Here is a 55,329-nt window from a genome sequence, read left to right on the forward strand (position 1 = left end):
TCTGTACGAAAAGTCGCCGAGCGAAGGTCAGGCTAGGCAAAAATCGGTGAGGAAGCGGAGTTTACGTGCTGTAAATGAGCATTCCGAGCCGATTTTTAACGACGCATCACCGAGCGCAGGCACTTTTCGTACAGAGCCTAGCCGAGGGCGAGAACCACCAGCACCCCACACTCCACCAGCTCCAGCAGAGCGCCGGCAGTGTCGCCGGTGGTTCCGCCCAGGCGCGCCATGAGCCTCTGGCGGACCAGACCGCACACGGCAGCGGCGGCCAGCAAGGCCAACAGCCCGCTCCAGCCGAAGAGCAGGCAACCCACGGCCGCCACGCCGAGCACACCCCAGCCCTGCTGCCGTGGCAGATGATCGGCCAGGGCCTGGCCAAGGCCGCCCGGGCGCACGTAAGGCGTCGAGAGGAACAACGCCAGCAAGGCGGTACGCCCGAGCACAGGCGCCAGCAAAAGTGCGGACCATTGCCCGCCTTCGACCAGCGCGGCCAGGGCGGCGAACTTGAGCAGCAGTACGATCACCAGAACCACCACGGCGATGGGTCCGCTGCGCGGGTCCTTCATGATCGCCAGGGTGCGCTCGCGGTCGCCGAGCCCGCCCACCCAGGCGTCCGCCGTATCGGCCAACCCGTCGAGATGCAGCGCGCCGCTGGCGAACACCCAGAACGCCAGCAACAGGCCCGCATGCAGCAAGGGCGGCGCACCGTCCAGCAGCCGGTCGAGCAGCAGCAAGGCACCGCCGAGCAGCGCCCCGACGACCGGGTACCAGAGCAGCGAACGACCCAGTTGTTCCGCCGCCGGCATGCCAGCCAGGCGCACCGGCAACCGGGTCAGGAACTGCAAGGCGATCAGGAAGGCCGTCATGCCGCCTCGCAAGGCCATTCGAGCCGATGCAGCGAGCCGTGTTCCACGTCGACCGACAGCAACGCGCGCCGCTCCAGCCCGCGAGCACGGGCCAGCAACAGGCGCATCACGCCGCCATGGGTGATGACCAGCAGGCGTTCTCCGGCGAACTGCCGGGCCAACCGCTGGACCGCCGTCAATACACGGGCTTCGAAGGCTTCCAGCGCTTCGCCATCCGGCGGGGTGAAGGCATAAGGATCGGCCCAGAAACGGCCGAGCGCATCGGCCTCGGTCTCCATCAACTCGGCGGCACTGTGCCCTTCCCAAGCGCCGAAATGCAGCTCTCGCAGGTCGACCTCCAGATGCAGCGGCACACCGGTCTCCGCGGCCAACGCGCGAGCGAAGTCGGCACAACGCAACAACGGCGAGCTGACAAGCCGGTCCCAGGGGCCGGTGTCGGCGATGGCGGTGCGCATTTGAGCCCAGCCGGCCGGCGTCAGCGCATCGTCCAGGCTGCCGCGAAAACCGCCACCCCGCTCCGTCTCGCCGTGGCGCAGCAGGTCCAGCTGCACATTCATGCCGGACGATCCGCCACCGCCGCTTCGGCGAAGGTGGCCATTTCGTTGTGCAGGCGGCAGGCCATCTGCAACAGCGGCACCGCCAGCGCCGCCCCGCTCCCCTCGCCCAGGCGCAGCCCGAGTTCGAGCAGCGGCTCGGCCTGCAAGGCGTCGAGGATCAGGGCATGCCCCGGCTCGGCCCCGCGATGGGAGAACAGCAGCCAATCGCGACAACCGGGGTTGAGGCAGGTGGCGACCAGGGCGGCGGCGCTGCAGATGAAACCATCCACCAGCACAGGCAAACCTTGCTGGGCGCAGGCCAGGTAGGCGCCGGCCAGTGCCGCGATTTCGAAGCCGCCCAGGCGCAGCAGGCATTGCAGCGGATCGGCGAGATGCTCGCCATGCAGCACCAGGGCGCAGTCCACCACCGCCGCCTTGTGCCGCACACCGGAGGCATCGAGGCCGGTGCCGGGCCCGACCAGCGCCCGCGCCGGCAGGTCCAGCAGGGCACAGGCCAGGGCGCTGGCGGCCGTGCTGTTGCCGATGCCCATCTCCCCGCCGATATACAACTGCGCCCCCGCCTCGCGGGCACGGCGCACGCTGTCGCGACCGGCCTCGAGGGCGATCAGACACTGGGCGTAGGTCATGGCCTGGTCGTGGACGAAATTCTGCGTGCCGGGCCCCAGGTTAAGGTGGCGCACGTTGGGCAACGGCACCAGGGGAACGGCGGTGCCCAGGTCGATCACCTCCAGCGCCGCATCGAGCTGCCGCGCCAGCACGCTGACCGCCGCACCGCCTTCGACGAAGTTGCGCAGCATCTGCCCGGTGACCGCCTGCGGGTAGGCCGAAACACCCTCCTCGACCACCCCGTGGTCGCCGGCGAACACAGCAATCCACAGTGTGTCGACGGCAGGCCGCGCAGTGCCCTGCATGCCCGCCAGGGTGGTGGCCAGCGACTCCAGGCGGCCCAACGAGCCACGCGGCTTGGTCAATTGATCCTGGCGTGCCAGGGCTTCGCGCTGCGCCTCCAGATCCAGGGGACGGCAAGCCGCTTCCCACCACGACAGGTTCATAGTTGTGCTCCTTTCAAGACCATCGGCAACCCCGCCACACAAAAGACCACCCGCTCGCAGCGCTCGGCCAGCGACTGATGCAGCCAGCCGGCCTCATCCACGTAGCGCCGGCTCAACTCGCCCAGCGGCACCACACCCAACCCGGTCTCGTTGCTCACCAGCAAGACCCGCCCAGGCAGCTGCGGCAGGCATTCCAGCAGCGCGTCGCGCTCGGCGTCGAGACGCGCCGGGTCGTCCAGCATCAGCAGGTTGGTCAGCCAGAGGGTCAGGCAGTCCACCAGCAGGCAACGACCGGGAGCGGCCTGCTCGCCCAGCACGCGCGCCAGCGCCAAAGGTTCCTCGACCAGGTGCCAGTGCTCCGGACGGCGTTGGCGGTGCCGCGCAATACGAGATGCCATTTCGCCATCAAGCGATTGACTGGTGGCGATATAGCAGACCTCCGGTCCGCTTTCCATCGCCAGACGCTCTGCCAGGCGGCTTTTGCCGGAACGGGCACCGCCGAGAATCAGTTCGATCATGGATTCGCCTTCAAGACAGGGAAGAGGGCTCGCCGAGGCCACAGAGGTGGCGCAGGCGGGCCGTATCCAGATGCCGCTCCACCAGATCGGCCAGCCGCTCGATGTCGCGTTCGCGCAGCGCGTGGTAGTCGATGGTCTGCGGAGCCTCAAGGCCGGCCCAGCGCAGCAGCGCACCGCAAGCCGCAGGCTGCTCGAACAGGCCATGCAGGTAGGTGCCGAGCACCGCTCCGTCCTCGCTGAACACGCCGTCAAGGCGGTCATCGTCCAGGCGGACGGCAGCGTGCTCCAAGGCCTGCCCCTGGCTGACACCGGCGTGGATCTCGTAGCCGCTCACTGGCGCACCCTCCAGGCACAGGCGACCCTGGACATTGCGCAACTGCTTTTCCGCCTCCAACCGCGTGACGAAATCCAGCAGGCCCAGCCCCGCGCTGCTCCCCGCCTCGCCTTCCAGCCCGAGCGGATCGTCGATACGCCGCCCGAGCATCTGCAGGCCGCCGCAGATGCCCAGCAACCGGCCGCCATAGCGCAGGTGCCGCTGGATCGCCGCATCCCAGCCATTGGCACGCAGGAAGTCCAGGTCGGCGCGCACGCTCTTCGAACCCGGCAGGACGATCAGGTCGGCCGAGGGAATCGGCTGGCCGGGCCCGACGAAGCGCAGGTCGACCTGCGGGTGCAGGCGCAGCGGATCGAAGTCGGTGTGGTTACTGATGCGCGGCATCACCGGCACCACCACCCGCAGCGTTTCGTCGCTCTTGGCCGACTGGCGGGTATCGATGGCGTCCTCGGCTTCCAGATGGAAATCCGTCAGGTACGGCAGCACGCCCAGCACCGGCTTGCCGGTATGGGCTTCCAACCAGTCGAGGCCCGGTTGCAACAAAGCGAGATCGCCCCGGAAGCGGTTGATCACGAAGCCCCGGACCCGCGCCCGTTCGCTTTCCGAAAGCAACGCCAGGGTCCCGACCAGATGGGCGAAGACGCCGCCCCGGTCGATGTCGGCAATGAGGATCACCGGGCAGTCCACCGCCTCGGCGAAGCCCATGTTGGCGATGTCGTTGGCGCGCAGGTTGATTTCCGCCGGCGAACCGGCGCCTTCCACCATCACCACCCGGTGCGCCGCGCTGAGCCGGGCATGGGAAGCCAGCACGGCCTCGCGGGCGACGCGTTTGTAATCGTGATAGGCCACGGCGTCCATGCTGGCGACGGCGCGGCCATGGATGATCACCTGGGCGCCGATGTCGGTGTTGGGCTTGAGCAGCACCGGGTTCATGTCGGTATGCGGCGCCAGCCCGGCGGCCTGGGCCTGGACCGCCTGGGCCCGGCCGATCTCGCCGCCGTCGGCGGTCACCGCGCTGTTCAGCGCCATGTTCTGCGGCTTGAACGGCACCACCGTCACGCCCTGGCGGCGCAGCCAGCGGCACAGCGCGGTCACCAGGGTGCTCTTGCCGGCGTCGGAGGTGGTGCCCTGTACCATCAGGGTGGTCATGGGAAATCCTTGCGCAAGGCTGCCAGTGCCTGGTCGAGCCGGTCCCAGGCCGGATCGTCCGCCGGCAGGCCGAAACGCAGGCTCGCCGGCTCTCGGAACAGCCGGACCAGCACACCCTGCCGGGCCAGCCCGTCGTACAGCCGCTCGGCCCGCTCGCTTGCCACCCATTGGAACAGCGCGCTGCCACCACGCGGCGGCAGGCCCCGTTCGGTCAGCAGTTGCGCCAGACGATGGCTCGCCTGCAATTGGCGCTGGCGCTGCTGTGCATGGTGCTCGCTCTCCTCCAGACACAGGCGCCCGAGCGCCCGTGCCGGCCCGCTCACCGCCCAGGGACCAAGCCGCTCGGCAAGCTTCAGTAACAAGGATGCCTCGGCCAGCACGAACCCCAGGCGCACTCCGGCCAGGCCGAAGAATTTGCCGAACGAGCGCAGCACGATGAGCCCGGGCCGGTCGCTGCTGGCCGCCAGGCTCAGTGCCGGGGTGGCATCCATGAAAGCTTCGTCCACCAGCAGCCAGCCGCCGCGCTCGGCCAGACGGGCATGCCAGTCGAGGAGGCGTTGCGGCGCCAGCAGCCGGCCGGTCGGGTTGTTCGGGTTGACCGCCACCAGCACGTCCAGGCTGTCGAGCAACGGCTCCACCGCGTCGTCGTCCAGCTCCAGCACATCGTGGCCGGCCGCGCGCCAGCCATGGGCGTGTTCGGCATAACAGGGCGACAGCACCGCGACACGGGCCGGACGCGGCCACAGGCGGGGCAACTGTTGGATCGCCGCCTGCGAGCCCGGCACCGGCAGCAACTGGCTGCAGCCGTAATAGGCGCAGGCCGCCGCCTCCAGGCCATCGCCGGCCTCCGGCAGACGGGTCCAGGTGCTCGCCGGCAGCTCTGCCAGCGCCCAGGGCCAAGGCGAAATGCCGGTGGAAAGATCGAGCCAGCCCGCCTCGGGAATCCCGTAGCGATGCGCCGCCGCACGCAGTTGTCCGCCGTGCTCAAGCATGCCAGACGCCCCAGAGCACCAGCAGCGCCAACCAGAGTGCGACGCCGCCCCAGACCCGATTCAGCGCCCGTTCGATGTCCCGAGCCAAGGGCGCACGGCCCTCGCCCAGCGGCGGCCGCTCGTGGCGCTCGCCGTGGTAGATCGCCGGCCCGCCCAGGAGAACACCCAGGGCGCCGGCACCGGCCGCCATCACCGGACCGGCATTGGGGCTGTCCCAGGCGGGGGCCTGTCGCCACCAGCAGGCCAGGGCCCGGCGCGTGCGACCTTGCAGCGCGTAGGTCAACGCCACCAATCGCGCCGGCAGGTAATTGAGCAGATCGTCGATGCGCGCCGCCGCCCAGCCGAAGCGTTCGAAACGGGCGTTGCGATAGCCCCACATGGCATCCAGGGTATTGCTCAGGCGATAGAGCACCACGCCCGGCGCGCCGAGCAGGACGAACCAGAACAGCGCGGCGAACACTGCATCGCTGCCGTTCTCCAGTACCGATTCGGTGGCCGCGCGGGCCACGCCGGTCTCGTCCAGTTGCGAGGTGTCGCGGCTGACCATGAAGCCGACCCGCCGCCGCGCCTCCGCCAGATCGCCGAGGCGCAGGGCCTGGGCCACCGGCATGGCGTGGTCGTACAGACTGCGCAGGCCGAGGGCGAAGTACAAGGCGAGCACTTCCACGAACCAGCCGAAGTGCGGCGACAGGCTCAGCAGCCAGACCAACAGCGTCGGCGGCGTCACCGCCAGACACCAGGCGGTGACGCCATGGCTGCGCCAGCCCCGGCCCGTCTCGCCTTCCTGCGCCTGAACGGGCGGAAGCAATGAAACCCGAGCGCGCTCCCAGAGAGCGGCGGCTCGATCGTGCGGATGCCCGGCAGCCTCCGCGGCGGATGCCGGGCCATTGAAACGGGCCTCGATCCGGTTGGCCAGGCGCCCGAACGCCACCAGCGGATGGCGCCGCTGTGGCTCGCCCAACCAGGCGTCCAGCGCCACCCCGGCACAGGTGAGAAAAACCAGGCTCATGCGTTTCGCTCCCAATGATTTTCGTAGAGCAGATCGGCCAATGGCCGCGGCTGCGCCCAGCCTTCCAGCGCCAGCATCGGTGCCGGGTAAAAGGCCTCGACCGGTCCCAGGCAGAGCACCGCCACCGGTTTGCTGCCCACCGGCATGTCCAGCAGCCGGGCCAGGGCATCGGGATCGAACAGCGACACCCAGCCCAGTCCCAGCCCTTCGGCGCGGGCAGCGAGCCAGAGATTCTGAATGGCGCAGGCCAGGGACGCCAGGTCCATTTCCGGCAAGGTGCGCCGGCCGAACACATGCTCCTCGCGTCCCTCCATCAAGGCGGCGACCAGCAGCTCGGCGCAATCGCGGACGCCCTCCACCTTCAACCGCATGAATTCATCGGAGCGTTCGCCCAGGGCTTCGGCGGTACGAACCCGCTCCTCCTCCACCAACCCATGGATGGCCTCGCGCAACGCGCCATCGGTGATGCGGATGAAACGCCAAGGCTGCATCAGGCCGACGCTGGGCGCGCAATGCGCCGCTTCCAGCAGGCGGGCCAGCAGCTCCGGCGCCACTTCGCCGCCAGTGAAATGGCGCATGTCACGGCGCTCGGCGATGGCTCGGTAGACCGCCGCGCGCTCCTCGGGCGTGAAAGCGTGCTCGCTCATGGCCGGAACAAGGCCGCCGCTGCGGCGGGCGCGGACGGCAGATAAAAGTGAATGTAGGAAGCGGTCAGCCGACCTCGGCGGTAGACGGCTTCGGCGGTACGCCGATAATTCGGGCACTGGCCACGCGCCAGCGGCTCCAGCGCCGTCTGCAATGCCGAATGATGGAAGGTATGCCCACGCAAGCGGCCTTCCGGCAGCTCGACTTCCTGCAACGCCAGGGCCGTCAGGCGTGGCTGCATACGCGCCTCGCCCGGCAGCAACCCGAGCATGGATGCCCGCTGGCCCTCCACATCGACGAGGGCATCGAGCAGGTAGAGCATGCCGCCGCATTCGGCGAGGATCGGCTTGTCGGCGGCATGATGGGCGCGGATCGCCTCGGCCATCGGCCGGTTCCCGGCCAGTGCCTGCAAATGCAGTTCCGGGTAGCCGCCGAGCAGGTAGAGGCCGTCCACGTCCGGCAGGGCTTGGTCATGCAAGGGCGAGAAGAACGTCAGCTCGGCGCCGAGCCGCCGCAGCAAATCGAGATTGCCCTGGTAGAGAAAGGCGAAGGCGGCATCCCGCGCCACGCCGATACGCACCCCGTCCAGCAGCGGCGAAATATCCGCGGGTTCTGGAGAGGCGAAGCACACGGCTGGCGGCAGATCCACCGACGCGCTGGCGGCCAGGGCATCGGCGGCCTGGTCCAGGCGCGTATCCAGGTCGGCCAGTTCCTCCGCCTGCACCAGCCCCAAGTGACGACTGGGCAGCTCGATGCCGGCGCTGCGCGGCAAGGCACCGAACCAGCGGATACCGTCCGGCAGGCAATCGCGCAGGATCTCGCCATGCCGCGCACTACCGGTGCGGTTGCCGAGCACGCCGGCGAACGGCAGGTCCGGTTGGTAGCTGGCCAGCCCATGGGCCAGGGCGCCGAAGGTCTGCGCCATGGCCGAGCCGTCGATCACGGCCAGCACCGGCACACCGAAACGCCGCGCCAGGTCGGCGGCGGACGGCGCGCCGTCGAACAGCCCCATTACCCCTTCGATGAGAATCAGGTCGGCCTCGCCGGCAGCCTCCCAGAGCAGGCACCGGCTCTCCGCCTCGCCCACCATCCATAGGTCCAGTTGGTAGACCGGCTGGCCGCTGGCGCGGGCGAGAATCATCGGGTCGAGGAAGTCCGGTCCGCACTTGAACACCCGCACCCGTCGCCCCTGGCGGCTGTGCAGACGGGCGAGCGCGGCGGTGACGGTGGTCTTGCCCTGGCCGGACGCCGGTGCGGCGACCAGCAACGCGGGGCATGGGCGGACGCCGTTCAAAACTCAACGCCTTTCTGCGCCTTCACCCCAGCCTTGAAGGCGTGCTTGACCAGAGCCATCTCGGTGACGGTGTCCGCTGCCTCGACCAATCCCGGCGGCGCTCCCCGACCGGTGGCCACCACGTGCTGGTACAGCGGACGCGCGGCGATGTCGGCCAGCACCTGGTCCAGCTCCAGATAGCCGTGCTTGAGGGCGATGTTCAGTTCGTCCAGCACCACCAGGCCGATATCCGGGTCGCTCAGCAACTCCGTTGCCACTACCCAGGCCTGGCGGGCTTTCTCGATATCGCGCTGGCGATCCTGGGTTTCCCAGGTGTAGCCCTCGCCCATCACGTGGTAACGCACCTCCTCGGGGAAGCGGCGGAAGAACAGTTCCTCGCCGGAGGTGGCGGCGCCCTTGATGAACTGCACCACCCCGACCTTCATGCCGTGCCCCAGGGCGCGGGCCACCATGCCGAAGGCCGAGCTGCTCTTACCCTTGCCGTTGCCGGTGTGCACCAGCAGCAGGCCGTATTCGTCGGTCGCCTGGGCGATCTTCTCGTCGACGATGGCTTTCTTGCGCGCCATCCGCGCCTTGTGCCGCGCGTCGCGGTCAGCCGATTCGCTCATCGGGGTTCTCCAGGGGTCGTGGGTGTCCGAACAGTGCGAAGGTGCCCGTATAGAGCACCGCCGCGATGCCGACGTACAGCGCCAGACTGGCGAAGTAGCGTGGGTAGTACATGCCGATGCGCTGCACGAATTCGGCGAAGATCGGTTCCGGGTAGCGTCCGGAGAAGTAGTAGAAGCCGCCGCCGGAGAACAGGTAGCAGACGAAGGCGCTGACCACCAGGGTCAAGATCAACGTGGCCAGGCTGACCCATTCGTTACGGTGCCAGCCGGCGTACAGGTGCCCGCCGAACCACAGCGAGCCGTAGGCCGGCAGCAGCAGCCAGTAGGCCGGCGACACGCACCAGTCGCTCACTCCCGCCCACTGGATCGCGGCGAAATCCAGCAGCGACGCCTCGATGAACAGCGCCGGGAACACCCAGCGCGGCCGCAGGAAGATACCGGCGAGGAAAAACACCGCCCAGGACGCGCTGGGCAGGTTGACGGTGGCGAAGTGTTGGCCTCGGGTCATGGCCATCAGCAGCGCCAGGGCGATACCGACGACCAGTTGGACACGGGGTGGCAGTCTGAGCATGGTGGTTCTCCTTTCCTGGAAACGGTTCCTTACAAGGCCTGGTAGCGCACGGTGACGTACACCGCCTGGCCCGGCTGGTTGAAGCCTTCGATGGTGCGGTAGTCGGCGTCGAACAGGTTGGCCAGGCGCGTCTGCAGGCGCCAGACCTTGTCGATGCGGTATTCGCCGCGCAGGTCGAGGGTGGCGAAGCCGGCCAGTTCGGTCTGGTTGTCCAGGTCGTCGTAGCTGGAATCCTGGGCGTGCAGGCTGGCGCCGACGCTGAAGTCGCCGAAGGCCCGGTCCACGTCGAGGTTGAACAGTTGCGAGGGTCGCCGGTTGAGGTCCTTGCCGTAGAGATCGCCCCGTTTGGAGCGGTTTTCCGCATCCATCAGGGTGTAGTTGGCGGACCAGTCCCAACCGAGCAGCGTGCTGCCGAGCGCCAGTTCGAGGCCACGGATGCGTGCCTTGTCGACACCCTCGGCGCGCAGGTTGCCGTTCACCCGCACGTTGGCGATCAGGTTGTCGATGGAGGTGCGATAGGCGTTCACCGACCAGTGCCCCCAGCCATGCTTGCCGGAGAGACCGGCCTCCAGGCTGCGCGAGGTTTCCGCGTCCAGGTTCGGGTTGCCGAAGCCGGGGAAGTAGAGCTGGTTGAAAGTCGGCGCCTTGAAGGCCGTACCGTAGCTGGCAGTCAGCCGCAGCGCGTCGCTGAGCGCGTAGCCCCAGGCGGCGTTGCCGGTGTCGTGGTCGCCGAACTGTTCGTTGTCGTCGCGGCGCAGCGACAGTTGCCAGTCGTGCCGGCCGTATTCGCCCAGGTACTGGACGAAGGCGCCGGTGTTGTCGCGGGAATCCTCGACGTAATCGGTGGTGCCGTTGACTTCGTCGCGCTGATGGTCGAAGCCAAGGCTTAGGGTATGGCCTTCGGCGAGGCTGAGGTCGTTCTGCCAACTGGCGCTGTCGCGGCGGCTGTCGAAGCGCGACTCGAAGGCGCCGTCCAGGTAGCTGTCGGACTTGTCTTCGCTGCGCCCCACTTGCAGGGTCACCAGCCAGGGTTCCAGCGGAGCGAAACGCGCGCGCCCGCCGATCACCTTCTGCACCCCGTCGGCATTGGCGCCAAAGCCGGCGGTACGGCGGCGGTTCACTTGGTCGTAGTCGTTGTGGGCCTTGGCCTGCAGCAGGTTGCCGTCCAGCTCCAGGCCGTTGTCGAAGCGGTAGCCGGCGCTCAGCGTGCCCGACAGGTTGCGGTAGCCATCGGCATCGTTCTCATAGCCGCTGGCGTCGGCGGTCTTGGCGTTTATCCCGTCGGTGTCCTGGCCGCTGATGCCGAGGCTGTACCAGCCGCGCCCATCGCCGCCGGACACGCCAACGCTGCCGTTGTAGCTGTCGTGGGTGCCGTAGCCGGCGGAGAAGAACGGCTTGGCGCCCTGTCCCGTGCCCCGGCGGGTGAAGATCTGGATCACCCCGCCGATGGCCTCGGAACCGTAGAGGCTGGAACGCGGCCCACGCACCACCTCGATGCGCTCGATCAGTTCCACTGGCAGGTCTTGGAACGCCGCGGCCCCGGAGCTCACCGAGCCGACCTTGATGCCGTCGATCAGCACCAGCACGTGGTTGGAGTTGGTACCGCGCATGAACAGCGAGGTGGTCTTACCCGGCCCGCCATTGCTGGTCAGGGAAACGCCTGGCACCTTCTTCAGCAGCTCCGGCACCGATTGCGCCTGACTGCGCTCGATCTCGGCACGGTCGATCACGGTGACTGCGGCCAGGTTCTGCTCGGCGGTCCGCGCCGTGCGGGTGGCGGTCACCACCTGCTCATCGAGGCTCAGGGGGCCGGCCGCCTGGGCCAGGGGAAAGGAAGACAGGCCCAGCAGCGCGTACGCCGCCGGCCTCAGCAAAGGCTTGCGAATCAAGATCGTTCTCCGTCGTGCCACCCGCGCGACATGGGCTGGATACGGCAGCGGAGAACGGACGGCGACCGCGACGGCGAAACGCCCCGCGAGCCCGGCAAAGCCCTCCGCGATGCCAATGGATGCGACAGGCCGGTCTCCGGGCTCGCGAGCGGAACTCTGTTCCCGACCGCGCCTTCCCATGCCTGTGGCACAGTGGCTGCGTTGCGGTCGTTGACTCGCCTACCGTTGCGGGGGCAGCGCCGGATTCTTCGTGCGAATGAACCGGCTTCCCTGTTTCACCCCTTCGGCACATGGCCAAGGGGCACCTGAAGCAAGGTGCGGAGGTTAGTGAGAGAAGGAACGGGCGTCAACGGCGCCCGGCGAAAACGCGGCCTGTCTCGGGCGACACGGGCCGCGGCCCCGGTAAACCGCCCACCGGGCACTGCTGGGGCCCGGTGGAGGTACTGCTCAGTTGCGCAGGTTGCTGCCGGCCTCCTGGATCTTGTCCTGCATGCTTCTGTTCAGTTCGGTGGCCATGGTATCGGTGGCTGTCCGGATCAGGTCGTTGAGAATGCCGTTGACCTGGTTCGGCTGTGCCGCCGAGAACTGCGATGCCCCGCCAGCGGGTGCGGCCTGCCCTTGCGGCAGGTAGGTGGAGGAAGGTTGCAGCGTTCCGCATCCGCCCACGCCGAGCAACAGGGCAGGCAGCGCAATCGCCATGACGAACGGTTTCATATGAATGTCCCTTTCAGTAAACGCCGAACCGCTTCTCGGCTCGATGGATGAAACTGCTACGGTTCGTATGCTTCGCCGATCTCCAATCGGGACCAATACGACAGGTGTACTACTGCGGCGGACGCCGGATGAACGGCCCCCTCACTGGAACGGCATGGCCTTGATCGGCTCGCCCTTGCGGCTGCACATGGGCGGGTTGGTCATGCCGAAGCTGAGCAGGTTGCCGCCGTTGATGATGCAGTTGAATTCCTTCTTGTCGCGGGTCTGCAGGGCCACGTAGGTGTTCACCCCTTCGGTCCGGCGGCTGACGATGGTGAGATCTTCCGGCGAGTAACCCAGCGCCCCCGACGTTTCGGACTTGATGCGGTCGTCGGTGAGGGTATTGGTGCCGGAAGCGATCGAGCTGCAACCCGCGATGAGCAGCGAGGCCAGGCAGGCCGAGGAAAGTTTTGCGAGTGACATGGACGGCTCCTTGCGAGGGGGTGTCGGCGGAATTATCGACAGCACCCGACGAAGGGTCGATTAGTACGGATGGGCTATGGGACGACGCACCGCGTCTCGGCACAATGTCTCTTTTTGGCTAGGCTGGGGCTAATCCACGATAAGACCCACAACGCATGCACGAGCGAACGGTAAAAGATCGAATCATCGTTGCCGATGACCACCCGGTGTTCCGCGATGGTTTGAAACGCATCGTCCTGAAGCAATTCCCCGGCGCCCAGGTACAGGAAGCCGGCTGCATGGAAGAAGTGCTCGCCTGCGCCCGCGCAAGCGAGGAACCGCCGGACACCTTCGTCCTCGACCTGCTCTTCCCCGGCCTCGATTCGACGCGCAGTATCGGCGAGCTGCGCCAGGAGTTCCGCAGCAGCTCCATCGTCATCGTGTCGATGGTGGATGACGCCGCGCTGATCCAGGACATCATGGCCGCCGGCGCCGATGGCTTCATCGGCAAGTCCGTTTCCCCCGACGAGATCGGTGCCGCCCTCGCCGCCGTCCGCAACGGCGAGTTCGTGGTGAAGTTCTCGCCCAGCGGCCTGGTCCCGGCCCGGCACGAGCCCCCTGCCCCCCTGGAGCCGCTGACCCCGCGTCAGCGCGACGTACTGCGCCTGGTCGCCGATGGCCTGTCGAACAAGGAGATCGCCCGCAAGCTGGAGATTTCGCCGTTCACCGTGCGCATCCACGTGTCGTCGCTGCTGCGTGCACTCAACGTCGGCACGCGCTCGGCCTTGGCGGCCAAGGCGGCGAAGGCCGGACTCTGAGCCGCGATCAGGCCGCCGCCTGGGCCTTCGCGCCCAGACGCAGCGCGCTCAGCACCGAACGCAGCTCCGCTGGCCGGACCGGCTTGGCCAGCACCGGGATGTCCTTGTCGCCCACCGCTTCCTGGACGCGCTTGACGTCGTGTCCGGTGATCACCACGGCGGGAATCCGCCGGCCATGCAGGTGGCGCAGGCGCGCGATGCAGTCCGCGCCGGACACTTCGGTACCGAGATCGTAATCGGTGACGATCAGGTCGCAGTGCCCACCGCCATCCGGCATCGCGGTTTCCATGCGAACCACACAGCCCCATTTTTCCAGCAGGCTCGCGGTGGCCTGCAACACGCGCCGGTCGTCCTCAATGAGGGTTACATGCAAGCCCTCCAGTAGCTGGGACGGCAGCGCGCGGCCGGTCGCCGGACGCAACTCCGCCGGGCTGGCCCGCTCCAGGCCCTGGACCACCACCAACGTGCCACGCCCCGGCCGCGAGGCGATCCGTACTTGCAGCCCCATCAGATCACCGAGGCGCCTGACGATGGACAACCCCAACCCGACGCCCTCGATGTCCTTGTCGCGCGGCTGGCGGACCCGGTAGAACTCCTCGAACACCTGCGCCAGATGCTCCGTGGCGATGCCGCCGCCCCGGTCGTACAGCTCGATAGCCACGCCACCGCCGCGCCGCCGACAGCCGATCAGCACCGGGCGCCCCGGCGCGTACTTGAGGGCGTTGGACAGCAGGTTCTGCAGCATGGTGGTGAGCAGGCCGGGGTCGCAGCGGACGCAGCAACGGGTCGGCCGGAGCTTGATCTCCACGCCCGCCCAGCGCGCCGCCTCGGCGTTCTGCAGCAACAGGTCCTCAAGCAGCGGCTGCAGCGGTATCACCTCCGGACGCGGCACCACCTTGCCGTTGTCCAGGGTGTAGATGTCGAGGATCGAACGGAACAGTTGCGACACGCTGTGCAGCGAACGGTCGATGTTGTCCACCATCTGTCGTTCTTGCGCGCCGAGTTCCGCATCGCGCAGGCAGGCGGTGAATAGGCTGATGGAGTGGATGGGCTGGCGCAGGTCGTGGCTAGCCTGGGCCAGGAAGCGGGATTTCGCCTGCGTGGCGGCCGTGGCCTCCTCGGAAGCGCGGCGAGTCTGGTTCAGCAGGAGATGCGCGTAGGCTGGCACGATGATGGTGGTGAGCGCCAGGGTCGCCACCTGATAGGGATGCTCCAGCCAGTAGGTGTTCAGCCAGGCGACGATGCCAAGCGTCAGCAGCGCCATTCCGGTGGCGACCGCCAGGTAGCGCGAGCCGAAACGCAGACCGTTGCCCACCGTCACCCACAGCAGGACGGCGAACAGCGGCAGCAGGGCTTCCCCGCCCATCACCATGGCGAAGGTGATGCCCATGTAGTCGTTGAGCATGCCGCTCAACCGGCGCAGCGGATACATGCCGGGCCAGCGCACGATGACAGCGAACAATCCCAGCGAGAACGTGAAGGAGCCCACGCTGTAGATCAGGATCGGCAGGGTCCGCTCCGGCGGTGCATAGCCGGCGGCGAGGACGATCGCCACGTAGAGGATGGCCAGAAAGATGATGATCAGGCGCACGATGGCCTGGGAGCGCTCGGTATCGCCTGTGTTGTTCTGTCTCGACATGTCCCTGTGCCTCGCCGGTTCCGCTCCAGTGGCTCAGAAATGATACGGTCGGGGCGCTTCGAGGGCAGGTCTTCCCCCGCCTACACGGCGAATTTACCGACCGACGGCAGACCGGCTCAGTCTTCGGTGGGCTCCAGAATGGCCAGCAACGCCACCAGCCCTGCCTCCAGCGCTGCCCGGTCCTGTGCTGCCAGGGGTTCGAGGATGCGCCGCTCGTTCTCCACATGGGCCTCCACGGCGCGGTCGATCAGCGCCAACCCCTCGTCGGTCAGTTGCACCAGCAGGCTGCGCGCATCGCTGGGATTGGGCACCCGCTGTATCCAGCCAGCCGCCTCCAGACGCTGCAGGCGGTGGGTCATGGTGCCGGAGGTGACCATCAGCGACGAGAACAGCGCGGTCGGCGCCAGCCGGTACGGCGCGCCCGAGCGCCGCAGGGTGGCCAGGACATCGAATTCCCAACCGCTCATCCCGAAGCGGGCGAACACCTCGTCCAGCCGGCGTTGTAGCAATGCCGAACAGCGCTTGGCCCGGCCGATGAGCCCCATGGGCGTAACGTCCAGGTCAGGCCGTTCGCGCCGCCATTGATCGAGAATGACCTCCACCGCATCCACCCGTCGCTCCGAACTCATCGCCACCTCATTTAACTTGAAATCAAGATAAATCCGCCTTAGCCTGGATTTATCTTGAATTGAAGATATCTCCATGATCAGTACACATCGCCACATGGCCTGGCTGGATGTTCTCATGACCGCCCTGGCCCCAGCCATCTGGGGCTCCACCTATATCGTCACGACCGAACTGCTGCCGCCCGACCGGCCCTTCATCGCCGCCGTTCTGCGCTGCCTGCCGGCCGGCCTGCTGCTGGTGCTGTTCGCCCGGCACCTGCCCGGCCGTCGCGAATGGGGTCGCCTGCTCGTTCTCGCCGCACTGAACATCGGCTTCTTCCAGGCCCTGCTGTTCGTCGCCGCCTATCGGCTGCCGGGCGGGCTCGCGGCGGTGGTCGGCGCGATCCAGCCGCTGTTGGTGATGGGCCTGGTCTGGGCGGTCGACCGACGCCAACCGGCGGCCCTCGCCGTATGGGCCAGCCTGATGGGCATCGTCGGCATGGCCGCCCTGCTGCTGTCCCCGGACTCGGTCTGGGACCCCATCGGCGTCACCGCCGCGCTGACCGGCGCGATCTGCATGGCGGCGGGCAACTTCCTGGCACGTCGCTGGCAGACCAACATACCGGTGCTGGCCTTCACCGGCTGGCAACTGCTGGCCGGCGGGTTGATGCTGGTCCCGGTCGCCTGGGTCGCCGACCCGCCCCTGCCGGTCCTGACGCCGGTCCAGTGGCTGGGCTATGCCTATCTATCGCTGGTCGGCGCACTGCTCGCCTATGGGCTGTGGTTCCGCGGCATCGCCCGGCTGACACCGGTGGCCGTCTCCTCGCTCGGCCTGTTGAGCCCGCTGACCGCGGTGATCCTCGGCTGGGCCCTGCTAGGCCAGGCCATGGGCGGCCTGTCGCTGGTGGGGTTGCTGATGGTGCTCGGCAGCGTCCTGGCCGTGCAATGGCAAGCCGGCCGCGCGTCGTCGACGCCCCGCCCCACCGAAATAACCCTGGCCACCGGCCGCCCGGCCTGAATCCCATTCCTCCGACGGAACGACACCATGGACAACCCCATCCGCACGCTCATCGAGTCACGCATCTCCGCCAACTACTACGACACCCGCCGCGATGTACCGGAGGCGTTGATCGAGGAGTTGGTCCGCCTGGCCACCCGGGCACCTTCGGCTTTCAACTTCCAGAATTGGAAATTCATCGCCGTGCGCTCGGCGGAGGCCAAACAGCGTCTGAAAACGGTCGCCTTCGGTCAGCAGAAAGTAGTGGACGCCCCGGTCACCTTCATCATCTGCGGCACGCTGGCCGCCCACGAACGCCTGCCCGAGGTGCTTCGCCCATCGGTCGAGGCCGGCATCCTCGATCGCTCGGTGTTCGACGGCTGGGTGACAATGGCCGCACGCTCGCACAGCGACAACCCGACCCTGCAACGCGACGAGGCGATCCGTTCGGCCTCCCTGGCGGCGATGACGCTGATGCTCGCCGCCGAGGGCATGGGTCTGTCCAGCGGCTCGATGAGCGGCTTCGACCCCGCGGGCGTGGCGCGGGAATTCCAGCTGGCGGAAACGGAGATTCCGGTGATCCTGGTGACCGTGGGCTACCCGGCGCCGGGCAACTGGCCGCAGAAGCCGCGCCTGCCGTTGCGGGACGTGCTCGAATTCGCCTGAGCGGAAAGGAAAAAAGGCCTGGCCGATGGCCAAGCCTTTTCGAGATGGTGGACCGAAGGAGGATCGAACTCCCGACCTCCGCATTGCGAACGCGGCGCTCTCCCAGCTGAGCTATCGGCCCGATGTGGCGCTGACTGTAGCCTGACGAAATGCGCCTCGCAATAGGGACCCGGCAATGGTTCGTGTCGCCTGCCGAGCCAAGGCTCGGAGGTGGCGAATGGGGCCTTCGGGCAGGCTCGTCATCGTCAGTGCCTGGGGACGAAGCCGGCCGGTTTGGTCGACAGCCAGTCGACGAATTGACGGAGGCGTGAGTCGGCCAGCAGGGCGTCGCGGCTGTTGAAGGTCAGTGCCAGCTCCTTCTCGCTGAACAGCTTGTGGATCTGGTTGTGGCAGGGACGGCAGACCCAGAGAGTGGCGGTGATACGCTCGCTCTTCGCGTAGCGCTTCTGCACATAGGGCTTGTCGTGCAGGGCTTTGGGAATCAGGTGGTGCCGGGTCAGGGGCGCCTGGCGACCACAGAGTTCACAGGCGTCGGGTTGAGGCGGCAGGCGAATCGGTTCAGGCATGACGGATCAGCGTTTGCGACAAAGCGTCAGGCCATCGCCGATGGGCAGCAGGGACAGATCGATCCGCGCATCATCTCTCAAGGCCCGGTTCAATGCCTGGATCGCCCGTGTGTCGGCGCTTTCCGGCTGGGTTTCGAGGACGCGCCCGCTCCACAACGTGTTGTCGAACAGGATCAGGCCGCCGGGCCGCAGCAGTGCGAGGGCCTGCTCGAAATAGGCCGGATAGTTGGTTTTGTCGGCGTCCACGAAGACCAGGTCGAAGCGGCTGCCCTGCCCTTCGCGAAGCAAGGCCTCCAGCGTCTCCAGTGCAGGCGCCAGCCTGACTTGGATACGTCCCTCCACGCCGGCCTCCCGCCAGTAGCGACGCCCAATCGAGGTGTACTCCTCGGAAACGTCGCAGCAGATCAGTTCGCCACCCTCCGGCAGGGCCATGGCCATGCAGAGTGCGCTGTAGCCGGTGTAGGTGCCGATTTCCAGCAGACGCCGCGCGCCAGTCAACTGGACCAGCAGGCCCATGAATTGCCCCTGCTCCGGGGCGATCTGCCAGCCGGCGGTGGGCAGCCCGGCGGTTTCTTCGCGGAGGCGGCGCTGTACCTCGCTCTCGCGCAACGAAACGTCCAGCAGGTAGCGGTATAGGGCGTCGTCCAAATTCAGGGTTCGGTTGGTCATGGGCTTCTCCAACCCGTCAGGTTGCCAGCGAACAGAACGGATCACGGATTCCGGGCGAGGGGGCCGCTGTCCAGCACGCGCTTGGCGTTCAGATAGCTTTTCTGCCAGTAGGCTGTGGACAGGCTGTCCAGACGCACGGTTCCACCGCTGGACGGGGCATGGACGAAGCGGCCTTCGCCGACGTAGATGCCGGCATGACTGACCTTGCCGCCCCCTTGGGTGGAAAAGAACACCAGATCGCCGGGCTGCAAGGCCCTGACGCTGACATTGGGTACGCGCATGGCCAGCAACTCACGGGTCGAGCGCGGCAGGCTGATGCCGGCGGCATCCCGGTAGACGTAGCCGATCAGGCCGCTGCAATCGAAACCGGAGTCCGGTGTGTTGCCGCCATAGCGATAAGGAGTGCCGACCAGTCCGATGGCACGGATCAGCACATCGTCGGCGACCGGCGGGTAGCTCGCGCTGGGGGTGGTGATGACGGGACCGGGAGAGGGGGCGTGGCCGGCGCAGGCAGTGAGCAGCGCAGCGAGAACGAGAAGCAGGAGGCGAGCCGTTGCAGGCATGGGCGGGCGTTCCGTTGCAGAATGCGCCCTACTCTGCCGGCTGCGAGGCTCTGGCGCAAGCCCTGTGCCGCCTCGGGACTGCCGACGTTCCGTCACGACATGGCAGAACGTCGGACACTGTCAGCGACGGTGCAGCGGATTGTTCTCGGTGGGAGCGTGCGCCAGGACGCGCTTGGCTTCCATGTAGCTGGCGCTCCAGTAGCGGTCATCCAGGCTATCTACCCGCACGCCGCCGCTGCGGCGACTGGAGGAATGGACGAACTGGTCGTCGCCGATATAGATGGCAGCGTGGCTGACCCGGCCACGGCCGCGGTCGTTGAAGAACAGGATGTCGCCCGGCTCCAGCTCGTCGCGGGAAACCAGCGGCGCCTTCAGGTTGATCATCTCGCGCGTGGAGCGCGGCAGCAGGATGCCCGCCTCCTCGCGGAACAGGTAGCCGACGAAACCGCTGCAATCGAACCCGGTCTTCTCCGACCGACCACCGAAGCGGTACGGCGTACCGACCAGTTCGAGGCCGCGTTCACGGATGCTATCCGCCAGACTGGGCAGTTCGTAGGACTGGTCGTCGGTCAGGTCCGCCAGTTGGGCGGCGGTGGGTTCGTCGGCCGCTGGAAGGGACGGAGCGACGGTAGCCTGGGGCTGCGGCGCATAGCCGGCGCAGGCGGTCAGCAGCAGGGTAAAGGCAACAGGCACGAGGGGTGCGAAGCGCTTGAGCATGGGCACGACCGTGTCGGGAATTCTGAAGAAGGCGCGAATATGCCTTTTCGTTCCTCCATATGCAAATTTAATTGGAGGGAATGTGACTCAGTATTCTCGGCAAAACATCTAAGGCCCTCCCCGCCAACCGGATGTCCACGGTCGTGCTCAGGTCCGTGAAGCCGGGGTTGATCTCCACGGTGAAGCCACCCGTCGCCCGTGTGTGCAGCACCGGCTCGACGATATAGGGGAAGCTCGCCGTGGTGCCGACCGCCAGAACGGCGTCGAAGCCTTTGCGCAGTTCGGCATAGAGCGCTTCGATGGCCCGCTCGGGCAGCATTTCCTCGAACAGCACCACCGGCGGCCGCAGGACGCCGCCACATTGCCCGCACAACGGTGGCAGCGGGCGTAGCAAATGCTCTTCCAGCTCGGGGCTCTCCGCCCCGCAGGACTGGCAGAAAAGGGGCGCCAGCTCGCCATGGATCTCGATCAGGCGCTCCGGCGGGCTGCCGGCGGCCCGGTGGTAGCCGTCGATATTCTGGGTCAGCACCCAGCAGCCGGGCTTGCGCCGCTGCAGTTCGGCAATGGCCTCGTGCCCGGCGTTGGGACGCGCGCCCAGGCAGGCTTTGCCCAGTTCGGCGAGGTATTTCCAGCAGAGCCCCGGATCGCGCCGCAGCATCGGCCCGGACAGCGCCGCCTCGATGGGCAGCCCCTCTTCCGTGCTGCCGTTGTAGAGGCCGCCCAGGCCACGGTAGGTAGGCAGGCCGGAGTCGGCGGACACACCCGCTCCGGTGATCACCAGGATGCGCTCCGCCTTCCTCAAGGCTTCGGCGACGCGGATGATGTCGTGTTCCAAGCCGATCTCCTGCGATTAGCCTGCCCGTCCCGCCAGTGCGCAGTGGACCCTGGCAGGTTTCAATGATTCACGGTGTGCGCCAGCATCACCGACAACTGGCACAGCGGTCGACCGCTCTCGGCATGCCAGCGGTTGAAGGTGTCCTGAACGATGGCGAGATCCTTCTGGCTGGTCGGCGTCTTGTCGACGATGCCTTGGGCCTTGAGCGCCGCCACCATGTCGTCGGTGGGGATGAAGGTGTCCTTGCCGACCATGCGCAGGAAGCGCGGTGCCGACATTCCGCCAAGCTGGTTGCCGTGCTTGGCCAGGTATTTCCACAGACCGACGATATCGGTCACCGGCCAGTCGGCGATCAGCGCCCCGAAGCGGCCCTTTTCCCGCGCCACGTCGAGCACCATCTGAGCGTTGCGCGGCACGCTCTTGAGCTTGCCCAGGTGGCGGATCAACCGCTCGTCCTGCATCAGCCGCTCCAGGTGTTCGGCACTCATCAGCGCGACCTTTTCCGGATCGAAGCCGAAGAAGACCTCTTCGAACGCTGGCCACTTGGCGTCCACCAGGCTGTGCTTGAGGCCGGCCCGGAAGATGCGCAGGCTGATCGTCGACAGGTAGCGGTCGTCGCCCAGGTCGCGCAGCTCCGCGTCGCTCCTGGGCGCCGGCAGGCGCGCTTCCAGGGCTTCGCGAGAGCCGAAGCGGTTCAGGCAGAACTCGTACAACCAGGTGTAGTCACGCACGCGCTTTCGCTCCTTGCTCATCGCTGGCGGATTGCAGCTCGCTGCCGCGGTTACAGGCTCATCACATCGAGAAAACGCGGCGTGGCGCTGTCATCGATACGCAGGCTGGCGAAGTCGAACAGGTTGCGGTCGGCCAATTGCGACGGCACCACGTTCTGCAAGGCGCGGAACATGATCTCGGTGCGTCCCGGCGACTTGCGTTCCCATTCCTGGAGCATTTCCTTGACCACCTTGCGCTGCAGGTTCTCCTGCGAACCGCACAGGTTGCACGGGATGATCGGGAATTCCTTCATCCGCGCATAGGCCTCGATGTCCGCTTCATTGCAGTAGGCCAGCGGACGGATCACCACATTGCGGCCGTCGTCGGAAAGCAGCTTGGGCGGCATGGCCTTGAGGGTGCCGCCATAGAACATGTTGAGGAAGAAGGTTTCGAGAATGTCGTCGCGGTGATGCCCCAGGGCCATCTTGGTCGCGCCGATTTCGTCGGCGAAGGTGTAGAGCGTGCCGCGGCGCAGGCGCGAGCACAGCGAGCAGGTGGTCTTACCTTCGGGAATCTTTTCCTTCACCACCGAGTAGGTGTCCTTCTCGATGATGTGGTGTTCCACACCGAGGGATTTCAGGTATTCCGGCAGCACGTGCTCGGGGAAGCCGGGTTGTTTCTGGTCCATGTTCACCGCGACGATCTCGAACTTGATCGGCGCGACCTTCTGCAGGTACAGCAGCACGTCGAGCATGGTGTAGCTGTCCTTGCCGCCGGACAGGCAGACCATGACCTTGTCGCCGTCCTCGATCATGTTGAAGTCGGCGATGGCTTCGCCGGCGAGGCGGCGCAGGCGTTTCTGCAGTTTGTTCTGGTTGACCGAAAGGGTACCCATGGTGCTCTGGAATCCGGGGAGTTGCGAAAGGCCGGCATTTTACGCGGAAAGCGCCGCCAGCCCCAACCCGCCGATCAGGAGCGCTCAGGGTTCGTTGAGATCCCAGTCGAAGCGATAGCGAACGCCGCCCTCGAAACTCGCCAGGCGCCGTGCCAGCTCTGGCTCCGCGTAGGCCGTCAGGTGCTGGAGCAAGCCGGCTTCGCCGCCGAAATCGGCGGGAAACCAGTCGTAGAGCTTCGAGAGCACCAACTGGCCCTTCTCGAAGTCGACGCCACGCGGATGATTGATGTAGGCCCGTGCGCCCTGGTCGAGCAAACGCTCGCTGTTCTGCGCGGTAAACGCCTCGGCGGCCAGGTTCGGACTGCCCAGGCTGCCGTTGTTGAGCGCGTAGTGCAGCCGCGGGTCTCGCCAGAACGGCCGCAGGATACGGTGCTCGATGTCGTTGAGGCTGAGCCGGTGGCCGGCGACTTCCACCAAATCCAGGTCCCACGGCCCGAGCCGGTACCAGCCGCCCAGGCGGATGACCGAACGGACCGGATAATGCTGCAGCACCAGGCGCACGGTCAGTGCGTTGTAAAGGTTGATCCAGTAGGCGCGCTGCTCGTCGCGGGTGAACTGGCGCGGATCGAGCGCCGCGAGCTGCTCCAGGTAGATGTCCAGCAGGCGGACATGATCAGGGTCCACCCGGGCATAGTCGAAACGGGCGATACCGCTGGGATGGCGGTCGTCCAGGTAAAGCGTCAGCAGCTCCTGCCAGGCGCTGTGGTCGATGCTCGCCGCCCGCGTCTCGTCGCTGCGATGCCAGATCTCCCAGGGCTCCATGGCGGGCGTGGCAACGGCCACCCGCACAGCGGCGAATATCAGCAAAGCGGCGCTCATCCAGCGTAGCAGGGTCATGCACATCCTCCGTTCGACGCACCTGGGACCGGAGCGAGCCGCTCAAGTTCATCGGCAACTCCGGAAGCGTGATAGGCTCGTCCCATGGCTTCCGATCTCGACCCCACCCTCGATCTCGCCGACCAGTTGTTCTCTCTGCTACGCGAAGCGAACGACGGTTGCAGCGAATACCAGTTGATCCAGCAGCTCAGGGCGCGTCGATCGACGCATATCCCGCACCTGTCGCTGACCGACCGACTGGTGCTGTTCCGCACCCATTTCCTGCTGTTCAACGCCCTCTACCGGCTGCGCGACCGGCTCTGGGAGGAAAGCTCGGCCCATCTCGAGATCAGCGCGCTGCACATCCAGCTGCATCCCTACCAAAGCGGCACGGCGGAGCTGAGCGAACAAGACCCGCTGCGCGAGTACTACCTGGACATGCGCCATCTGCGCGAGACCACCGAGCAGGACGTCGAGAAACTGCTGGCCAGCTTCTGGACGCGCATGCAAGGCGGCGACGAGAAGCGCGCCGCGCTGGAACTGTTCGAACTGGACCGGCTGGACGAACCCGTCAATCTCGCCACCATCAAGCTGCGCTATCGCCAGTTGGTCAGCCTGCACCACCCGGATCGCGGCGGCAGCACATCGCGCCTGCAGTCGATCAACCGGGCGATGGAAATACTACAACGCTATTACACCTGACCCGCAGAGACGAATTCGCTCTAAAGCCGCGCGCTGCGCGGGCTCCAGCGCATGCCTATACTGCGACATACGGTCGCATAGGTTCGGCCTCGCACCCGGTGGCGCTGTGCATGCGCGCCGGGCGCATCGCTGGGGGGCGATCGTTATAACAAGAGGAGGTGTTGGCATGATCCATCACGTTTGGGGGCTTTTCACCCATCCCGACCAGGAATGGCAGGAAATCCGTGGCGAGGAAGAAACCATCAGCCACATGTACCTGACCCACGTTCTGATCCTTGCGGCCATTCCGGTCATTTCTGCTTATATCGGTACCACGCAGGTCGGCTGGGCCCATGGCAGCAGCACACCCGTGAAGCTCACGGAGGCCAGTGCACTGCAAATGACCATCATGTCCTATCTGGCGATGCTGGCCGGCGTTGCGGTCATGGGTGCGTTCATCAAGTGGATGGCCCGTACCTACGATGCCAGCCCGAGCCTGGCGCAGTGCGTGGTCTTCGCGGCCTATACCGCCACTCCGCTGTTCATTGGCGGTCTCGCGGCGCTGTATCCCAACCTCTGGCTGGCGATGCTGGTGGGGACCGCGGCGATTTGCTACACGGTATACCTGCTCTATGTGGGCATCCCTACCTTCATGAACATCCCCGAGGACGAGGGCTTCCTGTTCTCCAGTTCGGTGCTGGCGGTGGGGTTGGTAGTGCTGGTGGCGATGATTGCGATCTCGGTGATTCTCTGGGGTATGGGCATGGGACCTGTCTATACCAGTTGAGCCAGGTTTTCTCTTCGACGAGGCCGCCACGAGGCGGCCTCTTTTTTGCCGGAACGGAACCCCGCACCGGGAAAAATTTGAAACCCTGCCCCGCTTGGCCGTCTAACCCTTTAACCAGCCCCGTTTCCGGCAGTGCCGGGGCCGGGTCGCAAAGGAACGGAGGAGGCCTCGCATGATTCCGCACTTTCTGGAACTGATGACCCATCCCGAGCACGCCTGGGAAGAAATCCGCCAGGGCGAAGACCGCAACAGTTTCCACTACCTGCCACACCTGCTGCTGCTCGCGCTGATTCCCGCGATCAGCCTGTTCATCGGCACCACCCGGGTGGGCTGGAGCCTGGTGGAAGACGAGCGGGTGATGCTGACCACGGTCAGCGCATTCCAACTCAGCGCCCTGCTCTACCTCACCATCATGCTCGGCACGCTGCTGATGGGCTGGTTCATCCGCTGGATGTCGCGCACCTTCGATTCCCGCCCTACGTTCAACCAGTGCGTCGGTTTCATGGCCTACATCGCCACGCCCTATTTCATCGCCGGCCTGGCCGCTCTCTACCCCAGCCGCTGGCTGGCGCTGGCCGTATTGCTGCTGGCCTCGGGCTACGCCACCTTCCTGCTGTATGTCGGCCTGCCGCGCTTCATGCGCATCAGCAACGAGCAGGCGTTCCCCTATGCCAGTTCGATCTGGGGCGTCGGTTTGCTGGTCCTGGTGACTATCTTGGTCAGCATGATCCTGCACTGGCAGTACGTCCTGCTGCCCGACTACGAGCGGCCGACGATCCAGGACCAGGCCTATCCGACCCAGGACGAACGCCCGCAGTAACCGCTCGGCAGGCAAGCGGTTCGGCGAGGACAGGGTTTGCGGCATAATCGCGGGGCTCTGGAGTGCCCCGTTTCATGCCCGAATTGCTCAATACCCGCGTCGAGGCCTGCTATCAGCAGGCCGAAGCCTTCTTCAAGCGCAGCTTTCCGCGCCCCCGGGTCAGCCTCAAGCTACGGGGGCAGAAAGCCGGCGTCGCCCATCTGGACGAGAACCTGCTGCGTTTCAACCTGCAGCTCTATCGCGAGAACAGCGAGGACTTCCTGCGCCAGACCGTCGCCCACGAGGTGGCCCACCTGATCGCGCATCAGTTGTTCGGCCCGCGGATCAAGCCGCACGGCGAGGAGTGGCAGTTGATCATGCGCGGCGTCTACGAATTGCCGCCGAACCGCTGCCACAACTATGCGATCAAGCGCCGCAGCGTGACCCGCTATCTGTACCGTTGCCAGTGCCAGGATTTCCCCTTCTCCGCCCAACGCCACGCCCTGGTCGGCAAGGGCCGCCGCTACTACTGCCGACGTTGCAAGGCGACCCTGGTCTTCACCGGCCAGCAAAGCCGGGAGTGAATATCCTCAGGCGATAACCCCGGCAGCCTTGAGTTCTGCGATGCGTGTTTCCGCATAACCGAGGCCGGCCAGCACCTCTTCGGTATGCGCGCCCACCGGCATGCCGATGTGACGGGGCTCCGGCAGCCCGGCGGAGAATTTGATCGGGCAGGCCATCTGCCGCTGCGGCGCCGCTCCGTCGCGCGGCACGCCCACCACAAGACCGCGAGCCCGCAGTTGGGGATGTTCCACGGCCTCGGACAGGCTCAGCATCGGTTCGACGCAAGCGTCCACCGCGGCGAAACGCTCGCACCAGTCGGCGAAGTCGCGCTTTTCCAGCTCGATGGCGATCTCCCGCTTGAGCAGGCGCTGCTCCTCCGCACTCGGCGACAAGCCACGGGCAGCCAGCTCCGGGCGGCCGATGGCCTGGCAGAACTGCAGCATGAACTGCGGCTCCAGGCTGCCCACCGAAAACCAGCGGCCGTCGCGGGTCCGGTAATAGTCGTAGAAGCTGCCGCCGTTCAGCGCCTGGCTTTCCATGTCCGGCTCCACGCCACAGGCCAGGTAGCCGGCACCGGCCATGCCGTTCAGGCTGAAGGCGCAGTCGGTCATGCTGACATCCACCTGCTGGCCCTCCCCCGTCTGCTGGCGGTGGATCACCGCGGCCAGCAGGCCCATGACGCCATGCAACGAGCCGCCGGCGATATCCGCCAGTTGCACGCCCAGCGGCAACGGGCCAGTGTCGCGCCGGCCGGTGTAGCTGGCGACACCGGCCAGGGCCAGGTAGTTGATGTCGTGCCCGGCGCGATCCTTGTAGGGGCCGGTCTGGCCATAACCGGTGATCGACACGTAGATCAGCCGGGGATTGATCGCCTTCAGGGCCTCATAACCGACGCCGAGCTTATCCATCACACCGGGGCGGAACTGTTCGAGCACGATGTCGTATTCGCCCACCAGTTGCTTCACCACCTCCACCGCTTCCGGTTTCTTCAGATCCAGGGCAATGCAGCGCTTGTTGCGGTTGAGGTAGGCATGGCTGGCCGAGGTATCGCCGTCATGGGGCGGTAGCAGGCGCACCAGGTCCATGCGCCCGGGCGACTCGACCCGCAGCACGTCGGCGCCCATGTCGGCCAGTAGCAGCGAGGCGAAAGGCCCCGGCAACAGGGTGGAGAAATCGAGAATCTTGAGGGAGGACAGCGGGCCTTTCATGAGCACTCCTCAGAGTTTGAATACACGCCTCGCGTTGCCGCGCAGGAACTTCGCCTCCACCTCGGCGGGAAGGTCCAGGCCCTTCACCTGCTCCATGCAGCGGCTCAGCGACAACTGCGGGAAGTTGCTGCCGAACAGGACCTTATCCTGCCCGTAGCTCCGTATGAAGTGCAGCAACTGCGACGGGTAATAGCGAGGCAGGTAGGCGGAGGTATCGATGAACACGTTGTCGTGCTTCCAGGCCACGCCGATCATTTCGTCGGTCCAGGGATGGCCGATGTGGCCGGCGACGATGCGCAGCTCGGGGAAATCCAGTGCGACGCGATCCAGGTAGGGCACCGGCCGGCCGGTCTCGGAGGGCATCAGCGGCCCGGTGTGACCGACCTGGGTGCAGAACGGGATGTCGAGTTCGATGCACTTCACGTAGAGCGGGTAATAGAGCCGGTCGTCCGGCGGCAGCTTCCACAGCCAGGGCACCACCCGCAGCGCCTTGCAGCCCAGCTCGGTCACCGCCCGCTCCAGCTCGCGCACGGCGGCCATGGGCTTGCCCAGGTCGACGGTGGCGACGCCGACGAAGCGATCCGGGAAGGCGTGGGTGAATTCGGCGATCTGGTCATTGTCGATCACCCAGCCCTCGGGACGGCACCAGGCGGCGAGCATCAGCGTGTCGACGCCGGCCTTGTCCATTTCGGCGACGGTCTGCGCCGGATCGAGGCGCCGCTCGAGCAGGTCGGCGGAGCCGGATTTCTCGAACAGTCGAGCCACTTCGGGCATCCGTTCACGCAGGTTACCCATGGCCGGCTGGGCCCAGGCGTCGATGGCACCGCTCCGAAGCGACATGGTCGTTCTCCTTTCAGCCGTGATGTCCGCTGGGCGAAGAATTCGCCCCTACAGCCTTGCGGTTCGGATGGATAGGCAGGTTAGGCGTCGCGGCTCAGGCCGCTCAATGACGCAAGCGCTCAGCACGATTGACGCTTTCGGCCAGACGCCACACCGCCGGAGCACAAAAGCCCGCCGTTGAATAGTCCCCAATGAGTATGTGGCAATGTGACAGCAAAGACAGGTAAAGTCCTCGAAGCCCGGCGGCTCCGGAACGGCCGCCCCACCCATGCAGTTTTCACGATGTCCGACACCACGCCGCCAGCCTCATCCACACCGGCTCCTTGCACCGCGAGCAGCTCCCTGTCGCAGCACATCACCTTTCTGTTGCTGGCCGTCCTGACCCTGTTGCTGCTGGCCGTATGGACGCTGCCAGCCGCCTACGGGCTGCGCCTGAGCAACCAGTGGTTCCCGGTTTCGTTGCACACCCTCATCGAATCCAGCGCCGTCGCCATCGCGATCCTGGTCTTCGCCGTGACCTGGCACGCCTACCGGCCGGAACGCCCGGCCAACCTCGTCGTGCTGGCCTGCGGCTTCCTCGCCGTCGGCCTGCTGGATTTCGTCCATGCGTTGTCCTACAAAGGCATGCCCGATTTCGTCACGCCGGCCTCGCCGGAAAAAGCCATCTATTTCTGGCTGGCCGCCCGGTCGATTGCGGCCCTCACGCTGCTGACCATCGCCTTCCGCTCCTGGCGCCCGCTGGCATCCGCCCGCCGCCGTTATGCCCTGCTCAGCGTCACGCTGGTGCTGGTCGCCGTGCTGAGTTACCTGCAGCTCCGCTACCCGGACATCTGGCCGCGCACCTTCATCGAGGGCAAGGGCCTGACGCCGCTGAAGATCGCCATCGAGTGGCTGATCATCGCGCTGCTGGTGGTCGCCGCCCTGCGCTTTTCCCAGGCCCGGGCGGAAAATCCGCCGTACGACGCCGGCGGCATGCTCGCCGCGACGCTGATCGCGATCCTGTCCGAGCTGTGCTTCACCGCCTATAACAACGTCAACGACATCTTCGCCCTGCTCGGCCACCTCTACAAAATCATCGGCTACTGCTTCATCTACCGGGTGGTGTTCGTCTCCAGCGTGCGCGAGCCCTATGAGCGTCTGAGCGTTGCCATCGCCCAGCGCGATGCCGCCGAACAACGCGCCGACCGCCTGGCGTTCTACGACGGATTGACCGGCCTGCCCAACCTGACGCTGCTGCAGGACCGTGCCGAACAGGCGCTGGCTGCTGCCCAGCGCAATCACAGCCAGGTCGCCCTGCTGTGCATGGACATCGACGGCTTCAAGCTGATCAACGACTCTCTCGGCCATGCCCACGGCGACGGACTGTTGCGCGCCATCGCCGAGCGCCTGCGCAACTGCGTGACCGATGCCGATACCGTCTGCCGTCCCGGTGGCGACGAGTTCGCCATCCTGCTCACCGATCTTGCCGACGCCGAATCCGCCGCGGCGGTGCCGGATAGGATCATCCAACACCTGAAAGCGCCCTTCCCGCTGTTCGGCCAAAGCCTCGAGGTTTCCGCCTCCATCGGCGTGGCGCTGTCTCCGCACGACGGGCTCGACTTCCAGACCCTGCTGCGCAACGCCGAAACCGCCATGTACCAGGCCAAGCGCAGCAACCGGCAGCCCTGGTGCTTCTACGACGCCGCGATGAACACCGAAATGAGCGAACGCCTGAACCTGCTCAACGGCCTGCGGCGCGCCTTGGACGAAGATCAGTTGCAGCTCCATTACCAATTGCAATTCGACCTCGACAGCGGCGCGATCATTGGCGCCGAAGCCCTGGTGCGCTGGCAACACCCGCAGTTGGGCCTGTTGATGCCCGGGCGCTTCATCGCCGCCGCAGAAGAAAGCGGGCTGATCATTCCCATCGGCGACTGGATCATCCACCAGGCCTGCCGCCAGGCCGTGCAGTGGCGCCAGAGCGGGGTGCCGATCCCCCGGGTGGCGGTCAACCTGTCGGCGATCCAGTTGCACGACGGCAAGGTAGAAGACAGCGTGCTCTCCGCCCTGGCCGCCACCGGCCTGCCCGCTTCCGCGCTGGAACTGGAGTTGACCGAGTCCAGCCTGATCGAGGACACCGAGCAGGTGCAGGCCACCGTCCGACGTCTCAAGGCACTGGGGGTACGGCTGTCCATCGATGACTTCGGCACCGGTTTTTCCAGCCTGTCGTACCTGCGCCACCTGGCGGTCGACAAATTGAAGATCGACCAGTCGTTCATTCGCGACCTGACCGTGACCGCCGACGCCGGGGCGCTGGTCAGCGCCATTCTCAATATGGCCGCCTCCCTGGGCCTGAAGACCATTGCCGAAGGCGTGGAAGACCGGGAGACCGCGGACAAGCTGTGCGAACTGGGCTGCCGGCAGGCCCAGGGCTATCTGTTCGCCCGCCCTATGAGCGCCGAGCAGTTGCCCGATTTCATCGCCGACTTGCCCACGCGCTGATCCGCCTGGCGCTTCTCCCCTGTCGTTGGGCGCGAATCCGCCTTGTCCTGGGTTGGCCGTGCCTCCTACCATCGGGCTTCCGCCCTTCTCGAGAGTCGCCATGCGCGAACGCACCATCGCCAGCCATTTCGTCCGTGCGGCCCTGCGGGGTGCCGAACGCCAAGGCCACGACTGCGTCCCGCTGCTGCGCCGGGCCGGCATCCAGCCGGCCGTGCTGGAAGAGTCGCGCGCGCGGGTGGCGCCGGAGCAGTTCGCCAGGCTGATCCAGTTGCTCTGGGAATTTCTCGACGACGAATACCTCGGCTTCTGCCACCAGCGCAGCAAGCGCGGCACCTTCGCCATGATGTGTCACGCCATCATCCACTGCCGTACCCTGGAAAAGGCGCTGACCCGCGGCACGCTGTTCTATGGCCTATTCCCCGAGGCACCAACCATTCACCTGCAACGGGAAGGCGACTGGGCGCGCCTGACGGTCGGCGATACCCACCTATGGGACCCGGATCATTTCCTGGTGGAAAGCCTGCTGGTGATCTGGCACCGCCTCGGCAGTTGGTTGATCGGCCAGCGTATCCGCCTCGAGGAAGCCACCTTCACCTATGCCGAGCCGGCCCATGCCGCTGAATACGACCTGCTCTTCCCCTGCCGCCGACGCTTCGATGCAGGCACCACCAGCCTGCTGTTCCAGGCCCGCTACCTGGCCATGCCGTTGCTGCAGGACGAGCGCACGCTCAAGCACTTTCTCGAATACTCGCCAGCCGACCTGCTGGCCCGTCCGGACAGCGGCGACAGCCTGACCAGCCAGATCCGCCGCCTGCTCGGCCGCGACTGCATCCGCTGGCCAGACCTGGAAAGCGTGGCGCAGCAGCTGCACATGAGCCCACAGACCCTGCGCCGCCACCTGCGCGAGGAAGGCTCCAGCTTCCAGGAGCTGAAGGACCATCTGCGCCGCGACCTGGCGATCTACCACCTCGGACGCGACGAGCTGTCGATCCAAGACATCGCCGAACAGCTCGGCTTCTCCGAACCCTCGGCCTTCCACCGCGCCTTCAAGAAATGGACCGGCTTGACACCGGGCGCCTACCGCAGCCAGGAGGGCTGAGGGCGGTTGGCAAACCACTCCCATTACGCGCCACACCGAACTGTTTTTCGTAGGAGCCAGCTCTGCTGGCGATTCGTGCGTTCGGCAACATTCCGCTTCGCGAGCAGAGCTCGCTCCTACATGAACGGTACACCTCACAAACAAAAACCGCGGCCGAAGCCGCGGTTTTCTTTCACTCGCCCCGATCAGGCCGCAGCCGCTGCCTGACGCAGCTTCTCCGGCTTGATCATGAAGCGCGCCAGAGCCGGGAGCAGCCAGATCGCGCCCACCATGTTCCAGAGGAACATGAAGGTCAGCATCAGGCCCATGTCCGCCTGGAACTTGATCGCCGAGAAGATCCAGGTGGCCACGCCGATCGCCAGGCAGACGCCGGTGAACAGCACCGCCTTGCCGGTGGATTTGAGGGTCTCGTAGTACGCCTCCTGCAAGGGCATGCCCTGGCGCAGGTAGGTTTCCAGACGGCTGTAGATATAGATGCCGTAGTCCACGCCGATCCCCACGCCGAGGGCGATTACCGGCAGGGTGGCGACCTTCACGCCAATGCCCAGGTAAGCCATCAGCGCGTTGCCCAGCACCGAAGTCAGCACCAGCGGCAGGATCACGCAGAGGGTCGCCGCCACCGAGCGGAAGGTCAGCAGGCACATGAAGATCACCGCCGCGTAGACCGCGATCAGCATGGTGGTCTCGGAGGCCGCGATCACTTCGTTGGTGGCCGCCTCGATACCGGCGTTGCCGGCCGCCAGGAGGAACTGCAGGTCATCCTTGTTGTGCTCATCGGCGAACGACTTGGCCGCGGCGACCACGTGCTCCAGGGTTTCCGCCTTGTGGTCGTTGAGGAACACCAGCACCGGCGCCAGCGAGCAGTCGGTGTTGTACAGCCCCTCGGCACGGGCGATGGAGTTGTTCAGCACGTCCTGGTTGCGCGACAGGGTTTCCCACTTCAGGTTGCCCTCGTTCATGCCCTTGATCACCTGTTTGGAGACGGTGACCATGGAAATCGCCGACTGCACCCCGGCCGTGTTCTCCATCTTCCACATCAGCTCGTCCATCGCCGACAGGGTCTGGTAGGTCGAGCAGCCTTCCGGCCCGGTCTTGACCATTACCACCAGCACGTCGGAGCTGGTCGAGTAGTTGCGGATGACGAAATCGTTGTCCAGGTTGTAGCGCGAGTCCGGATGCAGCTCCGGCGCGCCCTGATCGAGGTCGCCGATCTTCAGGTTCTGGCCGTACCAGATACCGCCACCGAAGGCCAGCAGGGCGATGACCACCGAGATCGGCGCCACCACCGGATGGGCGAAGTTGGCGATCAGGCGCCAGAACGGATGCTCCCGGGCGGCCTCGTCGCGGCTCTTCTGCACCGCGCGCTTGCTGATGCCGATGTAGGAGATGGTGACCGGCAGCAGGATCAGGTTGGTGAGGATGATCACCGCCACGCCGATGGAAGCGCCGATGGCCAGCTCGCGGATCACGCCGATGTCGATCAGCAGCAGGGTGATGAAGCCCACCGCGTCGGAGAGCAACGCCACCAGGCCGGGAATGAACAACTGGCGGAAGGCCATGCGCGCCGCGCTCAGGGCATTGGTCGCCTCGCCCGAGGCCATGGCGATGCCGTTGATCTTCTGCACGCCATGGGAAATGCCGATGGCAAAAACCAGGAACGGCACCAGCATGGAATATGGATCGAGCCCGAAGCCCAGGGTGTGCAGCAAGCCGAGTTGCCAGACCACCGCGATCAGGGTGGTGAAGACCACCGCCAGGGTGCTCTTGAAGCAGCGGGTGAACCACAGCAGCAGCACGAAGGTGATGCCGATGGCCACGGCGAAGAACAACGCCACGCCGATCAGGCCGTCGATCAGGTCACCGACTTTCTTGGCGAAGCCGATGATGTGAATTTTCACATTCGGGTTCTGCGCCTGGTATTTCTCGCGGATCTTCTCCTCGAGTTCGTGGGAGAACTTCTGGTAGTCCAGCTTGAGCAGCTTGCTCTGGTCCTGCGGGTCCGGGTAAGACTCCAGCAGCGGCACATCGACGATGCTCGACTTGAAGTTGTTCGCCACCAGGCGGCCGATCTGGCCCGATTTCAGGATGTTGGCGCGCAGGGCTTCCAGGCTCTCGGGGGAGCCGTCGTAGGTCTGGGGAATCACCTCGCCGCCGGCGAAGCCTTCTTCCGTCACCTCGGTCCAGCGCACGCTGGGGCTCCACAGGGATTTCAGGCCGGAGCGGTCGACGCCGGGCACGTAGAACACCTCGTCATGCACCTGACGCAGGGTTTCCATGTACTCCTTGGTGAAGATGTCGCCTTCCACCGCTTCCACCGAAATGCGCACGGTGTTGCCGAGGTTGGCCAGGTCGTTGCGGTGCTCGAGCATCTTCTGGATGTAGGGATGCCCCAGCGGGATCATCTTCTCGAAGCTGGTTTCCGGGCGAACCTGGGAAGCCTGGTAGAAGAGGAAGATGCTGATCAGCAGACACAGCAGGATCACGGCCGGGCGATTGTTGAAGATCAGCCGCTCGAGAAGGGACGCGGGTTGTTGTTGATGCTTACTCATGCAAAGGCTCCCGGCTTATTTTTGTTGGCCCAGATCGGCGCCAGTCGGCGAGGCGACATGCACGCCGCCCTGCCCCACCAGGATCAGGTTGCCGTCATCCGTAGCGCTCACACCGGCCAGGGAAAGCCGGTCGGGTCGATTGGTCACGCTGAAGGTGCGGCCGCTGTCGGTGCTTTTCAGCACGCTGCCGCCATGCCCGACGACCACGATGGCGCCATCTGCCAGCAGGTTGCCGTCGGCCAGGCCGAACTCCAGCGGGCCGTTGTGCTGGGTGTTCAGCTCGAGCTGCTCCCAGGTATCGCCGAAATCGTTGGAGCGAAACAGGTGGCCGCGCAGGCCATAAACCATCAGGGTGCCTGGCTCGGCCGTGCCCAGCGCGCCGAATAGCGAGCCCTCGTAAGGCCCTTCGACCTTTTCCCAGGTCTGACCCCAATCGCGGGAACGGAACATCGCGCCGGCCTCGCCGACCACGAACAGGCCGGAATCCTTCACGGCGACGATGGCGTTCAGGTGAAAGCCGTCTTCGTTGTCCAGGCGGTCGCTGACGTCTTCCCAGTTCTGCCCGCCGTCGGTGGTCTCCAGCAGGGCGCCATAGGCACCGACGGCGATGCCGTGGTTGGCGTCCTGGAACCAGATGTCCAGCAGCGGTGCTTCGCGTTCGAGGTCCTGGTACTGACGGGCCCAGCTGTTGCCACCGTCGGTGGTGACCAGCACCTGGGCATCGTGTCCGACCGCCCAGCCGTGTTTCTCATCGATGAAGAACACCGCAGTGAGCATCTGCCGGGTCGGCACCTTGGCCTGCGCCCAGCTCTTGCCGTTGTCGTCGGAATAGAGAATGTGGCCACGATCGCCCACCGCCACCAGGCGCTTGCCGGCGCGGGTGACATCGAGCAGCAGGCTACGCACGGCCTTGGGCGACTCGATGGCGTAAACGGGGTTGGAATCGGTGGAACCTTCCGCGTGCAGCGGAGCGGCGAAGGCCAGGACGGACAGCACACTGCACAGCGAGAGCGCTTTAGCCAGCGGCGATAGAAAGCGGAACGTCGGCAAGCGGGAAGACTGCTCGACGAAACCGGACGGGGTGCGCCGCAGGACGGGCTCACTCATACACCTTTCCCCCTTATTGTTATAGGTGGGTCTGCCTGGAAGCAGGCCGCTTATGCTATCCAGCTTTCAAAAGGCCTGACAATCAGCGCGACGTTATGTTTTGTTAAGCCAAAATCCGCGTGATCCGGCCCTATCAGCCAGGCTGATGGACGAAGGCCGCTCACGCTGGAGCGGCCTTCGCCAATACAACCTTAGCGGGTACCGCGCCGACGCAGGGCCGACGGCTTGAAGTAACCGTCATCCGGCGTGGCCTGGCTGAAGTCGATGGTGCTCGACTCTTCGTTGTCCAGGTTCTGCACGTGGTAGCGGCGCGCCTGCAGATCGTGAAACACATCGAGCGCGGACCAAGTGGTCGGCAGGTCGTAGTAGTTCTTCAGATAAGCGATGGAGACGCGCCACAGCTCGCCGCGGCCGTCGTACTGGTCCGCCACCGCGATCTGCCAGCTGTCCTCGTCGAGGTAGAGGGTGCGCTTGGAATAGATATGGCGAGCACCGGGCTTCAGCGTGCCCTCCACCACCCAGACGCGATGCAGCTCATGACGGGTGACAGCCGGATTCAGATGGCCGACCTGCAGCAACTGCTCGTACTTCACCTCGGGGCTGGTGACCTTGTAGTTGTTGTAAGGGATGTAGATTTCCTTCTTGCCCACCAGCTTCCAGTCGTAGCGATCCGGGGCACCGTTGAACATGTCGGTGTCGTCGGCGGTTCGCAGGCCGTCGGCGGCGGCGATCGGCGTGTCGTAGGCCAGGTTCGGCGCACGGCGCACACGGCGCTGGCCGGCGTTGTAGCCCCAAGCCTGGCGCGGCTCCTTCACCTGATCCAGGGTCTCGTGCACCAGCACCGCCCCACCCGCCAGGCGCGCCGGGCTTTTGGTGAAGGACAGGTAATAGAAGAGGATGTTGTTCAGGTTGGCGAACGAACCCTTGGGCTCGTAGAACTTGAACAGGGCTTCCTGCTGGGAAGTCACCAGGTTGAACGCGCCGTTGCGCTGCACCGCCACTTCCGATGCGCGGCGCACGACATAGGTGCCACGGTAGCGGGCGATGTGGTTCCACAGCGCTTCGACACCGTTCTGCGGGATCGGGAACGGGATGCCGCCGAAGGCATCGGCGAAACCGTTGCCGCCGTCCAGCAGCTTGGCGCTGGTCGCGTTCTTCAGCGTGTTGTCATAGACCCACTGCGGTGCCGAGCCGGAGCGCCGGCTCTGGTAGACCGGCATTTGGAAGCTGTTCGGGTAGGTGGCGAACAGGGCGATCTGGCCGGGGGTCAGGTTCGCCTTGTACTGCTCCAGGTTGGCCTGGGTGATGGTGAACAGCGGCTTGTCGTCGGCGAAGGGGTCCGGGTGATGCTGGCCGGGCTTCTTGTAGTCGGCCGGCGGCTGGGTGATGCCGCCGGTCCATTCGGGAATGGTCCCTGCCGCGTTGCCGGCCTTCTCGGCGCCGAACGGGGTCAGGGTGGTTCCCAGCTTGGCCACTTCTTGCGGCGAAACCGCCGCCAGCGCGCCGCTGGCGGACAGGGTCAGGGCAATCGCGGCGCCGATCAGCGAGTGCTTCTTCAGCATGCTTGTGTTCTCCGTGGTGAGCCGGGCCTCGCCGGCCCGGCAGCTGTCATCAGGATTCAGAAGGAGTACTTGACGTTGACGCCGACGTTATCGCGGTCGCGCCCGGCGTTGTTCTGGCCGGCGCCGTAGAACTCGGTGTATTGCAGTTCGGCTTCGAGGTTGCTCAGGTAGCTGGCGCGAACACCCAGGGTGTAGGCTTTGCGCCCCTCGATGAAGTTGCCGGTCTGGTGCGAATTGCCTTCGAAGTCATGCTTGAACACCGCGAACGGCGAGAGGTTGACCCCGGCGTAGACGTCGTTCCAGGTGCCGTTGAGCATCAGGGTGTAGCCGTAGGCATTGCGGTTGACCTGGTCGTCGCGCTCGTAGCCGGAGATGTAGGAGCCGTTGCCGCGGCCAGCGTAGTAGCGGGTGGTGCCGTCGTAGGCGGTGTAGTGCAGGCTGTCGCCGCGCAAGTGCTCGGAGGCCAGCTCGGCGACGCCGAACAGCGAGTCGAAGCTCATCGCCGGGCCGAAGTTGTAAATGGTGCCCAGGGACGTATTGAACGCTTCCACACGTGTGGCGTTATGAATCTGATCGGTGATCTGCACCTGCTGGCCGCCGATGTTGACGGTACGGCCGTCGGCCAGCAGCGCCGCCTGGCTCAGCAGGTCGCCGAGCAAATCGTTGGTGGCGGCAATGCCGATCGGCATGTTCGGCCGGTAGGCCAGTTCACCGAACACCGACGCCTCGCCCAGCGTGGTATTGAAGCTCATGCCGTACATGCGGATGTCTTCGGCATACTCGCGGCGGCCGTTGACCTGGTTGGCGACGTCGACGGCAGCAGCGCCATTGATCAGATCGAGGACACTCTTTGCACCGGCGTTGCCGGCGGCTGCCGCGACCAGCTGGTCGTAGGACGCAACCGGAACGCCCAACAGATTGGCCAGCAATGCCATCTGATCGATATCCAACCCGGCATAGCTGCTATTCAGGTCGGCGTAGATGGTCGGCTCTTTCGCGTGATAGTTGACGAAGTAGAAGCCGAACTCGGTGGAGTTCAATTCTTCGGCGATGTAGCGGAAGGCGACGCCGAACTGGCCGTCGTTCTTGGCATTGATGTCCGAGCCGATGTTGGCGACCTTGAATACGCCGTTGGAGTCCAGGTAGTCGGTGCCCTGGAGACCGGCAAAATTGGCGCTGACCGGATTACCGAGCAGACTGCCGCCGTTGACCAAGGTGGGATAAGCGGTCTGGAAGAGCGGGCTGGCCAGCCGCTCCTGCGTGGTATACGCCGTATTTCCTCCCTCCGCGAACAGATCGGTCTCGGAGAAGAAGGTCCCGGCCGGGTCGATCGCGGTCTCCTTCCAGTTCCACTGGTAGAAAGCTTCCATCGACAGGTTGTCGCTCAGGCCGATGTTGAAGCTGAACGCTTCGACCGGCACCAGTACTTCCTTCAGCTCCGCGCCCGGCAGGCGGAATTTGGCGGCATCCACCGGGTTGGTGGTGTTCACGCCGCCCCGGTAGAACACGCCCTCGCCCCAGTTGAACACCTGACGGCCGACCCGTGCCGACAACGGCATGTCGCCCACGTCCCAGTTGCCATAGACATAGGCATCGAGGATCTCGGCGTTGCGCCCGGCGGTGTGGCGGGTGTCGTAGGTGAAGCGGTCGTCGCGCGGATAGCTCTGGCTGGGCTGCGCCGGGTTGTTGTTGTCGTAGTAGTCGTTGCGCTTGTCCATGATCTGGGTGTCATAGAACGCGCTGCCACGCACGAAGGCGCCGTAGTTCTCGTAGGTCACTTCCAAGTCGGAGGTGATCTTGAACACTTCGGAGACCAGGCCGGTATCGAAATTCCGGTTGCCGTCGTTGGTATTGATGTCGTTGTTGGTCTTGTCCTGGCCCTGAACCCGCCACAGTTGGCCATAGGACACCGTGGTATCGAGCGAACCGCTGATCGCGTCATCGGCGAAGCTGAACTCGACGGCCTGGGCATGCGCTGCCACCAGCAGCGGCAGGAGGCCGACGAAAGCGAAGCCGGCCTTGGCCGGTGCGAGAGATAACTTGGACGATTGGATTGCCAGCAAAACCATTACTCCGATGGGCTATTCGTTTTTCTTGTTCGCACCCGCCGAGCGGGCGCACGACGCTGGGCCACCTTGCCGCAGCCGTGGATCGATCGACGGGAGTCCCTTGAACGCGTGTGGAAGCGCGCCCCATCGCTGAGGCGACCGACGAGGAGGCCTTGATGGTGGCGCATTGCTGCAACCCGGATGCCAATCGGGCCGTGGAAGGGCAAAAAAACAACCGTTTGGTCAGATCCCCATGTGACTGACCGTTCACTGAGCAAAACCCGGGTTCAAACGAGCGTTTTTCTTATTCGTAACACCGGAAAGCGTCGGATTGTCGGACAGAGGTACGACGTAGGTAGTCAGCGCAAGGCTCTAGAATGCCCATTTCCTTCAGATCCAAAAACCTGACAGCAGGCCTTCAATTTCCTTTAGTAACAAAAAAGTGTTACCAGCCATCAGCTAGTAACACTTTTTCATAAGGCACGATCACACCCCAAAGAGGGGTCAGGCGAGGCTCTTGCTCACCACCTCGTAGACATCGCTGGACAGCTCGCCGGAGGCAAGGATGCGTTCCAGCTCCGCCCGCATGAGCGCCTGGCGCGCGTTGTCGTACTTGCGCCAACGGGTCAACGGTGCCAGCAGACGCGACGCGATCTGCGGGTTGAGGGCATTGAGCGTGATCACCTGGTCGGCGAGGAAGCGGTAGCCCGCCCCGTCGATCCGGTGGAAATTGACCAGGTTCTGGTTGGCGAAGGCGCCAATCAACGCACGCACCTTGTTCGGGTTCTTCAGGGTGAACGCCGGATGCTGCATCAACTGTTGCACGCGCTCCAGACCACCCGGCAACGGGCTGCCCGCCTGGACGCTGAACCATTGGTCCATGACCAGCGGATCGTCCTTGAAGTAATCGGCGAACATCTCCAGGGCCTTGCCCCGCTCCGCCTCGAACGGCGAATTCACCAGCACCGCCAGGGCGGTGAGGCGCTCGGTCATGTTATCGGCGGACTCGAACTGTTCGATGCAGGCGGCCAGCACGTCCTGACGCTCGCTGAGCATCAGGTACGACAGCGCGATGTTCTGCAACGCGCGACGAGCGAAGTGCTCGGCCTCGGCGATATACGGGCTTTGCCGCGATTGCTCGCGATTGGCCTGATAGCGCTGCCACAGCGGCTCGAACAGTTCCTCGGCGAGACGCTTGCGGGCGAACTCGCGCGCCGCATGGATCGCATCCACATCGGCTACGTCGCTGATTTCGGTGAGATAGGCCTCGCTCGGCAGCGAGAGCATCTCGGCGACCATGGCCTGGTCCAGTTCCCGATTCTCCAGCACGCTGCGCAGCGCGGCGACCAGTCGCGGGTCCAGCGCCAGCGTTTCGCCCCGCTGCTGCTGGCCGATCAGTTCCTGCAGCACCTGTACCGACAGTTGCTGGCCGGCATCCCAGCGGTTGAAACCGTCGGAGTCGTGCTGCATGAGGAACATCAACTGGTCGCGACCATAGGGGAAGCACAGCTTGACCGGCGCGGAGAAGCCCCGAAGCAGAGACGGCAGCGGCTTTTCGGGGATATCGACGAAGGTGAAGGTCTGCTCCGCCTCGGTCACCGAGAAGACCCGGTTGGTCCCCTGGGCAGCCGCCTCTCCCTGAAGGCACAACGGCAGGTCCCTGCCCTGCCCATCCAACAGGCCCAGCTCCACCGGGATCACGAAGGGTTCCTTGGTCGGCTGGCCCGGTGTCGGCGGGCAGCTCTGCTTGAACGTCAGGCTGTAGGTGCCGGCCGCGGCATCGTAGGCCTCGCTGACATCCAGGCGCGGCGTGCCGGCCTGGCTGTACCAGCGCTTGAACTGAGTCAGGTCGACGCCGTTGGCGTCTTCCATGGCCTTGACGAAGTCGTCGCAGGTCACCGCTTGGCCGTCGTGTCGCTGGAAGTAGAGGTCGGTGCCCTTGCGGAAGCCCTGCGGCCCCAGCAGGGTATGGATCATCCGCACCACTTCCGCCCCCTTCTCGTAGACCGTCAGGGTGTAGAAATTGGAAATCTCGATGAAGGAATCCGGGCGTACCGGATGAGCCATGGGGCCGGCGTCTTCGGCGAACTGGTGGGTGCGCAGGTAGGCGACGTCCTCGACCCGCTTGACCGTGCGCGAATTCATGTCGGCGGAGAACTCGGCATCGCGGAATACGGTGAAACCTTCCTTCAGCGACAACTGGAACCAATCGCGGCAGGTCACTCGGTTGCCCGACCAGTTATGGAAATACTCGTGGGCAACGATCGCCTCGACGCGCTGATGGGCGGCGTCGGTGGCGGTTTCTGCCTTGGCCAGCACGGCGCTGGAGTTGAAGATGTTGAGGCCCTTGTTCTCCATGGCGCCCATGTTGAAGTCGTTGACCGCGACGATCATGAAGATGTCCAGGTCGTACTCGCGCCCGTAGACCTCTTCGTCCCAGCGCATGGACTTCTTCAGGCTGTTCATGGCGTGCTGCACCTTGTCGATGTTCTCCGGCTCGACATAGATGCGCAGGGCGATCTCCCGCTCGGTCATGGTGGTGAAGCGGTCCTCCACGCACCACAGGTCGCCAGCGACCAGGGCGAACAGATAGGCCGGCTTCTTGAACGGGTCTTCCCAGGTCGCCCAGTGGCGGCCGTCGTCTTCGCTACCGCTGGCGATCGGATTGCCATTGGAGAGCAGGACCGGATAGCGATGCTGCTCGGCGCTCAGGGTGGTGGTAAACGTGCTCATCACGTCCGGGCGGTCGAGGTAATAGGTGATCTTGCGGAACCCTTCCGCCTCGCACTGGGTGCAGAACATCTTGCCGGACTTGTACAGCCCTTCCAGCGCCGTATTGCTCTCTGGATGGATGCGCACACTGCTGTCGACGGTGAAACGCTCGGCCGTCGGTTGCAGGGTCAGGTAATTGGCATCGAGTTGATAGTCGCCGGGTTGCAGCTCACGGTCATCCAGCATCAGCGAGAGCAGTTCGAGTTGCTGGCCGTCCAGCACCAGCGGCGGCAACTTCGGGTTATTGGCGGCACGCTCGGGGTTGCGGCGCATCACCAACTGGGCATGCACCAGAGTGTGGTCTTCGTACAGCTCGAAGGTCAGGTGCGTCTCGTCGATCAGATAATCCGGCGCCTGATAGTCCTTCAGGTAAATGGTTTTCGGCTGTTCGGTACGCATGTGGGCCCCTTCGAGTCAGCTTCATTCGGTAAGTGAAATAGACGCCGGCCATTCCTGCCAGCGCAACAGGCGGTCGGTCAAGACAGGTGGCTGACCGCCATCTGGTAAGCCGTGTATTTGCGGATATTGATGACGCCGGTATCGAACATCAGGTACTGCCCCTTGATGCCCAACAGCGTGCCTTCCACCAGCGGTTGTTTATCCAGGTCGAAACTGACGATCTTCACCGGGTAGTTCACCACCGGATAGCGGATTTCGACCGGCTCGGCATCGGCCAGCGGCTGGATCGCCTGCAATCCGAAGCGCTGCTGCAACGTTTGTAAACCTTCGACACAGGCGTCGAAGAGCTGTTCACGGATCGCTGGCAGGTCCACCGGTGCGGCATCGCCCTTGAGCAGCGCGCGCCAGTTGGTTCGGTCGGCCACCTGGCTGCGCAGCAGGTCCTCCACCAGACCCGACTGTTGCCGGGTACTCACCCGCAGGATCGGCAGGGCCTGGGTCGCGCCCTGGTCGAGCCAGCGCGTCGGCAACTGGCTGGCGCGGGTGATGCCCACCTTCACGCCGGACGAGTTGGCCAGGTAGACCACGTGATCGGTCATGCAGAACTGCTCGCCCCAGGCCGGGTCCCGGCAGGTGCCCAGCTCGTGGTGGCACTTCTCGGGGCTGACGATGCAGTTGTCGCACTGCGGCAGCTTGGTGAAGCAGGGATAGCAATAACCCTGACTGAAGCTCTTTTTGGTCTTGCGCCCACAGTGGGTGCAGTGGATCGCCCCCAGGTACTCCAGGCGCAGGGTCTTGCCGATCAGCGGATTGACCGGCACCTCCTGCTCGCCCAGGCGAAAGGCGTATTGCACCGGTGCGTCCAGGCGCACCGCCATCTTTTCCAGCGCACCGCGTCCCAGCTCGATCATCAGTGCCGGGTATCCGCGGAAGTGAACAGCAGGTTGGGGATCGGCTCGGACTTCGAACCGCACTCCAGGGTACCCATGTAGCCGGTCCGTTCCTCTTCCGGCAGGTTCTGGATTTCCCAGGCGATGACCGCCTGCAGACTGAGTTCCTTCTGCTCCTGGGTGAGTTTGCGGCCATCCGGCCACTTGCCGATTTCCACGGCGAGCTTGAGGCTCCGGTAGATCTCGGGGGTGATGTTTTCGATCATTTCGGCAAAGGACGACATGGCAGCCTCCGGACGACAAAGGGGGCCATTCTAACGGGACGCGGCGGACCGCGCACGGCCGCCGTCCATTGTCATTGCCTATGGCGCAGCCGCGCCAGGGCACCGCCGGCCACCCCGGTCAGGCAGCCGACCACCAATCCGCCGACGTGGGCCGCGTTGGCGATGGCGGCGATCCCCAGCCACTCGAACACGCCGGTCATGCACACCACCAGCCACACCAGCATCAGCACCACGACGCCCGGCGGCAGTCGGTAGGCGGGATTGGGCGCCAACTTCTGGTACAGCCAGCAATGCCCGAGCAGGCCGTAAAGCACGCCGGAGAGCCCACCGAACAGCGAAGGACCTGCGTGCAGATACTGGGCAAAGTTCGACACCAAACCGAAAACCAGGGTCAGGCCGAGCAGCGCCAGGCTGCCCTGGTGGGCCTCGATCCGCCGCCCCAGCTCCCAGTACCACATCGAATTCATCGCCAGGTGGAGGAAGCCGAAGTGCAGCAGCATGGGCGTCAGCAGGCGCCACCACTGCCCCGCGGCCAGGCTGTCGCCCAGGGTGGAGAAGTAGAGGTAGCCGCCATCGATGCGGAAATCCTGGAAGGTGAACCAACGGATCGCCGCCGCGTTGTCACCCACGAAGGTGAGTGCGGCGACGATCAGCGTCAGCCCCAGGACCGCTACGGTGACCGGCTTGCCGCGCAATCGTTGCAACCAGCCTTCGTCGGCCGGCTCGTCGACGACCAGGGCGGCCTGCGGATCGCCTTCGGGATAACGCGCATAGAGCTGGCGCACCTGCTCGGCCAGCGGCTCATCGGGAACCCAGAGAACCTGCTCACCGGACTCTTCGCTAACCCGATACGGCACCCGCAGGCGCCGCAACAAGGCGATGAAGGCGCCCAAGTCGACTTCCAGCGGCAGCCTCAGTGCTGCGACGGCACTCATTTCGGCGCCTCAGGCCGCTCCACCTCGACCCAGACGAACTTGCCCGGGTCCAGGCGGGTTTCCTGATCGAGCCGATAAGCCACCAGCTTGCCGTACATCACCGCGCTGTAATCCAGGCACGCCAGGTTCGGCCGGATCGGTGCCGGCTTGCCGCTGCGCCAGTAGTGGCCGACGAACAGCATGGGCTCCTTCGGGCCGTACAGCAGCAGGCCGGCCTTTTCGCTCTCGCTCAGGGGTGTCCGTGCCACATGATCGGGCAACGCATCGGGCTGGAACACGATGTCTCCGTAAGTCTGCGGGTTCTCTTCCCAGAACTTGGTGCGGAAGAAGGCACGGGTGAAGCCATCGTCGCTGGTCAGGGTCAAGCCATGGGGCAGACGCATGTCGGTGCCGCGCAGCAGGCGGTCGAAGACCTGGCAGGCGAAGCTACCCGGCACTGCAGCGGCCTGGAGGAAATGCTCATCAATACGCCCGTCCGCATAGAGCGCGCGCAGCGGCTCGATCAAGCCGGTATCCCAGCACGCGTGTACCACCCGGAAACGTCCGGCATCGATGAACAGGGGCAGCTCGTAGAACCAGTCGAGGAACGCTCGCCAATCGTCCGGATGGGCCTCGAATTGCTGCAGCGTCTCACGGATCAGCCGCTCGTGCCGGGGCGTGTGTTCGCGCACATGGCGGCGTCCGCTACCGGGCGGTGCCGGCGTTGCCCAGCCAAGTACGTTGAATTCGTGGTTGCCCATGATGCACAGCGCCTGGCCGGCCTCGACCATGTCGTGCACCAGATGCAGGGCTTCGCGGATACGCGGGCCGCGGTCGACGATATCGCCGAGAAACAGTGCCATCCGCCGCGGATGCCGCCAGACGCCGCCGTGCCGACTGTAGCCGAGCTGGTCGAGCAGTCGTTCCAGGGTATGCGCGCAGCCGTGCACATCGCCGATCAGGTCATAACTTCGCGCGGGGTCGAGCATGCTCAGTCTCCGCCTCCCAGGCGGCTGCCCCAGCCCAACTTGGTCCTGCAAATCTCGTAGTAGTTATGGTCCAGCGGATGAATCAGTCGCAACTTTTGAGGCTTCTTGCTGATGGTCACGGTATCGCCCGGCGCACAAGTGAAGTGGTTTTGTCCGTCGCATGAGACCTGCGGATAGATCTGCATGTTCGGCGATACAACGATTTTAAGTTCACTGTTGCCGTCCACCACGATCGGCCGGCTGGACAGGGTGTGCGGGTACATCGGCACGACGACGATGGCGTCCAGTTTGGGGTGCATGATCGGCCCGCCGGCCGACAGCGAGTAGGCGGTGGAACCGGTGGGCGTGGCGACGATCAGGCCGTCGGCCTTCTGGCTGCAGACGAACTGGCCGTCGATGTGCAGCTCGAACTCGATCATCCGGGTCGATTTGCCCGGATGCAGGACCACATCGTTGAGCGCATCGCCCTGGCCGATGGCCTCCGCATGGCGGCGCACCTCGGCCTGGAGCAGGAAGCGGCTCTCCACCAGGTATTGCCCTTCGAGCACCTCGGCGACCTTGGTTTCCAGCTCGTCCGGGCGAATGTCGGTGAGAAAGCCCAGGCTGCCGCGGTTGATCCCCAGCACCGGCACCTTGTGTCGCGCCAATGCCCGCGCCGCGCCGAGCATGCTGCCGTCGCCGCCGACCACGATCACCAGATCGCAGACCTCGCCCAGGTATCTCCGCGAGGAGGTCTGCAAGCCATGGCCCGGGAGCACTTCACCAATGGTGTCCTCGAGAATCACGTGCATGTGGCGGTCGAGCAGGAACCTCTTGAGCCGGCGAATGGTGTCGAGCACCTGGGAACTGCCCAGGCGACCAATGATGCCGATATTGCGGAATTGCTCCATGGGACTCCTGCGAGAACGAAGGACAGGTGGAGCCCGGATTATGGGCGAAAGGTCTCGACAGCGGCAAACCGGCGCGGCCAACGCGCTCGACAGCGCCAGGCCCCGCTGGGCTATGCTCGCAGCATGCAGCCGATTCCCGTTGCCCCCGATTTGCTCCCGCACCTGCGCCAACCGCGCGTGCGCGACCTCGCCTGGGCTTTGCTCGCACCGCCGCTGCTGCAGACCTCGCCTTGGCCGCAGCGGCACCCGCTGAGCGCCAGCGATTGGGCACGACAACCGGAACGACTGGAAAGCTGGCTACTGGCGCTCGACCGGGACAGCTCAGCCCTGAATGCCTGGTTGGCGCAGGGGTCTATCCGCCGCCTGGGGCTCTATTACGAGCGGCTTTGGCAATTCGCACTCAGCCAGGCGCCCGGCGTCGAGCTGCTCGCCGCCAACCTGCCGGTCCGGCTCGCGGGGCAGACGCTCGGCGAGTTCGACCTGCTGATACGCGACCACGAAGGCGTCCATCACCTGGAACTCGCCATCAAGCTCTACCTGGGACCGCCGGCCGGCGACGGGCACGACCCCAGCCATTGGCTAGGCCCCGGCAGCCATGACCGGCTGGACCTGAAGCTCAATCACTTGGTACGGCACCAGCTTCCGCTGTCGGCCAGCCAGAGCGGGCGCGCCACCCTGGCAGAGCTTGGCATCGAGCAGGTGACGGCCGCACTCTGGCTGGGCGGCTATCTGTTCTACCCCTGGCCACGGCGCTGCGAACCGCCCGCCGGCGCCAATCCGCTGCACCAACAGGGACGCTGGCTGTTCCATCGGGACTGGCCGGCCTTCTCCGCCGAACACGCCAGCGGACGTTGGCACCCCCTGCCCCGGCATGCCTGGCTGGCGCCAGCGCGCTACACAACCAGCGAGCTTCCGGAGGCCACCGAGCTACCCGCCTGGCTGGCGACGCTCGGCCCGCTGTCGCCGCCCTACCTGCTGGTCAGGCTGGAGGAGAACGCCGCAGGCGAGTGGATGGAAGCGGAACGTGTTTTCCTGGTGAACGATGGCTGGCCCCGCACGGGAGCCCACGAGAACGGCGACCTGTCGCCAGCCTGAGCCACCCTGTTGAAGCAAGCTCTCAGCGGCTCCGCTCGGTTCGGCCACCGGAGCGGGCCAAGTATCCTGCACCACTCTCGCAGAGCAGCCCTTCACGCTGGAGCGCCGGCAAGGCATCCAGTCCATCCCGCAGGGCGTAGGTTTCGAAACCCAGTTGCGACAGCAGGAACACTGCATTGGCGCTGCGTTTTCCGCTGTCGCAATAGCACAGATAGGTGCGCCCCTTGTCCAGCAGACGGGCCTTGAGGCGCAGCAGGTTCAGCGGCATGTTCAGGGACGAAGGCGCATGGCCGCGCTCGTACTCGTCCTGAAGACGTACATCCAGCCACTGGGCACCGGCCTCGATCATGCGCTCCGCCTCGCCCAGCGAGACCTCGGCCACCACCGGCGCCTTCAATAGCGCGAAGAAGTCCTGGCGATCCAGACGCAGCACGACGCCATCTTCCAGAAGGGTAACAGTGGCATTGCGCGGCCGATCGGAAAGCAACGCCTCCTCACCGAAACAGGCACCGACTTCCAGCTCGGCCAGCACCTGGGGCTTATCGGACGAATGACGGAGCACTTCGGCCCGACCGCTCTTGAGGAAGTAACAACAATCGCCCGCCTCGCCCTCTCGCAGCACGGTACTGCCGGCTGGCAGTTCGAGCCGGTGCAAGCGCCCCAGCATGGCGCGGACATTGGTCGGCGGGACCTTGGCGAACAGTGGGTTTTCCAGCAGGGATTCCAGCCACTCGACATCCTCGCCGCCCTGTTCCAGTTCGAGCAGCAGGTCCTGATAGGCCAGACGCCAGGTCAACAGCCGGCTCAGCGCCGCGCTGTCCAGCGCCAGCACACTGGCGTCGGTCAGTGCCCGCGCCTCGTGCAGACGCGGCAGACTGGGCGAAAGCGGATGGCAACTGGCCTCGCTGCCGGCAACGATCCGCTGTATCTGCCCTTGTGCATCCTGCAGCGACAGCTCGCCCGCCAGCAGGTAGTAGGTCATTCGCAACTGGTCGCCCTTTCGGAATAGGGTCTCACCCGCCAGCAACGGTTGCGGCACCATCTGCCCGCGCAACTCACGCCATTGGTGCTCGGACAATACATTCAGCGGCGTCAGACTGCGCAATTGCTCAGGGTTCAGGGGTTCGTTCATGGGTCTGTCGAGTTCGCTGGTCATGGCTGAGTGTAGCCGGGCGGATGTCCGACCGATGCCGACAAGGACCGACGGCCCTGCATCCCACCGGTGTGCACGAAAATCACGCGAGTGCCGGTCGCAAGGTAACCGGCCCCGACATGATAGCGCAACGCCATTAACGCCTTGGCGGTATACAGAGGCTCCAGTGGCAGACCGCTTGCCTGCTCGCTGTCGAGAAGAAACCGCGCCAACTCGTCATCCAGCCTGCCGAAGCCACCCCGACAAGCCTCCAGCAGGTTGTAGCCCCGGTCCACCGCTCCCGCCTCATCGAAAATCGCGCGGATGTTGGTCGCCACACCGTGATCGGCCGGAACCGCCATGGCACCGAAAACCGGACGAGCCCCCGACTCGGCAAGCACCAGCCCGGCCAGGGTGGTGCCCGTCCCGGCTGCCAGCCACCAGAAGTCATAATCTGCCCAACCGACGTCTCCCAACCGGCCCCGGACGTGCTCCACCAAGACCGTGCAGCCGAGCGCTCCGGTCAGGCCACCGCCCCCTTCCGGTACCGGATGCAGACCGGGATAGCGTTCACGCCACCCATCCCAGAAACCGTCCTCATGACGCGCCCGGTAACCGCCATAACCGAGCCAGTGAAGCTGCATGCCAAAGGCGCGCAAATCCTCCACGGTTGGCGTTTCCTTCGCCTCGCCGCGCAACAACCCGACGGTCGGGAAGCCGAACCGTTTGCCGGCGGCGGCCAGTGCATGCAGGTGATTGGAATGGGGGCCGCCCAGGCTGATCAGCCCTTCGGCCCCGGCGTCAAAGGCTGTGGCGAGATGGTGAAGCAGCTTGTACCACTTGTTGCCAGAAATCAGCGGATCGATCAGATCCAGGCGCAACACCGCAACCTCGACTCCGGCCCGCTCCAGCCAGTCGAGACACAAGCGCTGGAGCGGTGCCTCCAGTTGCGGCAGGGAACGAGGAAGCAACGGTTTAGCTGACGGTACGCAGGCGGGCGCTTGCCTTGTGCCGGGTACAGCAGTTGGACTCGCCGGACACGAAGCGGCTCGGCGTATCGACGCGGTCGATCGGCATGGCGCAACGCTCTCCGCTCGGCAACGACGCATCGCAGGTCGGCTGCTGGTAGTGCGCCAGCCACTCGCGGTACTGCGTCTCGGAGACGAAGCACTTGGTTGCGGCATACGCCATGGGGTTGTCCTGATAGCGGGCGATGTCCTGCAGCGGGATGGTGAGGTGGCCTGCACCGGGATGGTAGACGACGAAAACCACACCCAGCTTGGCCAGGCGCTCGAGAATATGGTCGCCGCCTTCGCTGGCGAAGCGGTCACGCTCCTGCTGCAGGCGCTCCACGTCCTTCTGCAACTGGGCCTGCTGCTCGCTGCGGTAGGCCAGCTCCACGTCGCGGATCGCCAATTGCTCCTTGTATTCCGCTACCGCCGCGGCGACCCGCACCTTCAATTCCTGATCGAACTGACTGCGCAGGATGTCGGACTCGGTACGTCCGTGACGCTCCATCGCGCGCATCTGCTCGGTCATTTCCTCACGGGTTTTCTGGATGCTGTCGGCCTGCGCCTCGAGCTGCGCCTTGAGGTTGGCATTCAGCTCTTCCTGCTGACGCAAGCCTTGATGCAGACGCTGAATTTCCGCCTGCAATTGCTTGCGCTGCTCCTCCGCCGCCAAGCGGAGCTTGGCCAGTTCCTCCTCGTGCTGCTGGCCCAGGCTGGCGATGCGCAATCGCTGCTGCTTGATAAGTTGCGCGGTTTTCAGCCGGTGTTCCTGATCCAACTGTTCGGCCAGTTTATCGGCCGACTCCTTCGCGGCATCCGGCGCGTACCACTTATCTTCCGGGGCCATCTGCAGGCGCTCAGGCGCGACGACCTGCGGCGTGTCATCCTCGACCAGCAAGCCGAGGTTATTGCGCTTGGCCGCATCGCGAAGAATGACCAGATCGTTCTGCCCTGGCGCCAGGCTGGGGTCCCACAGGTGCATCTGGTGCCAGGACACCGGGCACTGGCTGCGACAGGCCAGTCGGATCGGCCCGGCCCCCAGGTCGGGGCCACGGCCGGCGCGATCCGCCAGATGGCGCAACGGGATGTTCCAACCGGAATCGGCGCCGCCCTTTTCGTCGAAATCCAGGTAGAAGAAGACAGCAGCCCGCACCATGAGGCGGGGGTTGATCAGCAGATAGGCCGCGCGCATCTGCTGATCGGCGAACTCGGGGATATTCACCACACCGTCGAGCACGGCCTCGAACTCAGGAAAGAGCATTTCCTTACAAATGCCGCGCTCGCCGAAGAACATGACGGCTTCGACCATCTGCGGCTTGTTCTGGATGCTCATCGATTTCCCTCGTAGGCCAGCCCGGCAAATCCCCCGACATCAGGTCAGCGGATAATTCGCGCCTTAGAAACTGGCGCTATCTCGTTGTCCTTGCAAGTCTAGGGGAAAAAGCGAAGCGGGCAATGTGACCGGGTTAGCAGTACGCCGGCCTGTCTCGCCCGGCGGAAAGGAACGACAACGAAAGTTGTGAAGAGTTCCGTAGCCATGGCCGCCGATAATCTGTCAGCGCCCAAAAAGAAAACGCCCCGTCATCGGGGCGTTTGAACAGTGACGCGGATGTCCGTCGACCGGATTACAGCTCCGCAGCCAGACGCGAACCCTGGTTGATGGCCCGCTTGGCATCCAGCTCCGCGGCGACGTCGGCACCACCGATGAGGTGAACCCGCTGCCCCGCAGCCATCAACCCATCGTGCAACTCGCGCAGCGGCTCCTGGCCTGCGCAAACGATGACCGTATCCACCGGCAACACCTGGGGCTCACCTCCGGCGATACGGACATGCAGGCCGGTGTCATCGACCTTGAGGTACTCCACCGCGTTGAGCATTTGAACCTGCTTGTTCTTCAGGCCGGTACGATGAATCCAGCCGGTGGTCTTGCCCAGGCCGTCACCGACCTTGGAGGCCTTGCGCTGCAGCAGGTAGACCTGACGCGCCGCCGGATGCGGCTGCGGGCGCACGCCCGCAACACCCCCTCTCGCCTCCAGCGCCGTGTCGATCCCCCATTCCTTCCAGAACACCTCGCGGTTCAGGCTGCTGGCCTCGCCCTGGTGTGTGATGAATTCCGACACATCGAAACCGATACCGCCCGCGCCGATCACCGCAACGCGCTGGCCGACCGGCTTGCGCTCGAGGATGGCGTCTAAGTATCCGATCACTTTCGGATGCTCGATGCCGGGAATTTCAGGGGTACGAGGCTTGATCCCCGTTGCCAGGATGATCTCGTCGAACCCGCCGGCGGCCAGGCTCTCGACATCGACCCGGGTATTCAGCCGAACCTCGACGCCAGTGGTTTCCAGCTTGCGCTTGAAGTAACGCAGGGTTTCGTAGAACTCCTCCTTGCCCGGCACACGCTTGGCGACGTTGAACTGCCCACCGATTTCGCCCGCCGCATCGAACAGAGTGACCTGATGCCCACGCTCGGCGGCGACGGTGGCCGCCGACAACCCCGCGGGACCAGCGCCGACCACGGCGATCTTCTTCACCGTCACGGTCGGGATGTAGTTCAGTTCGGTCTCATGGCAGGCACGCGGGTTGACCAGGCAACTGGTCAGCTTGCCGCCGAAAGTGTGATCCAGGCAGGCCTGGTTGCAGCCGATGCAGGTATTGATCTCGTCGGCGCGGCCTTGCGCGGCCTTGTTGACGAAATCCGGATCGGCCAGGAATGGACGCGCCATCGACACCATGTCGGCATCGCCCTCGGCCAGGACCTGCTCGGCCACTTCAGGAGTATTGATACGGTTGGTAGTAATCAGCGGAATGCCGACCTCGCCCCGCAGCTTGGCGGTGACCTTGGTGAACGCCGCTCGCGGCACCTTGGTGGCAATAGTCGGGATGCGCGCCTCGTGCCAACCGATGCCGGTGTTGATCAGGGTCGCCCCGGCGGCCTCGATGGCCTTGGCCAGCATCACGATTTCGTCCCAAGTGCTGCCCCCCTCGACCAGATCGAGCATCGACAGCCGGTAGATGATGATGAAGTTCGGCCCTACCGCCTCGCGGACGCGGCGGACGATCTCCACCGGCAGGCGCATGCGGTTTTCGTAGCTGCCGCCCCAGCGATCCGTGCGATGGTTGGTATGAGCGACCAGGAACTGGTTGATGAAGTAACCTTCCGAACCCATGATTTCGACGCCATCGTACTCGGCACGCTGGGCCAGTACGGCGCAATTGACGAAGTCGGCAATCTGCTTCTGGATGCCTTCCTCGTCCAGCTCCCTGGGCTTGAACGGGTTGATCGGTGCCTGGATGGCGCTTGGCGCCACCAGTTTCGGACTGTATGCATAACGCCCAGCGTGCAGGATCTGCATGCAAATCTTGCCGCCTGCCTCATGTACCGCCTGGGTAACGATCCGATGCTTCTCCGCTTCTTCGACGGTAGTCAGCCTGGCTGCGCCCGAATAGACCCCGCCCTCTTCGTTCGGGCCGATGCCGCCGGTCACCATCAGACCGACACCACCACGGGCCCGCTCGGCGAAGTAGGCAGCCATCCGCTCGAAGCCATCGGGCTTCTCTTCCAACCCTGTATGCATCGAACCCATCAGGGTCCGGTTGCGCAGGGTCGTGAAGCCCAGGTCGAGGGGCGCAAGCAAGTGCGGGTAAATGGCGTCGGTCATCTTCGTTCTCCGAATCGGCTGTCACGGGCGCCCCGCCTCTGTGGGCGAAGTCGATGAGGGCAGACGATAAAGAGCGCACCGTTCCGGCTCAATGATCGAAAGTGACAACTTATTGATCGAAATGCACAGCCACGCTTGGCAAGTCTCCGGCATATGCCTACCCTGTGGCGCATATGCGCAAGATCTCCGCTCTTCTCGTCCTCGTTATCCTTGCCGGATGCCTCGCCGCCTTTCTGGTCTGGGCCGAACGGCGTCCCTCCGCCCATTACCTGTCCGATCTTCGCAACACGATCGACACGGAGCCCAGGCCCATCGACGCGGAGGCCAACATCCTGCTGATCCGTCCGGAACTCTTCCCGCTGGACTACCAGAGTCCGGACCACCTGCGGCTGAAGCTGGTCGCCGCCCTCGACCGCGCCAAGGTCGAAGGACTCCTCGACGCCAACACATTGGTGGCACTCCCCGACCATATCGGCACCTGGCTGCTGGCACGAGACGAAAAGGTCGAGTTCTATCGCGCCCGAAGCCGCCAGGAAGTCCGCGACTGGCTGCTTCTCGGCAATCCCCTGTTGGCGGTCAAGGCCCTGATGCTGAACCTCGACGCCGACCGCCTGGACGAAGCTCTTCTGAGAATGAAAGCCGAGCAGATGGCTGCGGACTACCAGCAATTGTTCTCCGACCTCGCCCGCGACTACCGCATCACGCTGTTGGCCGGTTCTATGCTGCTACCCGAGCCCTACTTGCAGGGCGGCCGACTGCACAGCGGCAACGGCCCCCTGCGCAATCTCAGCCTGGTATTCGGCCCTGACGGTGAAATTCTCGGCGATCTCTATAAGGAGCCCTGGCCCTGGCGCCCGGACAGCGGTCACACGCAGCAGGTGCAGCTGGGCGAGCACCATCTCAGCGTCGAGCGGGACTGGAGCCCCGGCTACCCGCAGACCGCCTTACGCGGGCCGGATGGCGAACCGGCAGGCGCCCCGCTGTTCCTTCGCGGGAAGCTGAGCTGGCCAATCGGCGGCGCCTCCCGCAACATCGAACTTACCCCCAGCGCCGCCCCCCAAATGAGCACTGCGCCGGGCAGCCATCTGCTCAATACCTGGATAGGGCCTCGATGAAGGCGCAGCGGGTCCGCCTCGGCGATCTCTCGGTGGGCTTCGTTCATAGCCTGGCCGATGTCGTTCAAGAACACGGGATCGATCCAGCGCCTCTTTTGGAGCAATACGGACTGGACCCGATGCGCCTGGGGGAATCCCGGGCACGGCTATCGATTCCACGCTACATGCGGCTCGGCCACGCGACGATACAATTGACCGGCGATGCTGCAATCGGCCTCTCGATGGGGCGGCTGAGCCGGCTCAGCCAAGTCGGCCTGGCCGGCGTAACCGCGGCGCTGGCTCCCACGGTTCGCGAAGCGGCACGTGCACTTATCCGCTTCGAACCGCTCTATGCCTCGAATTACCGTGGCCGCTCCAGCTTTCACGAGGATACCGGGGGCGCCTGGCTTCGCTTCTATTCCATTAGCCCGTACAACAACTACAACCGCTTCGTGGTGGACTCGGTGCTGTCCAGTTGGATTTTCCAACTCGGCCTCCTGGCCCAGCAGCCCCTTCGCGTGGAAAAAATCGAGATCGAATTTCCCGCCCCAGGCTATGCCGAGCGGTACATCGAACTGCTTGGCTGCGTGCCGGAATTCGGCGCCAAGGAAAACCAGCTGCGCCTGGATCAGGCGAGCCTGGCGCTGCGTAACCCGGAGCACTGCCCGAGCACCTGGCGCCAATTGCTGGAGATCTGCGAAAGAGAACTGGAGCAACAGACCCGCACTCGAAGCCTGCGCGAACGCATCATTCAATTGCTCGGTCCGCTGCTCAACGGACGCGAGCCAGACCTCGAAGAAGTAGCTGCACGCCTGCAACTGCCGACCTGGACGCTTCGTCGCAAGCTGGCCGAGGAAGGCACCCAGTTCCGCAGCATCCTCAACGATACTCGTCGCGACCTGGCGATGACCTACATTCGCGATACGGAGCTTGCCTTCGGCGAAATAGCCTATTTGCTCGGCTTCGCCTCTGCCGAAGCATTCCAGCGCGCCTTCAAGCGCTGGAGCGGACAGACGCCTGGCGAATTCCGCCGCGCTCAGCGTCAGGCGGGATGATCAGAGCTCGGTGGCGTCGTCCGCCGGCTCGACAGGATCTTGCTCGAAAGCGTGGTATTCGAGGAGCTCTTCTTGATAGTCGTCCATAGGGCTTTCTCCTGTGCTGTTGGAATTCAGAAAACAAAGACCATGCCAACAGGCTAAGGTGCCCGGATGAACAAAAAATGAAGGAAAGAATGCAAGGCAAAGAAAAAGCCCCCAGGTATCGCTACCTGAGGGCTT

Annotated in this window: 52 protein-coding genes, 1 tRNA gene and 1 riboswitch; of the genes, 12 read left to right on the top strand and 41 right to left on the bottom strand. The window is 65.1% G+C overall.

Annotated features, from left to right (window positions below; translation table 11 throughout):
• Positions 1 to 137 precede the first annotated feature (137 nt).
• From PIN01S_RS17605 to PIN01S_RS17670, 14 genes are all read right to left on the bottom strand, one after another.
• Positions 138 to 866 carry an adenosylcobinamide-GDP ribazoletransferase gene (locus tag PIN01S_RS17605; protein ID WP_084337476.1) on the bottom strand — a complete coding sequence of 243 codons (729 nt, stop codon included), beginning with the start codon at positions 864 to 866 and terminating at the stop codon, positions 138 to 140.
• The gene (locus tag PIN01S_RS17610; protein ID WP_084337354.1) at positions 863 to 1,423 is read right to left on the bottom strand and encodes a histidine phosphatase family protein; all 561 of its coding nucleotides are present in this window, start codon (positions 1,421 to 1,423) and stop codon (positions 863 to 865) included. The genes PIN01S_RS17605 and PIN01S_RS17610 overlap by 4 nt, the downstream gene beginning before the upstream one ends.
• Positions 1,420 to 2,475, bottom strand: coding sequence for a nicotinate-nucleotide--dimethylbenzimidazole phosphoribosyltransferase (cobT, locus tag PIN01S_RS17615; RefSeq protein ID WP_084337356.1), 1,056 nt, complete (start codon positions 2,473 to 2,475; stop codon positions 1,420 to 1,422). Before cobT ends, PIN01S_RS17610 begins: the two co-directional genes overlap by 4 nt.
• Positions 2,472 to 2,993, bottom strand: a complete 522-nt coding sequence (gene cobU / locus PIN01S_RS17620; RefSeq protein ID WP_084337358.1) for a bifunctional adenosylcobinamide kinase/adenosylcobinamide-phosphate guanylyltransferase — start codon at positions 2,991 to 2,993, stop codon at positions 2,472 to 2,474. Before cobU ends, cobT begins: the two co-directional genes overlap by 4 nt.
• A 10-nt stretch (positions 2,994 to 3,003) precedes the next feature.
• A complete protein-coding gene (locus PIN01S_RS17625; RefSeq protein ID WP_084337360.1) occupies positions 3,004 to 4,476 on the bottom strand; it encodes a cobyric acid synthase in 1,473 nt (490 codons plus the stop codon).
• Positions 4,473 to 5,468 (bottom strand): threonine-phosphate decarboxylase CobD, encoded by a 996-nt coding sequence (gene cobD / locus PIN01S_RS17630; RefSeq protein WP_084337362.1) that lies wholly within the window; start codon positions 5,466 to 5,468, stop codon positions 4,473 to 4,475. Before cobD ends, PIN01S_RS17625 begins: the two co-directional genes overlap by 4 nt.
• On the bottom strand, positions 5,461 to 6,477 hold the full coding sequence (gene cbiB, locus PIN01S_RS17635; RefSeq protein ID WP_084337364.1) for an adenosylcobinamide-phosphate synthase CbiB: 1,017 nt from the start codon (positions 6,475 to 6,477) through the stop codon (positions 5,461 to 5,463). Before cbiB ends, cobD begins: the two co-directional genes overlap by 8 nt.
• Positions 6,474 to 7,124 carry a 5,6-dimethylbenzimidazole synthase gene (gene bluB, locus PIN01S_RS17640; RefSeq protein ID WP_084337366.1) on the bottom strand — a complete coding sequence of 217 codons (651 nt, stop codon included), beginning with the start codon at positions 7,122 to 7,124 and terminating at the stop codon, positions 6,474 to 6,476. The genes cbiB and bluB overlap by 4 nt, the downstream gene beginning before the upstream one ends.
• Positions 7,121 to 8,416, bottom strand: a complete 1,296-nt coding sequence (locus tag PIN01S_RS17645; protein ID WP_084337368.1) for a cobyrinic acid a,c-diamide synthase CobB — start codon at positions 8,414 to 8,416, stop codon at positions 7,121 to 7,123. The genes bluB and PIN01S_RS17645 overlap by 4 nt, the downstream gene beginning before the upstream one ends.
• On the bottom strand, positions 8,413 to 9,024 hold the full coding sequence (gene cobO / locus PIN01S_RS17650) for a cob(I)yrinic acid a,c-diamide adenosyltransferase (protein ID WP_084337370.1): 612 nt from the start codon (positions 9,022 to 9,024) through the stop codon (positions 8,413 to 8,415). The genes PIN01S_RS17645 and cobO overlap by 4 nt, the downstream gene beginning before the upstream one ends.
• Positions 9,008 to 9,595: a hypothetical protein gene (locus PIN01S_RS17655; protein ID WP_084337372.1), complete on the bottom strand. Its 588-nt coding sequence runs from the start codon at positions 9,593 to 9,595 to the stop codon at positions 9,008 to 9,010. Before PIN01S_RS17655 ends, cobO begins: the two co-directional genes overlap by 17 nt.
• 29 nt (positions 9,596 to 9,624) lie before the next feature.
• Positions 9,625 to 11,481 carry a TonB-dependent vitamin B12 receptor gene (gene btuB, locus PIN01S_RS17660; RefSeq protein ID WP_425287680.1) on the bottom strand — a complete coding sequence of 619 codons (1,857 nt, stop codon included), beginning with the start codon at positions 11,479 to 11,481 and terminating at the stop codon, positions 9,625 to 9,627.
• A 113-nt stretch (positions 11,482 to 11,594) separates the two neighbouring features.
• Positions 11,595 to 11,808, bottom strand: a riboswitch (cobalamin riboswitch).
• A 123-nt stretch (positions 11,809 to 11,931) separates the two neighbouring features.
• A complete protein-coding gene (locus tag PIN01S_RS17665) occupies positions 11,932 to 12,198 on the bottom strand; it encodes a hypothetical protein (protein WP_084337376.1) in 267 nt (88 codons plus the stop codon).
• A gap of 141 nt (positions 12,199 to 12,339) precedes the next feature.
• Positions 12,340 to 12,660: a hypothetical protein gene (locus PIN01S_RS17670; RefSeq protein ID WP_084337378.1), complete on the bottom strand. Its 321-nt coding sequence runs from the start codon at positions 12,658 to 12,660 to the stop codon at positions 12,340 to 12,342.
• Positions 12,661 to 12,815: 155 nt separating this feature from the next.
• Here PIN01S_RS17670 and PIN01S_RS17675 point away from each other — a divergent pair, with 155 nt between their 5' ends.
• Positions 12,816 to 13,457 carry a LuxR C-terminal-related transcriptional regulator gene (locus PIN01S_RS17675; protein WP_084337380.1) on the top strand — a complete coding sequence of 214 codons (642 nt, stop codon included), beginning with the start codon at positions 12,816 to 12,818 and terminating at the stop codon, positions 13,455 to 13,457.
• 7 nt (positions 13,458 to 13,464) lie between these two features.
• On the opposite strand, the gene PIN01S_RS17680 is transcribed toward PIN01S_RS17675, so the two are convergent.
• Together PIN01S_RS17680 and PIN01S_RS17685 are read right to left on the bottom strand one after the other, a co-directional pair.
• Positions 13,465 to 15,096, bottom strand: a complete 1,632-nt coding sequence (locus tag PIN01S_RS17680; protein WP_084337382.1) for an ATP-binding response regulator — start codon at positions 15,094 to 15,096, stop codon at positions 13,465 to 13,467.
• A gap of 116 nt (positions 15,097 to 15,212) precedes the next feature.
• Positions 15,213 to 15,725, bottom strand: coding sequence for a MarR family winged helix-turn-helix transcriptional regulator (locus tag PIN01S_RS17685; protein WP_084337384.1), 513 nt, complete (start codon positions 15,723 to 15,725; stop codon positions 15,213 to 15,215).
• Positions 15,726 to 15,798: 73 nt separating this feature from the next.
• On the opposite strand from PIN01S_RS17685, the gene PIN01S_RS17690 reads away from it, so the two are divergent.
• Both PIN01S_RS17690 and PIN01S_RS17695 read left to right on the top strand, forming a co-directional pair.
• Entirely contained in the window at positions 15,799 to 16,719 is a 921-nt protein-coding gene (locus tag PIN01S_RS17690; protein ID WP_212633068.1) for an EamA family transporter, read from the top strand.
• Between the two features lie 27 nt (positions 16,720 to 16,746).
• Positions 16,747 to 17,364: a nitroreductase family protein gene (locus PIN01S_RS17695; protein ID WP_084337386.1), complete on the top strand. Its 618-nt coding sequence runs from the start codon at positions 16,747 to 16,749 to the stop codon at positions 17,362 to 17,364.
• A gap of 45 nt (positions 17,365 to 17,409) precedes the next feature.
• Here PIN01S_RS17695 and PIN01S_RS17700 read toward each other — a convergent pair.
• The 9 genes from PIN01S_RS17700 to PIN01S_RS17740 form a co-directional block, all read right to left on the bottom strand.
• Positions 17,410 to 17,485, bottom strand: a tRNA-Ala gene (locus PIN01S_RS17700).
• A gap of 124 nt (positions 17,486 to 17,609) precedes the next feature.
• Positions 17,610 to 17,930 carry a hypothetical protein gene (locus tag PIN01S_RS17705; RefSeq protein ID WP_084337388.1) on the bottom strand — a complete coding sequence of 107 codons (321 nt, stop codon included), beginning with the start codon at positions 17,928 to 17,930 and terminating at the stop codon, positions 17,610 to 17,612.
• A 6-nt stretch (positions 17,931 to 17,936) separates the two neighbouring features.
• The gene (locus PIN01S_RS17710; protein ID WP_084337390.1) at positions 17,937 to 18,599 is read right to left on the bottom strand and encodes an O-methyltransferase; all 663 of its coding nucleotides are present in this window, start codon (positions 18,597 to 18,599) and stop codon (positions 17,937 to 17,939) included.
• A 41-nt stretch (positions 18,600 to 18,640) separates the two neighbouring features.
• On the bottom strand, positions 18,641 to 19,162 hold the full coding sequence (locus PIN01S_RS17715) for a C40 family peptidase (protein WP_084337392.1): 522 nt from the start codon (positions 19,160 to 19,162) through the stop codon (positions 18,641 to 18,643).
• 120 nt (positions 19,163 to 19,282) lie between these two features.
• Positions 19,283 to 19,879 carry a C40 family peptidase gene (locus PIN01S_RS17720; protein ID WP_084337394.1) on the bottom strand — a complete coding sequence of 199 codons (597 nt, stop codon included), beginning with the start codon at positions 19,877 to 19,879 and terminating at the stop codon, positions 19,283 to 19,285.
• Positions 19,880 to 19,946: 67 nt separating this feature from the next.
• Positions 19,947 to 20,714: an NAD-dependent deacylase gene (locus PIN01S_RS17725; protein ID WP_084337396.1), complete on the bottom strand. Its 768-nt coding sequence runs from the start codon at positions 20,712 to 20,714 to the stop codon at positions 19,947 to 19,949.
• Between the two features lie 59 nt (positions 20,715 to 20,773).
• Entirely contained in the window at positions 20,774 to 21,445 is a 672-nt protein-coding gene (locus tag PIN01S_RS17730; RefSeq protein ID WP_084337398.1) for a DNA-3-methyladenine glycosylase I, read from the bottom strand.
• 50 nt (positions 21,446 to 21,495) lie between these two features.
• Positions 21,496 to 22,320, bottom strand: coding sequence for a tRNA 2-thiocytidine(32) synthetase TtcA (gene ttcA, locus PIN01S_RS17735; protein WP_084337400.1), 825 nt, complete (start codon positions 22,318 to 22,320; stop codon positions 21,496 to 21,498).
• Between the two features lie 84 nt (positions 22,321 to 22,404).
• Positions 22,405 to 23,217, bottom strand: a complete 813-nt coding sequence (locus PIN01S_RS17740) for a DUF547 domain-containing protein (RefSeq protein WP_084337401.1) — start codon at positions 23,215 to 23,217, stop codon at positions 22,405 to 22,407.
• 84 nt (positions 23,218 to 23,301) lie between these two features.
• Here PIN01S_RS17740 and PIN01S_RS17745 point away from each other — a divergent pair, with 84 nt between their 5' ends.
• The 4 genes from PIN01S_RS17745 to PIN01S_RS17760 all read left to right on the top strand — a co-directional run bounded on the left by PIN01S_RS17745 (position 23,302) and on the right by PIN01S_RS17760 (position 26,047).
• Positions 23,302 to 23,898 carry a DNA-J related domain-containing protein gene (locus tag PIN01S_RS17745; protein ID WP_084337403.1) on the top strand — a complete coding sequence of 199 codons (597 nt, stop codon included), beginning with the start codon at positions 23,302 to 23,304 and terminating at the stop codon, positions 23,896 to 23,898.
• Between the two features lie 166 nt (positions 23,899 to 24,064).
• Positions 24,065 to 24,664 carry a Yip1 family protein gene (locus PIN01S_RS17750; protein WP_084337405.1) on the top strand — a complete coding sequence of 200 codons (600 nt, stop codon included), beginning with the start codon at positions 24,065 to 24,067 and terminating at the stop codon, positions 24,662 to 24,664.
• A 172-nt stretch (positions 24,665 to 24,836) separates the two neighbouring features.
• Positions 24,837 to 25,484 (top strand): Yip1 family protein, encoded by a 648-nt coding sequence (locus PIN01S_RS17755; RefSeq protein ID WP_084337407.1) that lies wholly within the window; start codon positions 24,837 to 24,839, stop codon positions 25,482 to 25,484.
• Positions 25,485 to 25,558: 74 nt separating this feature from the next.
• Positions 25,559 to 26,047: a SprT family zinc-dependent metalloprotease gene (locus tag PIN01S_RS17760; protein WP_084337410.1), complete on the top strand. Its 489-nt coding sequence runs from the start codon at positions 25,559 to 25,561 to the stop codon at positions 26,045 to 26,047.
• Between the two features lie 6 nt (positions 26,048 to 26,053).
• On the opposite strand, the gene PIN01S_RS17765 is transcribed toward PIN01S_RS17760, so the two are convergent.
• Both PIN01S_RS17765 and PIN01S_RS17770 read right to left on the bottom strand, forming a co-directional pair.
• Positions 26,054 to 27,235: a CaiB/BaiF CoA transferase family protein gene (locus tag PIN01S_RS17765; RefSeq protein WP_084337412.1), complete on the bottom strand. Its 1,182-nt coding sequence runs from the start codon at positions 27,233 to 27,235 to the stop codon at positions 26,054 to 26,056.
• A gap of 9 nt (positions 27,236 to 27,244) precedes the next feature.
• Positions 27,245 to 28,075 (bottom strand): amidohydrolase family protein, encoded by an 831-nt coding sequence (locus PIN01S_RS17770; RefSeq protein WP_084337414.1) that lies wholly within the window; start codon positions 28,073 to 28,075, stop codon positions 27,245 to 27,247.
• Between the two features lie 282 nt (positions 28,076 to 28,357).
• Here PIN01S_RS17770 and PIN01S_RS17775 point away from each other — a divergent pair, with 282 nt between their 5' ends.
• Positions 28,358 to 30,556: a putative bifunctional diguanylate cyclase/phosphodiesterase gene (locus PIN01S_RS17775; RefSeq protein WP_084337416.1), complete on the top strand. Its 2,199-nt coding sequence runs from the start codon at positions 28,358 to 28,360 to the stop codon at positions 30,554 to 30,556.
• A gap of 100 nt (positions 30,557 to 30,656) precedes the next feature.
• Positions 30,657 to 31,655, top strand: a complete 999-nt coding sequence (locus PIN01S_RS17780) for an AraC family transcriptional regulator (RefSeq protein ID WP_084337418.1) — start codon at positions 30,657 to 30,659, stop codon at positions 31,653 to 31,655.
• A gap of 185 nt (positions 31,656 to 31,840) precedes the next feature.
• On the opposite strand, the gene PIN01S_RS17785 is transcribed toward PIN01S_RS17780, so the two are convergent.
• The 10 genes from PIN01S_RS17785 to PIN01S_RS17830 form a co-directional block, all read right to left on the bottom strand.
• The gene (locus tag PIN01S_RS17785; protein WP_084337420.1) at positions 31,841 to 34,204 is read right to left on the bottom strand and encodes an efflux RND transporter permease subunit; all 2,364 of its coding nucleotides are present in this window, start codon (positions 34,202 to 34,204) and stop codon (positions 31,841 to 31,843) included.
• Positions 34,205 to 34,219: 15 nt separating this feature from the next.
• A complete protein-coding gene (locus PIN01S_RS17790) occupies positions 34,220 to 35,311 on the bottom strand; it encodes a WD40/YVTN/BNR-like repeat-containing protein (RefSeq protein ID WP_090257206.1) in 1,092 nt (363 codons plus the stop codon).
• Between the two features lie 191 nt (positions 35,312 to 35,502).
• Positions 35,503 to 36,873 carry a DUF1329 domain-containing protein gene (locus PIN01S_RS17795; protein ID WP_084337422.1) on the bottom strand — a complete coding sequence of 457 codons (1,371 nt, stop codon included), beginning with the start codon at positions 36,871 to 36,873 and terminating at the stop codon, positions 35,503 to 35,505.
• A gap of 56 nt (positions 36,874 to 36,929) precedes the next feature.
• Positions 36,930 to 38,942, bottom strand: a complete 2,013-nt coding sequence (locus PIN01S_RS17800; RefSeq protein ID WP_423814549.1) for a DUF1302 domain-containing protein — start codon at positions 38,940 to 38,942, stop codon at positions 36,930 to 36,932.
• 483 nt (positions 38,943 to 39,425) lie between these two features.
• Complete coding sequence (gene pepN, locus PIN01S_RS17805; protein ID WP_084337424.1) at positions 39,426 to 42,092, bottom strand: aminopeptidase N; 2,667 nt, start codon at positions 42,090 to 42,092, stop codon at positions 39,426 to 39,428.
• 77 nt (positions 42,093 to 42,169) lie between these two features.
• Complete coding sequence (locus PIN01S_RS17810) at positions 42,170 to 43,003, bottom strand: DUF2797 domain-containing protein (RefSeq protein ID WP_084337426.1); 834 nt, start codon at positions 43,001 to 43,003, stop codon at positions 42,170 to 42,172.
• Entirely contained in the window at positions 43,003 to 43,266 is a 264-nt protein-coding gene (locus PIN01S_RS17815) for a YeaC family protein (RefSeq protein ID WP_084337428.1), read from the bottom strand. The genes PIN01S_RS17810 and PIN01S_RS17815 overlap by 1 nt, the downstream gene beginning before the upstream one ends.
• 71 nt (positions 43,267 to 43,337) lie before the next feature.
• Entirely contained in the window at positions 43,338 to 44,201 is an 864-nt protein-coding gene (locus tag PIN01S_RS17820; RefSeq protein ID WP_084337430.1) for a rhomboid family intramembrane serine protease, read from the bottom strand.
• Entirely contained in the window at positions 44,198 to 45,169 is a 972-nt protein-coding gene (locus tag PIN01S_RS17825) for a metallophosphoesterase (protein ID WP_084337432.1), read from the bottom strand. The genes PIN01S_RS17820 and PIN01S_RS17825 overlap by 4 nt, the downstream gene beginning before the upstream one ends.
• A gap of 2 nt (positions 45,170 to 45,171) precedes the next feature.
• Positions 45,172 to 46,059, bottom strand: a complete 888-nt coding sequence (locus tag PIN01S_RS17830) for an NAD(+) kinase (RefSeq protein WP_084337434.1) — start codon at positions 46,057 to 46,059, stop codon at positions 45,172 to 45,174.
• Positions 46,060 to 46,191: 132 nt separating this feature from the next.
• Between PIN01S_RS17830 and PIN01S_RS17835 the strand changes: the two genes are divergently transcribed.
• The gene (locus PIN01S_RS17835; RefSeq protein WP_212633069.1) at positions 46,192 to 47,154 is read left to right on the top strand and encodes a DUF1853 family protein; all 963 of its coding nucleotides are present in this window, start codon (positions 46,192 to 46,194) and stop codon (positions 47,152 to 47,154) included.
• 22 nt (positions 47,155 to 47,176) lie between these two features.
• Here the strand turns inward: PIN01S_RS17835 and PIN01S_RS17840 are convergent, their stop codons facing one another.
• From PIN01S_RS17840 to PIN01S_RS17855, 4 genes are all read right to left on the bottom strand, one after another.
• Positions 47,177 to 48,286, bottom strand: coding sequence for a cyclic nucleotide-binding domain-containing protein (locus PIN01S_RS17840; RefSeq protein WP_084337438.1), 1,110 nt, complete (start codon positions 48,284 to 48,286; stop codon positions 47,177 to 47,179).
• Between the two features lie 20 nt (positions 48,287 to 48,306).
• The gene (locus PIN01S_RS17845) at positions 48,307 to 49,257 is read right to left on the bottom strand and encodes a 1-aminocyclopropane-1-carboxylate deaminase/D-cysteine desulfhydrase (protein WP_084337440.1); all 951 of its coding nucleotides are present in this window, start codon (positions 49,255 to 49,257) and stop codon (positions 48,307 to 48,309) included.
• 4 nt (positions 49,258 to 49,261) lie between these two features.
• A complete protein-coding gene (locus PIN01S_RS17850; RefSeq protein ID WP_084337442.1) occupies positions 49,262 to 50,629 on the bottom strand; it encodes a chromosome partitioning protein ParA in 1,368 nt (455 codons plus the stop codon).
• A 292-nt stretch (positions 50,630 to 50,921) separates the two neighbouring features.
• Positions 50,922 to 52,958, bottom strand: a complete 2,037-nt coding sequence (locus PIN01S_RS17855; RefSeq protein ID WP_084337444.1) for an NADPH-dependent 2,4-dienoyl-CoA reductase — start codon at positions 52,956 to 52,958, stop codon at positions 50,922 to 50,924.
• Between the two features lie 173 nt (positions 52,959 to 53,131).
• On the opposite strand from PIN01S_RS17855, the gene PIN01S_RS17860 reads away from it, so the two are divergent.
• Positions 53,132 to 54,073 (top strand): carbon-nitrogen hydrolase family protein, encoded by a 942-nt coding sequence (locus PIN01S_RS17860; RefSeq protein WP_084337446.1) that lies wholly within the window; start codon positions 53,132 to 53,134, stop codon positions 54,071 to 54,073.
• Positions 54,070 to 55,107 (top strand): AraC family transcriptional regulator, encoded by a 1,038-nt coding sequence (locus tag PIN01S_RS17865; protein ID WP_084337448.1) that lies wholly within the window; start codon positions 54,070 to 54,072, stop codon positions 55,105 to 55,107. Before PIN01S_RS17860 ends, PIN01S_RS17865 begins: the two co-directional genes overlap by 4 nt.
• Positions 55,108 to 55,329 lie beyond the last annotated feature (222 nt).

The organism is Pseudomonas indica NBRC 103045 (assembly GCF_002091635.1).
In the GTDB taxonomy this organism is placed as follows: domain Bacteria; phylum Pseudomonadota; class Gammaproteobacteria; order Pseudomonadales; family Pseudomonadaceae; genus Pseudomonas_M; species Pseudomonas_M indica.

What these genes read in the sequence shown, in the direction of transcription:
- cobO (WP_084337370.1), bottom strand. Translation starts at nt 9,024, where the DNA reads ATGAGCGAATCGGCTGACCGCGACGCGCGGCACAAGGCGCGGATGGCG.
- pepN (WP_084337424.1), bottom strand. Translation starts at nt 42,092, where the DNA reads ATGCGTACCGAACAGCCGAAAACCATTTACCTGAAGGACTATCAGGCG.
- PIN01S_RS17840 (WP_084337438.1), bottom strand. Translation starts at nt 48,286, where the DNA reads ATGAACGAACCCCTGAACCCTGAGCAATTGCGCAGTCTGACGCCGCTG.
- PIN01S_RS17790 (WP_090257206.1), bottom strand. Translation starts at nt 35,311, where the DNA reads ATGAGTGAGCCCGTCCTGCGGCGCACCCCGTCCGGTTTCGTCGAGCAG.
- PIN01S_RS17675 (WP_084337380.1), top strand. Translation starts at nt 12,816, where the DNA reads ATGCACGAGCGAACGGTAAAAGATCGAATCATCGTTGCCGATGACCAC.
- PIN01S_RS17715 (WP_084337392.1), bottom strand. Translation starts at nt 19,162, where the DNA reads ATGCCTGCAACGGCTCGCCTCCTGCTTCTCGTTCTCGCTGCGCTGCTC.
- PIN01S_RS17825 (WP_084337432.1), bottom strand. Translation starts at nt 45,169, where the DNA reads ATGCTCGACCCCGCGCGAAGTTATGACCTGATCGGCGATGTGCACGGC.
- PIN01S_RS17785 (WP_084337420.1), bottom strand. Translation starts at nt 34,204, where the DNA reads ATGAGTAAGCATCAACAACAACCCGCGTCCCTTCTCGAGCGGCTGATC.
- PIN01S_RS17800 (WP_423814549.1), bottom strand. Translation starts at nt 38,942, where the DNA reads ATGGTTTTGCTGGCAATCCAATCGTCCAAGTTATCTCTCGCACCGGCC.
- PIN01S_RS17655 (WP_084337372.1), bottom strand. Translation starts at nt 9,595, where the DNA reads ATGCTCAGACTGCCACCCCGTGTCCAACTGGTCGTCGGTATCGCCCTG.
- PIN01S_RS17720 (WP_084337394.1), bottom strand. Translation starts at nt 19,879, where the DNA reads ATGCTCAAGCGCTTCGCACCCCTCGTGCCTGTTGCCTTTACCCTGCTG.
- PIN01S_RS17750 (WP_084337405.1), top strand. Translation starts at nt 24,065, where the DNA reads ATGATCCATCACGTTTGGGGGCTTTTCACCCATCCCGACCAGGAATGG.
- PIN01S_RS17850 (WP_084337442.1), bottom strand. Translation starts at nt 50,629, where the DNA reads ATGAGCATCCAGAACAAGCCGCAGATGGTCGAAGCCGTCATGTTCTTC.
- PIN01S_RS17705 (WP_084337388.1), bottom strand. Translation starts at nt 17,930, where the DNA reads ATGCCTGAACCGATTCGCCTGCCGCCTCAACCCGACGCCTGTGAACTC.
- PIN01S_RS17810 (WP_084337426.1), bottom strand. Translation starts at nt 43,003, where the DNA reads ATGATCGAGCTGGGACGCGGTGCGCTGGAAAAGATGGCGGTGCGCCTG.
- PIN01S_RS17755 (WP_084337407.1), top strand. Translation starts at nt 24,837, where the DNA reads ATGATTCCGCACTTTCTGGAACTGATGACCCATCCCGAGCACGCCTGG.
- PIN01S_RS17670 (WP_084337378.1), bottom strand. Translation starts at nt 12,660, where the DNA reads ATGTCACTCGCAAAACTTTCCTCGGCCTGCCTGGCCTCGCTGCTCATC.
- PIN01S_RS17680 (WP_084337382.1), bottom strand. Translation starts at nt 15,096, where the DNA reads ATGTCGAGACAGAACAACACAGGCGATACCGAGCGCTCCCAGGCCATC.
- cobT (WP_084337356.1), bottom strand. Translation starts at nt 2,475, where the DNA reads ATGAACCTGTCGTGGTGGGAAGCGGCTTGCCGTCCCCTGGATCTGGAG.
- PIN01S_RS17605 (WP_084337476.1), bottom strand. Translation starts at nt 866, where the DNA reads ATGACGGCCTTCCTGATCGCCTTGCAGTTCCTGACCCGGTTGCCGGTG.
- PIN01S_RS17690 (WP_212633068.1), top strand. Translation starts at nt 15,799, where the DNA reads ATGATCAGTACACATCGCCACATGGCCTGGCTGGATGTTCTCATGACC.
- PIN01S_RS17860 (WP_084337446.1), top strand. Translation starts at nt 53,132, where the DNA reads ATGCGCAAGATCTCCGCTCTTCTCGTCCTCGTTATCCTTGCCGGATGC.
- cobU (WP_084337358.1), bottom strand. Translation starts at nt 2,993, where the DNA reads ATGATCGAACTGATTCTCGGCGGTGCCCGTTCCGGCAAAAGCCGCCTG.
- PIN01S_RS17820 (WP_084337430.1), bottom strand. Translation starts at nt 44,201, where the DNA reads ATGAGTGCCGTCGCAGCACTGAGGCTGCCGCTGGAAGTCGACTTGGGC.
- PIN01S_RS17665 (WP_084337376.1), bottom strand. Translation starts at nt 12,198, where the DNA reads ATGAAACCGTTCGTCATGGCGATTGCGCTGCCTGCCCTGTTGCTCGGC.
- PIN01S_RS17780 (WP_084337418.1), top strand. Translation starts at nt 30,657, where the DNA reads ATGCGCGAACGCACCATCGCCAGCCATTTCGTCCGTGCGGCCCTGCGG.
- PIN01S_RS17745 (WP_084337403.1), top strand. Translation starts at nt 23,302, where the DNA reads ATGGCTTCCGATCTCGACCCCACCCTCGATCTCGCCGACCAGTTGTTC.
- cobD (WP_084337362.1), bottom strand. Translation starts at nt 5,468, where the DNA reads ATGCTTGAGCACGGCGGACAACTGCGTGCGGCGGCGCATCGCTACGGG.
- PIN01S_RS17795 (WP_084337422.1), bottom strand. Translation starts at nt 36,873, where the DNA reads ATGCTGAAGAAGCACTCGCTGATCGGCGCCGCGATTGCCCTGACCCTG.
- PIN01S_RS17710 (WP_084337390.1), bottom strand. Translation starts at nt 18,599, where the DNA reads ATGACCAACCGAACCCTGAATTTGGACGACGCCCTATACCGCTACCTG.
- PIN01S_RS17685 (WP_084337384.1), bottom strand. Translation starts at nt 15,725, where the DNA reads ATGAGTTCGGAGCGACGGGTGGATGCGGTGGAGGTCATTCTCGATCAA.
- ttcA (WP_084337400.1), bottom strand. Translation starts at nt 22,320, where the DNA reads ATGGGTACCCTTTCGGTCAACCAGAACAAACTGCAGAAACGCCTGCGC.
- PIN01S_RS17775 (WP_084337416.1), top strand. Translation starts at nt 28,358, where the DNA reads ATGTCCGACACCACGCCGCCAGCCTCATCCACACCGGCTCCTTGCACC.
- PIN01S_RS17760 (WP_084337410.1), top strand. Translation starts at nt 25,559, where the DNA reads ATGCCCGAATTGCTCAATACCCGCGTCGAGGCCTGCTATCAGCAGGCC.
- PIN01S_RS17815 (WP_084337428.1), bottom strand. Translation starts at nt 43,266, where the DNA reads ATGTCGTCCTTTGCCGAAATGATCGAAAACATCACCCCCGAGATCTAC.
- cbiB (WP_084337364.1), bottom strand. Translation starts at nt 6,477, where the DNA reads ATGAGCCTGGTTTTTCTCACCTGTGCCGGGGTGGCGCTGGACGCCTGG.
- PIN01S_RS17830 (WP_084337434.1), bottom strand. Translation starts at nt 46,059, where the DNA reads ATGGAGCAATTCCGCAATATCGGCATCATTGGTCGCCTGGGCAGTTCC.
- PIN01S_RS17695 (WP_084337386.1), top strand. Translation starts at nt 16,747, where the DNA reads ATGGACAACCCCATCCGCACGCTCATCGAGTCACGCATCTCCGCCAAC.
- bluB (WP_084337366.1), bottom strand. Translation starts at nt 7,124, where the DNA reads ATGAGCGAGCACGCTTTCACGCCCGAGGAGCGCGCGGCGGTCTACCGA.
- PIN01S_RS17740 (WP_084337401.1), bottom strand. Translation starts at nt 23,217, where the DNA reads ATGACCCTGCTACGCTGGATGAGCGCCGCTTTGCTGATATTCGCCGCT.
- PIN01S_RS17610 (WP_084337354.1), bottom strand. Translation starts at nt 1,423, where the DNA reads ATGAATGTGCAGCTGGACCTGCTGCGCCACGGCGAGACGGAGCGGGGT.
- PIN01S_RS17865 (WP_084337448.1), top strand. Translation starts at nt 54,070, where the DNA reads ATGAAGGCGCAGCGGGTCCGCCTCGGCGATCTCTCGGTGGGCTTCGTT.
- PIN01S_RS17765 (WP_084337412.1), bottom strand. Translation starts at nt 27,235, where the DNA reads ATGAAAGGCCCGCTGTCCTCCCTCAAGATTCTCGATTTCTCCACCCTG.
- PIN01S_RS17770 (WP_084337414.1), bottom strand. Translation starts at nt 28,075, where the DNA reads ATGTCGCTTCGGAGCGGTGCCATCGACGCCTGGGCCCAGCCGGCCATG.
- PIN01S_RS17625 (WP_084337360.1), bottom strand. Translation starts at nt 4,476, where the DNA reads ATGACCACCCTGATGGTACAGGGCACCACCTCCGACGCCGGCAAGAGC.
- PIN01S_RS17855 (WP_084337444.1), bottom strand. Translation starts at nt 52,958, where the DNA reads ATGACCGACGCCATTTACCCGCACTTGCTTGCGCCCCTCGACCTGGGC.